35 protein-coding genes, 1 tRNA gene and 1 pseudogene are annotated in these 48,247 nt (G+C 74.6%); 13 read left to right on the top strand and 24 right to left on the bottom strand.

Annotation, left to right across the window (positions count from 1 at the left end; translation table 11 throughout):
• Window positions 1–265: 265 nt before the first annotated feature.
• The 4 genes from PKA89_RS16030 to PKA89_RS16015 all read right to left on the bottom strand — a co-directional run bounded on the left by PKA89_RS16030 (window position 266) and on the right by PKA89_RS16015 (window position 8,785).
• A complete protein-coding gene (locus tag PKA89_RS16030; RefSeq protein WP_324421184.1) occupies window positions 266–5,794 on the bottom strand; it encodes a carboxyl transferase domain-containing protein in 5,529 nt (1,842 codons plus the stop codon).
• A gap of 78 nt (window positions 5,795–5,872) precedes the next feature.
• A complete protein-coding gene (locus PKA89_RS16025) occupies window positions 5,873–7,096 on the bottom strand; it encodes an AI-2E family transporter (RefSeq protein ID WP_324421183.1) in 1,224 nt (407 codons plus the stop codon).
• A gap of 32 nt (window positions 7,097–7,128) precedes the next feature.
• Complete coding sequence (locus PKA89_RS16020) at window positions 7,129–8,562, bottom strand: amino acid permease (RefSeq protein ID WP_324421182.1); 1,434 nt, start codon at window positions 8,560–8,562, stop codon at window positions 7,129–7,131.
• 142 nt (window positions 8,563–8,704) lie between these two features.
• A tRNA-Tyr gene (locus PKA89_RS16015) sits at window positions 8,705–8,785 on the bottom strand.
• Window positions 8,786–8,847: 62 nt separating this feature from the next.
• Here PKA89_RS16015 and PKA89_RS16010 point away from each other — a divergent pair.
• The 3 genes from PKA89_RS16010 (at window position 8,848) to PKA89_RS16000 (ending at window position 12,814) form a co-directional block, all read left to right on the top strand.
• Entirely contained in the window at window positions 8,848–9,342 is a 495-nt protein-coding gene (locus tag PKA89_RS16010) for a YajQ family cyclic di-GMP-binding protein (protein WP_324421181.1), read from the top strand.
• Window positions 9,343–9,408: 66 nt separating this feature from the next.
• A complete protein-coding gene (locus PKA89_RS16005) occupies window positions 9,409–10,797 on the top strand; it encodes a magnesium chelatase (RefSeq protein WP_324421180.1) in 1,389 nt (462 codons plus the stop codon).
• Window positions 10,790–12,814 carry a VWA domain-containing protein gene (locus PKA89_RS16000; RefSeq protein ID WP_324421179.1) on the top strand — a complete coding sequence of 675 codons (2,025 nt, stop codon included), beginning with the start codon at window positions 10,790–10,792 and terminating at the stop codon, window positions 12,812–12,814. Before PKA89_RS16005 ends, PKA89_RS16000 begins: the two co-directional genes overlap by 8 nt.
• Here the strand turns inward: PKA89_RS16000 and PKA89_RS15995 are convergent.
• Entirely contained in the window at window positions 12,772–13,092 is a 321-nt protein-coding gene (locus PKA89_RS15995; RefSeq protein ID WP_324421178.1) for a DapH/DapD/GlmU-related protein, read from the bottom strand. The genes PKA89_RS16000 and PKA89_RS15995 overlap by 43 nt on opposite strands.
• Window positions 13,093–13,297: 205 nt before the next feature.
• Here PKA89_RS15995 and PKA89_RS15990 point away from each other — a divergent pair.
• Window positions 13,298–13,396 (top strand): annotated as a pseudogene (locus PKA89_RS15990) (DUF6855 family protein); the annotation flags it as partial.
• Between the two features lie 108 nt (window positions 13,397–13,504).
• Here the strand turns inward: PKA89_RS15990 and pepN are convergent.
• The gene (pepN, locus tag PKA89_RS15985; protein ID WP_324421177.1) at window positions 13,505–15,988 is read right to left on the bottom strand and encodes an aminopeptidase N; all 2,484 of its coding nucleotides are present in this window, start codon (window positions 15,986–15,988) and stop codon (window positions 13,505–13,507) included.
• A 150-nt stretch (window positions 15,989–16,138) separates the two neighbouring features.
• On the opposite strand from pepN, the gene PKA89_RS15980 reads away from it, so the two are divergent.
• The 7 genes from PKA89_RS15980 to PKA89_RS15950 all read left to right on the top strand — a co-directional run bounded on the left by PKA89_RS15980 (window position 16,139) and on the right by PKA89_RS15950 (window position 23,642).
• On the top strand, window positions 16,139–17,242 hold the full coding sequence (locus tag PKA89_RS15980; RefSeq protein ID WP_324421176.1) for an ROK family protein: 1,104 nt from the start codon (window positions 16,139–16,141) through the stop codon (window positions 17,240–17,242).
• Between the two features lie 29 nt (window positions 17,243–17,271).
• Complete coding sequence (locus PKA89_RS15975) at window positions 17,272–18,624, top strand: extracellular solute-binding protein (RefSeq protein ID WP_324421175.1); 1,353 nt, start codon at window positions 17,272–17,274, stop codon at window positions 18,622–18,624.
• Window positions 18,625–18,721: 97 nt separating this feature from the next.
• The gene (locus PKA89_RS15970) at window positions 18,722–19,696 is read left to right on the top strand and encodes a sugar ABC transporter permease (protein ID WP_324421174.1); all 975 of its coding nucleotides are present in this window, start codon (window positions 18,722–18,724) and stop codon (window positions 19,694–19,696) included.
• Complete coding sequence (locus PKA89_RS15965) at window positions 19,696–20,535, top strand: carbohydrate ABC transporter permease (RefSeq protein ID WP_324421173.1); 840 nt, start codon at window positions 19,696–19,698, stop codon at window positions 20,533–20,535. Before PKA89_RS15970 ends, PKA89_RS15965 begins: the two co-directional genes overlap by 1 nt.
• Window positions 20,532–21,923 carry a glycoside hydrolase family 3 N-terminal domain-containing protein gene (locus PKA89_RS15960; RefSeq protein ID WP_324421172.1) on the top strand — a complete coding sequence of 464 codons (1,392 nt, stop codon included), beginning with the start codon at window positions 20,532–20,534 and terminating at the stop codon, window positions 21,921–21,923. Before PKA89_RS15965 ends, PKA89_RS15960 begins: the two co-directional genes overlap by 4 nt.
• On the top strand, window positions 21,920–22,843 hold the full coding sequence (locus tag PKA89_RS15955) for an ROK family protein (protein WP_324421171.1): 924 nt from the start codon (window positions 21,920–21,922) through the stop codon (window positions 22,841–22,843). Before PKA89_RS15960 ends, PKA89_RS15955 begins: the two co-directional genes overlap by 4 nt.
• Before the next feature lie 10 nt (window positions 22,844–22,853).
• Window positions 22,854–23,642, top strand: coding sequence for a glucosamine-6-phosphate deaminase (locus PKA89_RS15950; RefSeq protein WP_324421170.1), 789 nt, complete (start codon window positions 22,854–22,856; stop codon window positions 23,640–23,642).
• A 1-nt stretch (window position 23,643) separates the two neighbouring features.
• On the opposite strand, the gene PKA89_RS15945 is transcribed toward PKA89_RS15950, so the two are convergent.
• Window positions 23,644–24,597: an NAD(P)-dependent alcohol dehydrogenase gene (locus PKA89_RS15945; RefSeq protein WP_324421169.1), complete on the bottom strand. Its 954-nt coding sequence runs from the start codon at window positions 24,595–24,597 to the stop codon at window positions 23,644–23,646.
• Window positions 24,598–24,664: 67 nt separating this feature from the next.
• Between PKA89_RS15945 and PKA89_RS15940 the strand changes: the two genes are divergently transcribed.
• Window positions 24,665–25,261, top strand: coding sequence for a GNAT family N-acetyltransferase (locus PKA89_RS15940; RefSeq protein WP_324421168.1), 597 nt, complete (start codon window positions 24,665–24,667; stop codon window positions 25,259–25,261).
• Window positions 25,262–25,267: 6 nt separating this feature from the next.
• Here the strand turns inward: PKA89_RS15940 and htpX are convergent, their stop codons facing one another.
• The 9 genes from htpX to PKA89_RS15895 are packed head-to-tail and all read right to left on the bottom strand — an operon-like array spanning window position 25,268 to window position 33,925.
• Complete coding sequence (gene htpX, locus PKA89_RS15935) at window positions 25,268–26,158, bottom strand: zinc metalloprotease HtpX (RefSeq protein ID WP_324421167.1); 891 nt, start codon at window positions 26,156–26,158, stop codon at window positions 25,268–25,270.
• Between the two features lie 46 nt (window positions 26,159–26,204).
• On the bottom strand, window positions 26,205–27,662 hold the full coding sequence (locus PKA89_RS15930; RefSeq protein ID WP_324421166.1) for a proton-conducting transporter membrane subunit: 1,458 nt from the start codon (window positions 27,660–27,662) through the stop codon (window positions 26,205–26,207).
• A complete protein-coding gene (locus PKA89_RS15925) occupies window positions 27,659–29,134 on the bottom strand; it encodes an NADH-quinone oxidoreductase subunit M (protein ID WP_324421165.1) in 1,476 nt (491 codons plus the stop codon). Before PKA89_RS15925 ends, PKA89_RS15930 begins: the two co-directional genes overlap by 4 nt.
• Window positions 29,131–31,008, bottom strand: coding sequence for a proton-conducting transporter membrane subunit (locus PKA89_RS15920; protein ID WP_324421164.1), 1,878 nt, complete (start codon window positions 31,006–31,008; stop codon window positions 29,131–29,133). The genes PKA89_RS15925 and PKA89_RS15920 overlap by 4 nt, the downstream gene beginning before the upstream one ends.
• A complete protein-coding gene (nuoK, locus tag PKA89_RS15915) occupies window positions 31,005–31,331 on the bottom strand; it encodes an NADH-quinone oxidoreductase subunit NuoK (protein WP_324421163.1) in 327 nt (108 codons plus the stop codon). The genes PKA89_RS15920 and nuoK overlap by 4 nt, the downstream gene beginning before the upstream one ends.
• The gene (locus PKA89_RS15910; RefSeq protein ID WP_324421162.1) at window positions 31,328–31,849 is read right to left on the bottom strand and encodes an NADH-quinone oxidoreductase subunit J; all 522 of its coding nucleotides are present in this window, start codon (window positions 31,847–31,849) and stop codon (window positions 31,328–31,330) included. Before PKA89_RS15910 ends, nuoK begins: the two co-directional genes overlap by 4 nt.
• On the bottom strand, window positions 31,846–32,457 hold the full coding sequence (locus PKA89_RS15905; RefSeq protein ID WP_324421161.1) for an NADH-quinone oxidoreductase subunit I: 612 nt from the start codon (window positions 32,455–32,457) through the stop codon (window positions 31,846–31,848). Before PKA89_RS15905 ends, PKA89_RS15910 begins: the two co-directional genes overlap by 4 nt.
• Window positions 32,451–33,407, bottom strand: coding sequence for a complex I subunit 1 family protein (locus PKA89_RS15900; RefSeq protein ID WP_324421160.1), 957 nt, complete (start codon window positions 33,405–33,407; stop codon window positions 32,451–32,453). Before PKA89_RS15900 ends, PKA89_RS15905 begins: the two co-directional genes overlap by 7 nt.
• The gene (locus PKA89_RS15895; RefSeq protein WP_324421159.1) at window positions 33,404–33,925 is read right to left on the bottom strand and encodes an NADH-quinone oxidoreductase subunit C; all 522 of its coding nucleotides are present in this window, start codon (window positions 33,923–33,925) and stop codon (window positions 33,404–33,406) included. The genes PKA89_RS15900 and PKA89_RS15895 overlap by 4 nt, the downstream gene beginning before the upstream one ends.
• Window positions 33,926–34,040: 115 nt before the next feature.
• On the opposite strand from PKA89_RS15895, the gene PKA89_RS15890 reads away from it, so the two are divergent.
• Window positions 34,041–34,484: a hypothetical protein gene (locus PKA89_RS15890; RefSeq protein ID WP_324421158.1), complete on the top strand. Its 444-nt coding sequence runs from the start codon at window positions 34,041–34,043 to the stop codon at window positions 34,482–34,484.
• Here the strand turns inward: PKA89_RS15890 and PKA89_RS15885 are convergent, their stop codons facing one another.
• The 8 genes from PKA89_RS15885 to ndhC all read right to left on the bottom strand — a co-directional run bounded on the left by PKA89_RS15885 (window position 34,485) and on the right by ndhC (window position 47,769).
• Complete coding sequence (locus PKA89_RS15885; RefSeq protein WP_324421157.1) at window positions 34,485–35,402, bottom strand: hypothetical protein; 918 nt, start codon at window positions 35,400–35,402, stop codon at window positions 34,485–34,487.
• Between the two features lie 46 nt (window positions 35,403–35,448).
• Complete coding sequence (locus PKA89_RS15880) at window positions 35,449–37,842, bottom strand: transglutaminase-like domain-containing protein (protein WP_324421156.1); 2,394 nt, start codon at window positions 37,840–37,842, stop codon at window positions 35,449–35,451.
• Window positions 37,839–39,038 (bottom strand): DUF58 domain-containing protein, encoded by a 1,200-nt coding sequence (locus PKA89_RS15875; protein ID WP_324421155.1) that lies wholly within the window; start codon window positions 39,036–39,038, stop codon window positions 37,839–37,841. Before PKA89_RS15875 ends, PKA89_RS15880 begins: the two co-directional genes overlap by 4 nt.
• A 7-nt stretch (window positions 39,039–39,045) precedes the next feature.
• Window positions 39,046–40,026, bottom strand: coding sequence for a MoxR family ATPase (locus PKA89_RS15870; protein ID WP_324421154.1), 981 nt, complete (start codon window positions 40,024–40,026; stop codon window positions 39,046–39,048).
• Between the two features lie 46 nt (window positions 40,027–40,072).
• Complete coding sequence (locus PKA89_RS15865; RefSeq protein WP_324421153.1) at window positions 40,073–46,201, bottom strand: Ig-like domain-containing protein; 6,129 nt, start codon at window positions 46,199–46,201, stop codon at window positions 40,073–40,075.
• Between the two features lie 214 nt (window positions 46,202–46,415).
• Window positions 46,416–46,829: a DUF2568 domain-containing protein gene (locus PKA89_RS15860; RefSeq protein WP_324421152.1), complete on the bottom strand. Its 414-nt coding sequence runs from the start codon at window positions 46,827–46,829 to the stop codon at window positions 46,416–46,418.
• Complete coding sequence (locus tag PKA89_RS15855; protein ID WP_324421151.1) at window positions 46,826–47,407, bottom strand: NADH-quinone oxidoreductase subunit B family protein; 582 nt, start codon at window positions 47,405–47,407, stop codon at window positions 46,826–46,828. Before PKA89_RS15855 ends, PKA89_RS15860 begins: the two co-directional genes overlap by 4 nt.
• A complete protein-coding gene (gene ndhC, locus PKA89_RS15850) occupies window positions 47,404–47,769 on the bottom strand; it encodes an NADH-quinone oxidoreductase subunit A (protein WP_324421150.1) in 366 nt (121 codons plus the stop codon). Before ndhC ends, PKA89_RS15855 begins: the two co-directional genes overlap by 4 nt.
• Window positions 47,770–48,247: the final 478 nt, after the last annotated feature.

Raw genomic sequence — 48,247 nt, 5'->3', positions numbered from 1 at the left:
ACCAGCCCGTCAGCGGAGTTGGCCAGGTGCTGAGCCTCCCCGGCGAGCGCGAACGAGTCCTCCGGCGACAGCCCCGACCCGCCCTCGGCCAGCTCACGACCCAGCGCCGAGACCTCCGCACGAAGGCCCGCGATGCGGCTCGAGACGCTCCCCCTGTCCATGCCTCATCGTACCGAACTCACGTTCGAACCACAAGACCCCTGGGCGACAGTTCGCCCTCAGCAGAACCTGATTCGTGTCGAACGCCGGACCGAGCGAAGGGCAGTCAGACCGCCGGGACCTCCCCCGGCGCCAGCTCCGCCTCGAGCGCCGCGACGATCCGGGGACGCAGCTCCTGCGGCGCGATGACCGCGTCGACCGACCCGACCTCGACGGCCCGGTGGATGTCGTGGACGCGGTCGAACTCCGAGGCGACCTGCCCGAGCATCTCCGAACGCACCGCCTGCCGTACCGACGCCAGCTCGGTGGCCAGCAGCGGCCGGTCGGCCGCGGATGCCTCGCGCACCCGGGCCTCGAGGTCGGCCACCCGCGGGTCGGCGGCGGTCCGGGCGTCGACGTCGCGGGCGAACACGACGGCCGCCGCCGGCGCACCACCGATGACCGAGGCGTACGACCCCTCCACCGCGAGAACGGTCATCCGAGGGTTGAGCGCCTTGGAGAACACGACGAACGCGCCTCCGTGGTAACGGGACACGACGACGAAGACGATCGGGCCCTCGAAGTTGACGATGGCCCGGCCGATCTCGGCTCCGTACTCGAGCTGCAGCCCACGCATCGACTCGGGCGACCCGTCGAATCCCGAGAGGTTGGCCAGGACTACGAGCGGACGGTTCCCCGATGCGGCGTTGATGGCCCTTGCCGCCTTCTTCGACGACCGCGGGAAGAGCGTGCCCGCGGTGTAGGTGTCGGGACCGTCGGTGGGCGGGAAGCCGCGACGCGGAACGGACCGCGACTCGATGCCCAACAACGCCACCGGGATACCGCCGATGCGCGCGTCGAACACGACCGCCGTCTCGGCGTCCGCCATCCCGGCCCAGCGCTCGAGCGTGTCGTGGTCCTGGTCGGCGACGGCCCGCATGAGGGTGCGGATGTCGAAGGCCTTCTTGCGGTCCGGGTTCGTCGCCGACGAGAAGATGTCGCCCACCGCGGTGAAGTCGCTGCCCTCCATCACGTGCGGGAAGACCGTGACGTCGCGGTCGACGGGATCTCCGGTCGGCGCTCGCCGCGGACCCGCCTCACCGGGGGCGACCCACGTCGAGTCGTAGTGCGCGAGAAGGATGCCGTACGCGTCGGCGAGGTCCTTCGCCCAGTACTGCGCCTGACCGTTCGGGCCCATCACCCGGTCGTACCCGCCGATGCCGAAGTTGTCCTCGGCCGAGACGCCGCCGGAGAAGTCGAGCGACTGCTTGCCCGTGAGGACCATCGCCGAGTCCGGCGTCATCACGAGGATGCCCTTGGTGTGCATGAGCATCGTCGCCTCGGCGTTCCAGTACGGCTGCGCCCCGACGTTGATGCCGGCGACGACGACGTTGACCTCGCCGCCGCCCTGGGTGAACTCGACGATCCGCTTGAGCGCCTTGGCCACCCAGTCCATGTTCTCGGTACCGGAGTCCATCGAGATGCGGGCACCGGCGGAGAGGGCGAACCACTCGACCGGCAGCCCGCGCTCCTCGGCGAGGTCGAGGGCCGCGATGACCCGTCGGCACTCCGGCTCGGCGACCGCACCGAGGGCCCGGAGCGGGTCGCCGCAGAGCAGGACCCGGGTGACCCCCTCGGGGTGCAGCGGGGTCGGCGTCGTGACCACGCCGCAGATCATCCCCGCGGTGTTCTGCCCGTACGGACGGTCGACCGGCACGAGCGAGCCGGACTCGTCGAGGTCGTACTCGACCGCCTCGCCACCGCCCGCCGCCACCATCGACACGAGTTCGTACGGGTACACGAGCCCACGCCGTCGGGCACGGACCACCTTCTCCGCGTAGGAGTCCAGCGGACGCAACCGCTCGGTGGGCGGCTGCTCGACGGTGAAGGTCACCCCGGACCCCGGCTGGTAGCTGAACCTCGCGCAGATCGGCACGGCGTGCCCGTGGTCGGTGGCGATCGAGCCCTCGACCCGGACCTCCTCGATGCCCGCGCCGGCGGTCATCGGCGCGACCTTGCCCTGGAGGGCGGTCAGCTGGTCGAGGTCGGCCTCGACCGGCGGCCAGATGTGCAGCCACACGTGGTTCATGTCGAGCCGTGCGCCGCCGCCGAGGGTCGTGCGCGCGCGGCGAACCGCCTCGAGGCAGTTCGCGAGCGCTCGCTCGACGTGCGGCAGCGCGGTGACCCGGCCGTCCTCGTCACGCACGACGACGAGCTGGCGCACCTGGGCCAGCGCGACGAGCCGCTGGTCCTGAGGGTTCTCGCGCGCGACGGCATGGATGAGGAGGACGTCCTCCGGCGCCTCGAGCCGGGTGAGGTCGAAGTCGCGCAGCCGCCAGAGGTTGAGCCGGCGACCGACCATCGGGTGCACGCCGCGCACCGGACGGTCCTCCTCCACCGACCCGTCCGGCTGCGCACGGTAGGTGAAGTAGCCGACCTCGCGGGAGTCGTCCGGCACGACGCCGACGGCCACGCGCCGACAGGCGTGCGAGAACGGCAAAGCCGCAACGCGTTCGGCGAGCGCGGCGGCGGCCTCGTCGGCATCGGCCGGGAGGTCGGCCCAGTGGACGTAGAGGTCGACGACCGCCTCCTGGTCGGGCGCGCGGTCCGCGACGAGCCGCTCGAGGAGCGTCGCCAGCCCCGAGCCGGGAGCGAGCTCGGCGACCTCGCCCACGGTGCTCACGAGGTGGCTGTGCCGCCCGTCGAGGACGTAGTCGGCCACGGCGACGGCCCGGCCCTCCTCCTCGCGCTCCTGGAGCCCGGTCAGCTCGTACTCCCGGTAGTGCCGTTTGACGAGGACCTCGAGCATCGGCTCCCGCGACGGGACGCCGCTGCGCAGCCGCTCGCCGAGGAAGCGCACGATGCGCTCGGGGATGTCGGCCAGGGCGTCGATGCGGGCGGTGCGCTCCGCCCCCGGGGGCATGGCGTCGATCTGCTCGAGCTCGGTGCCGACCGAGCCGAGCACCGCACGACGGTCCTCGTCGACGAGCGGCTGGTCGAACCAGCGGAAGCGCACGCTGCGGGCGAGGTCGCCGACGATCGGGAACCGGAGCTGCGTGGCCGTGACGAGGCGGTCGAGCAGGTCGCGGGCGGCCGCGGCGGCGTCGCCCTCCGGTGCCGGCTCGCCGAGCCACCGCTGGAGGATGGAGGTCGCCATCGCCACCTCGGGGGCGGACCGCTGCTGCGAGAGGAAGATCCGGAACACCGCGCCCTCGAGCTCGGGAGTGCGCTCGACGCCCTCGACGTCGTAGTGGTGCAGGACGCGCTCGAGCCGGGTGACGAAGTCGGCCGGCAGGCCTCCGCGCTCGGGGTCGAGGGTCTGGAGGAAGGTGCGGAAGTGCTCGCGGGGGCTGTGCACCCGGTTCTCGACGTGCGCCTCCTGACCGACCGGCCGGTTGCGCGCCAGCTCGGCGAGGTCGGCGAAGACGGTGAGCAGGTCGATCTCGTCGCGGACCACACCGGCGCCGGCGGCGGCCAACGTGTCGCGGGCGGTGAGGTAGCCCTCGAGCGCCCGGCCCTCGTGGGCGGGGTCGAGGTCGTAGCCGAGGAGCATCGCCGACAGGTCGGCGCGGCCGCGGGCGGCCCGCCGGGCGGCGTCGCCGTCGGTGCCCATCTCCGGCAGGTCGAGGTCGGCGGCCGCGGCGGCCTCCGTCGCGACCTCGCCGGCCTCGCCGGTCGGCTCGAGGCGGACGAGCGGTGCGCCGGTCTCGACCTGGCTGCCGGTGGCGACGAGCAGCTCCTTGACCCGGGCCGGGAACGGCGCGGGCAGGACCGTCTCCATCTTCATCGACTCGAGGACGAGGACGGGGGCCCCGGCGGCCACCTCGCCGCCGACCGCCACAGGGGTGGCGACGACGAGCGCCGGTGCCGGAGAACGCAGCACGCCACCCTCGTCACGGCTCACCCGGTGCGTGACGCCGTCGACCTCGACGAGCTGCACCGGCCCGTGCGCCGCCGTGACGAGCCGGTGCACGAGGTCACCCACCCGCAGCCGGCTGGCGTGCTGGCCGACGCGCTCGAGGTCGGCCTCGACGGTGTGGACCGTCCCGGACGGTTCGGCCACCGTCACCCGGAACCGGGAGGGCCCGGTGCGCAGCACGGTGACCTTGTACGCGGTGCCGCGCAGCTTCAGGTCGACCGCCCGGCCGACGTCGTGCTGCACCTGCGGCCGACCACCACGCGCGGTCTCCAGCAACCGGGCCCGCTCGATGGCCTCGGCGTCGAGGTAGGCCTCGATGCCGGCCGCGACGAGCGCGACGCCGGAGTGCTCGCTGGACACGAGCCGGCCCTCGCCCCGCACCCGGTCGATCCACCCGGTGTCCGCGCTGCCGTCGATGACCTCCGGCTGGGCCAGGAGGTCGAGGATGAACGACTTGTTCGTCGCCCCGCCCTCGATGACGACGACGGTCTCGCGCATCGCCCGCCGCAGCCGGGCCAGGGCCTGCTCGCGGTCCTGGCCGTAGGCGATGATCTTGGCGATCATCGAGTCGAAGTCCGCGGGGATCGAGTCACCTTCGGCCACACCGGTGTCGACCCGGATACCGGGGCCGGCGGGCAGCTCGAGGTGGACGATGCGCCCGGGCGCCGGGGCGAAGTCGCGGTCGGGGTCCTCGGCGTTGAGGCGGGCCTCGACGGCGTGCCCGAGCTCCGACGGCCGCTCCCCCTCGAGCCGGCCGCCTCCCGCGACGTGGATCTGGAGCCGCACGAGGTCGGTGCGGGTCACCACCTCGGTGATCGGGTGCTCCACCTGGAGCCGGGTGTTGACCTCGAGGAAGGCGAAGAACCGCTCACCCGGGTGGTAGAGGAACTCGACGGTGCCGGCCCCCGCGTAGTTCACGGCCACGGCCAGCCGCTCGGCCGACGCCTTGAGCTCGGCGACCTGCTCGGCGTCGAGCAGCGGTGACGCGGACTCCTCGATGACCTTCTGGTTGCGGCGCTGCACCGAGCAGTCGCGCACCCCGATGGCCCAGGCCGTGCCCTGCCCGTCGGCGATGACCTGCACCTCGACGTGCCGGGCCCCGGTGACGAGCTTCTCGAGGAACACGACGCCGGAGCCGAAGGCACGCTCGGCCTCGTCCCGCGTGCGCTGGTAGGCGTCCTCGAGCTCGGCGTCGGAGGCCACCTTGCGGATACCGCGGCCACCGCCGCCCGCCGTCGCCTTGAGCATCAGCGGGTAGCCGATGCCGGCCGCCGCGACCTTGGCCTCCTCGAGGGTGTCGACGCCCCCGCGGCTCCACGGCGCGACCGGGACCCCGACCTCCTCGGCGATGAGCTTGCTGCCGATCTTGTCGCCGAGGCGACGCATCGCCTCCGGGCTCGGCCCGATGAACGTGACCCCGAGCTCGCGGCACAGCTCGGCGAACGCAGGGTCCTCGGCGACGAAGCCCCAGCCGACCCACACCGCGTCGGCCCCGGTCTCGCGCAGTGCTGTCGCCAGCTTCGCGTGGTCGAGGTAGGGGCGCGCCGACGCGGGCCCGAGGTCGTGGGCGAGGTCGGCCTCGCGGACGAACATCGCGGTGCGCTCGGCCTCGGTGTGCAGCGCGACGACCTCGGTGCGCGGCTCCCCCGGCCCGCGCTCGGCGTTGAGGTCGCGCACGGCGTGCACGAGCCGCATCGCGGCCTCTCCCCGGTTGACGACGGCGATCCGCGAGAACATGCGCCCGAGCCTGCCATCACCCCGCGGTGACTCGCGAGTAATGGACACGGCCGGTCGGTCGCGCCGCAACCCCCCGCGTCAGGCGTCGCGGGCGGGCACCTCGTCGGCGCCGTCGCGCGCCTCGACGTGCGCCGGCACCTCGGGGCCCTCGGCCCCGGGCTCGACCCGCGGAGCGACGAGCGCGGCCACCCGGGCCTCGGTGTCGTCGGTGATCTCGTAGCGGCGCTGGTAGATCTCGAGCATCGCCATGACGGTGGCGGCGAGCGGAACCCCCATCAGCGCGCCGGACAGCCCGAAGAGCTGGGCCCCGAGCAACGCCGAGCCGAAGGACACCGCCGGGTGCACGTCGACCGCCCGGGCCGAGATGCGCGGCTCGATGGTCAGGTTCTCCACCTGCTGGTACGCGATGCCCCAGACGAGAACCCACAGCCCGAGCCACGGGTCCCCGGAGGTGAGGCCGACGACGACCGGCAGGGCGATCGAGACGTAGGTGCCGATGTTCGGGATGAACTGCGCGACGAGGCCCGTCCACAGCGCGAGGGGCAGCCAGTACGGGAGGTCGAGGAGGAAGAACGCGACGCTGCTCGCCAGCGCGTTGAGCGTCGCGAGGACGACGCGGGCGGCGATGTAGTTGCCGACCTTGATCTTCGCGAGGTCCCAGGCGGTGAGGAACGGCACCTGCACGCGCGGCGGCATCCGGCGGGCGAGCCAGGTGCGCAGCCGCGGCATCCCGGCGGAGACGTAGAAGACGAGGAAGGCGACGACGAAGATGCCGAAGAACGCGCCGAGGACCGCGGAGAGGAAGCCGAGCACCCCGAAGGCGACGTTCTGCGCGTACCCGCTGAGGTCGGACGGCGAGATCCCGGCCTGCTCGAGCAGGTCGTCATAGGTGTACGAGGAGCCGGTGGTCCGGTTGACCTGGGCCAGCACGTCGCTCGCCATCTGCGGCACCGCGGAGACGAGGGCCGTCAGCTGGTCGACGAGGAGGCTGCCGAAGGCCCAGAGGAAGGCGGTCAGGGCGAGCAGGAGCGAGACCATCACGGTGCCCGTCGCGGCGGCCCGCGGCATCCAGCGGGTGAGCCGGGAGACGGCCGGCTCCATCGCCAGCGCGACGAACCAGCTCATGACGACGTAGAAGACGAGGCCGCTGCCCCTCCACAGGACGAAGCCGAGGAAGGCGACGCCGAGCAGCACCCCGACGACGGCCAGGGCGCGCCGGCGGTCGTGCCGGCTCTCCGGGTCGAGGAGGTCGCTGGGCGGGGTGCTCGCGGGGCGTCCCGCCTCCGGCGTCGTCGCGCTCATGGGCCCCGATGCTAGGGGCAGGCGGCGGCGCCCTACCGGAGGTCGGCCTCGGGGTCGCCCTCGATCGCCTCACCGCGGCCCAGCCGGCTGTTGCGGTACCCGTAGAACGCGTAGACGAGGGCTCCCACGACGAACCAGGCGAGGAAGCGCACCCAGGTCTCCCACGAGAGCTTGCTGACCAGCCACAGCGAGAACGCGATGCCGAGCAGCGGGGTGAGCGGCATGAACGGGACGCGGAAGGTGCGTTCGATGTCGGGTGAGCGGCGGCGCAGCACGATGACCGCGGCGGACACGACGACGAAGGCGAGGAGGATGCCGATGTTCGTCAGCTCGGCGGCCAGGTCGATCGGCAGGAACCCGGCGAAGACGGCCGCGATGAGGCCGACCACCCACACCGGCCGGTGCGGCGACCGGTACTCGTTGGTCCGCGCGAACCATCCCGGGAGCAGCCCGTCGCGCGAGATGGCGTACCAGACCCGCGAGGCGCCGAGCATGAAGGAGAACAGCACCGTGACGATGCCGACGATGGCGCCGACCGCCACCACGTCGGCGAAGCCGGAGAGCCCGACGGTCTTGAACGCCTCGCTGTAGGCGGCCGACGGGTCGATGTCCGTGTACTTGATCATCCCGGTGAGGACGGTGACGGCCAGCAGGTACAGGACCATGGCGATGGCCAGCGACAGGACGATCGCCTTGGGCAGGTTGCGCTCGGCCTCCTTGGACTCCTCGGCCGCGGTGCTCATGGCGTCGTAGCCGAAGACGGCGAAGAAGACCGTCGCGGCACCGGTCGCGGCGCCCCCGAAGCCGAACGGGAAGTACGGCGTGAGGTTCGAGGGCTTCAGGTAGAACGCGCCGACGACGATGACGGCGAGGACGATCGCGATCTTGACGAACACGAGCCACGTCTCGACCTTGGCGCTGGTGCGCATCCCCCGGTTGAGCAGCCACGCGACCCCGAGGCACAGCACGACGGCGAAGAGGTTGACCACGTGGCCCTCGCCGTCGGGCGCGCCGAGCATCCACGTCGGGAGGTCGAGGCCGGCGGCCTGGACGAGGAAGAGCACGTACTGGGAGATGCCGATGGCCCCCACCCCGACGATGGCCGTGTACCCGAGCAGCGGGTCCCGGCCGATGAACCAGCCGACGCCCTCCCCGAGCACCGCGTACCCGTAGGTGTAGGCGGAGCCGGCCTGCGGGATCATCCCGCCGAACTCCGCGTAGGAGAGGGCGGCACAGGCACTGGCCACGCCGGCGATGAGGAACGAGACCGAGACGGCCGGCCCGGCGGTGTCGTGGGCGACCGTGCCGGTCAGGGCGAAGATGCCCGCCCCGATGATGGCGCCGAGGCCGATGGCGGTCAGCTGCCAGAGCCCGATGCTGCGCTCGAGCGGTCCGTCCTCGCCCCCCGAGGCGATCGGCTTCTTGCGGAAGATCCCCTTCGGTCCCGCGGCCCTCGTGGTGGTCATCGCGTCCTCCTCGCACTCGCCGTCCGGCGGGCGGGCCCCACCGGCCCCCACCCTCCGCCCGGTCCGGACCCGGTGCAACCGCTGGCGCGGACGAGCGAGGGCCCGGACGGCTCTCGCCGGGTCCGGGCCCTCGACACACGGGTGGCAGGTGAAGGATTCGAACCTTCGTAGCTTTCGCGACGGATTTACAGTCCGCTCCCATTGGCCGCTCGGGCAACCTGCCTGGTGCGCATGGAAGGATAGCAAGCCGCATCCGAGCCACCGAATCGACGTCTGGAGGGACCGATGGCCGACAGCAGCTTCGACATCGTCAGCAAGTTCGACAAGCAGGAAGTGGCCAACGCGGTGAACACCGCGGCCAAGGAGATCGCCAACCGCTACGACTTCAAGGGCGTCGGCGCCCGGGTCGAGCTGGCCGGCGAGGTGATCCGCATGGAGGCCAACACCGAGGAGCGCTGCAAGGCCGTCCTCGACGTCGTCGAGACCTGGCTGGTCAAGCGCGGCGTCTCGCTCAAGCACCTCGACGTGCCCGAGGCCGGGCCGCGCGTCTCCGGCAAGGAGTACAAGCTCGACGTGCCGCTCAAGGAGGGCATCTCGAGCGAGAACGCCAAGAAGATCACCAAGCTCATCCGCGACGAGGGCCCGAAGAACGTCAAGACCCAGATCCAGGGCGACGAGGTCCGCGTCACGAGCAAGTCGCGCGACGACCTCCAGGCCGTCCAGCGGATGCTCAAGGACGCCGACCTCGACGTCGCGCTCAGCTACACGAACTACCGCTGAGCCGTCCGGGCACCCGGTGACGCACCGGGGCTCCCGTCACGCCCGATGCTGACGTAGCGTGAGGCGATGAGCGCCCCACCGGCCATCAGCACCGTCGGCGAGCTGCGCGCCTCCGGCCACGAGGCCCGCAGCGTCCACGTCGAGATCCGCGAGAACCTGCTCGCCGCCCTGCGTGAGGGCCGCGACCCGTGGCCCGGCATGCACGGGTTCGGGCAGACCGTCGTCCCCCAGCTCGAGCGGGCCCTGCTCGCCGGTCACGACGTCGTCCTCCTCGGCGAGCGCGGGCAGGGCAAGACCCGTCTGCTGCGCAGCCTCGTCGGGCTGCTCGACGAGTGGACCCCGGTCATCGAGGGCTCGGAGCTCGGCGAGCACCCGTACGAGCCGATCACCGTCGAGTCCCGGCGCCGCGCGACGGAGCTCGGCGACGCCCTGCCGGTCGCGTGGCGGCACCGGGAGGAGCGGTACGCCGAGAAGCTCGCCACCCCGGACACCAGCGTCGCCGACCTCATCGGCGACGTCGACCCGATGCGCGTGGCCGAGGGCCGGCGGCTCGGCGACCCCGAGACCATCCACTTCGGGCTCATCCCGCGCAGCCACCGCGGCATCGTCGCCGTCAACGAGCTGCCGGACCTCGCCGAGCGCATCCAGGTCGCGATGCTCAACGTCATGGAGGAGCGTGACATCCAGATCCGCGGGTACGTCCTGCGGCTGCCCCTCGACGTCCTCGTCGTGGCCTCGGCCAACCCCGAGGACTACACGAACCGCGGCCGCATCATCACGCCGCTCAAGGACCGCTTCGGCGCCGAGATCCGCACCCACTACCCGCGCGAGGTCGACGACGAGGTGGCGGTCATCCGGCAGGAGTCGCGGCTCGTCGCCACCGTGCCCGACTTCGTCGTCGAGATCATCGCCCGCTTCACCCGCGGTCTGCGGGAGTCGAGCTCGGTCGACCAGCGCTCCGGCGTCTCGGCCCGGTTCGCCATCGCGGCAGCCGAGACGGTCGCTGCCGCGGCCCTGCACCGCGCGACGACGCAGGGCGAGCCCGAGGCGGTCGCCCGGGTCGTCGACCTCGAGGCTGCCCTCGAGGTGCTCCGGGGGAAGGTCGAGCTCGAGACCGGCGAGGAGGGCCGCGAGCGCGAGATCCTCGGGCACCTGCTGCGCACGGCCACCGCCGAGACCGCCCGGCGCCGGCTCGGTGGCATCGACATGGCGCTGCTCGTCGAGGCGATCGAGGACGGGGCGATGGTGACGACCGGCGACCAGGTCAGCGCGCGGGCCTTCCTCGACGCGCTGCCGGTGCTCGGCGAGTCCGACCTCTACGACGAGGTCGCGCGGCGGCTCGGGGCGGCGTCCGACGGCGAGCGGGCCAGCGCGGTCGAGCTCGCCCTCGAGGGCCTCTACCTGGCGCGGCGGATCGGCAAGGACAGCGACGGCTCGGAGACCGTCTATGGCTGAACGGCGTTCCCGGCGTTCGCGGTTCACCCGGTACGCGGGCGGTGACCCGCTCGCGCCGCCGGTCGACCTGCGGGAGGCGCTCGACGCCATCGGCGAGGACGTCATGGCCGGCTACTCCCCCGAGCGGGCGATGCGCGAGCTGCTGCGCCAGGGCACCCGCGACCACACCGGGCTCGACGAGCTGGCCCGACGGGTCGCCGAGAAGCGCCGCGAGATGCTGCGCCGGCACAACCTCGACGGCACGCTCGAGGAGGTGCGCCGGCTGCTCGACGAGGCGGTGCTCGCCGAGCGCAAGCAGCTGGCCCGCGACCTCGACGACGACGCCCGGTTCGCCGAGCTGCGGATGGAGAACCTGCCGCCGACGCCCGCGGCGGCGGTCACCGAGCTGTCCGACTACCCCTGGCGCTCCACGGAGGGCCGCGAGAAGTACGAGCAGATCAAGGACCTCCTCGGCCGCGAGCTGCTCGACCAGAGGTTCGCCGGGATGAAGCAGGCCCTCGAGAACGCGACCGACGAGGACCGCGCCGCCGTCGAGGAGATGCTCCGCGACCTCGGCGACCTCCTCGAGGCGCACGCGCGCGGCGACGACACGTCGCAGCAGTTCGAGGACTTCATGGAGAAGCACGGCGACTTCTTCCCGGAGCAGCCGCAGTCGGTCGAGGAGCTCGTCGACGCGCTGGCCGCCCGGGCCGCAGCCGCCCAGCGGATGATGGCGTCGATGAGCCCGGAGCAGCGCGCGGAGCTCATGCAGTTGTCCCAACAGGCCTTCGGCTCACCGGCGCTCATGGACCAGCTCTCGCGCATCGACGGTCTCCTCCAGGGCCTGCGCCCCAGCGAGGACTGGGGCGGCTCGGAACGGTTCGAGGGCGAGCAGGGCCTCGGGCTGGGCGACGGCACCGGGGTCCTCCAGGACCTCGCGCAGCTCGACGCGCTCGCCGAGCAGCTGTCGCAGTCGCACCCCGGGGCCCGGATGGACGACGTCGACCTCGACGCCCTCGACCGCCTCCTCGGGCCGGACGCCGCCGTCGACGCGCGCGCGCTGGCCGACCTCGAGAAGGCGTTGCGCGACACCGGGATGCTCACGCGCTCCGCGGACGGCTCGCTCCGCCTCTCCCCCAAGGCGATGCGCGAGCTCGGCAAGTCGCTGTTGCGCGACGTCGCCGGCCGGCTGTCCAACCGCGGCGGCCAGCGCGACACCCGGCAGGCCGGTGCCGCGGGCGAGCAGAGCGGCGCGACCCGGCAGTGGGAGTTCGGCGACACCGAGCCGTGGGACACGACGCGCACGATGACCAATGCGATCACCCGCGTGGTCGGTGAGGGCGGTGACCCGAGCAGCGGCCTGCGGCTCGACATCCGTGACGTCGAGGTCACCGAGACCGAGGCGCGGACCCAGGCGGCCGTCGCGCTCCTCGTCGACACCTCGTTCTCGATGGCGATGGACGGCCGCTGGGTGCCGATGAAGCGCACCGCGCTGGCCCTGCACCAGCTGGTCTCGACCCGGTTCCGGGGCGACCAGCTGCAGCTGATCTCGTTCGCCCGGTACGCGCAGACGATGGACATCGAGACCCTCACCGCCCTGGACGCCGAGTGGGACAAGGGCACGAACCTGCACCACGCCCTGCTCCTCGCGAACCGGCACTTCCGGCGATACCCCAACGCCCAGCCGGTGCTGCTCGTCGTCACCGACGGTGAGCCCACCTCGCACCTCGAGCCCGGCGGTGGCGTGTTCTTCGACTACCCGCCGCACCCGCGCACGCTCGCGCTCGCCGTCCGCGAGCTCGACGCCTCGGCCCGGCTCGGGGCGCAGGTCACCTTCTTCCGGCTGGGCGACGACCCCGGGCTGGCCCGGTTCGTCGACTCGATGGCGCGCCGGGCCGACGGGCGGGTCGTGGCGCCCGAGCTGGGCGACCTCGGCGCGGCCGTCGTCGGCTCCTACCTCGACGGTCGCACGCCGGGGCAGGCGGCGTTCGGCTCCTACCGCGACCTCTTCGGCGGCCGCGGGTTCTGGGCCGGCTGAGCGCCCGGCCCGGGGACGCCCGGCTCGCGCAGCCGGCGGCGTTCCACCGCACTCGTCGCGGTGACAACGCTCAGCGGCGGCACGTCCTTCGCGACGACCGCTCCCGCCCCGACGACCGACCCGCGGCCGACCGTCACCCCCGGGCAGATCGTCGCCGCCGCACCGACCCAGACGTCGTCCTCGAGGACGATCGGGGCGTGGGTGAGGGCCTCGAACCGCTCGTCGACCTCGACGGGGTGCCCGGCGGTGGTCAGCGTGACGTTCGGCCCGACGAGCACCCGGTCGCCGAGGGTGATGCCGCCGAGGTCGGAGAAGTGGCAGCCTTGGTTGACGAAGACCTGCCGGCCGAAGGTCGTCGCCAGCCCGTGGTCGCAGTGGAACGGGGGCAGGACGGTGAGGTCGTCGGGCAGCGGACCGGCGAAGACCTCCTCGAGCAGGGCCCGGCGGCCGGCGAGGTCGTCGAAGGGCTAGCGCAAGGGATACCGCGGGCGCTTCGGGATGTACCTGCCGCCGCTGCTCGAGGCGCTCGGGCTCGTCGAGCTCGAGCACAACGCGCGCAACAACCGCGTCCGCGCCCGCTGACCACCCCCGACCGACCCGACTTCTTGCGGATAACCCACCTCGACAGGGCCTTTTCGGGCCGGTCGAGGTGGGTCATCCGCAAGAAGTGGGATGAGACCCGGGGGGGGGTCAGCCGAAGCGGCGATGGCTGGCCAGCGCCTCGCGCAGGACGTGGTCCTCGTCGAGCAGCGCACGGTGCACCCCGGGTGAGAGGTCGCGCCGCTGGAGCAGCACCGTCGACGCCTCGAGCGTGTCCGGCTCGACGACCCACTTCGGGTGCAGCGCCGTGGCGACCCGGGAGAGGGCGTCCTCGCCCATCCGCTCGCCCATGTGGGCGAGGAGGTCGCCGACCCGCGTGACCCACGGCCGCACGAGGTCGGGCGCGGCGCCGACCCAGAACCCGCGGGCGAGCTCGAGGGCTGCGTAGTTCGAGAGGTCGGGGTCGTCGGCGAGCCGTCCCCAGGCCCACTCCTTGGCCTCGGCGGTGGGGCGCGAGGCGCGCACGCCGAGGGAGGCGAGCCGTCCGGCGAGCGAGCGGTCGGCGTCCTCGGCGGCAGCGAGCTCGGCGTCCTCGAGGGCGTCGAGCGCGGCGAGCCTGCGCAGGACCAGCCAGCGGAAGTCGTCGTCGCCGGCCAGGGCGGCGGGGAGACCGTCGCCGGCGGCCCACCGGTGGAGCCGGGCGGTGTCGCTGCCGCTGCGGGCCCACACGCGGGCGGCGACGAGGGCGAGCGCGTCGCCCGCGGCGTCCCCGGCCTCCTCGGCCCGCTCGGCGAGGGAGTCGGCCGCGGCGGCGACACGCTCGAGGGCCTCCTCGCGCTCCTCCGGTCGGACGAAGAGGGGGATGACCGTGCTCGTCGTGACGAGGGAGACCCGCGACAGCACCGACGCGTCGTCCTCGCGCGGCCACGCCGCCTCGACGACGTCGACGACGAGGGCGGGGTCGACCGTGGCGCGGTGCATCCCGCCGAGCAACGAGGTCCAGGCCACCGCGCGGGCGAGCGGGTCGGGGACGTCGGCGAGGCCGGGGACGAGCTCGGCGAGGGTCCGGTCGTCGAGGGTCACCTCGGCCCACGTGAGGTCGCGGGCGTTGGGGACGACGAGGGCGTCGCCGGGCAGGTCGGCGACGCCGGGCACCTCGACCCGGTCGCCGTCCAGGACCACCGTCTCGCGGAGCACCTCGCGGTCGCCGTCGAACGCGGCGACGTCGAGCGTGTGCGGCCGGTCGGCGGGGTGCGCCCGCGGGGTGGTGCGGGTGAGCCACCCGTCGCGGTCGACGGCGAGCCGGTCCGCGCCGGCGGTCCGGAGCCAGGCCTGCGCCCAGCCGTCGAGGTCGCGGCCGGCCGCCTCGGCCATCGCGGCGAGGAACTCGGCGAGCTCGCCGTTGCCGAAGGCGTGCTCGCGCAGGTAGGCCCCGACGCCGGCGACGAAGGCCTCGTCGCCGATGTGCGCGATGAGCTGGCGCAGGACCGAGGCCCCCTTCGCGTACGAGATGCCGTCGAAGTTCTGCAGGGCCGAGAGCGCGTCCGGGGCCGGCGACCCCGCGACGGGGTGCGTGCTCGGCGAGCGCTCGGCGGCGTACCCCCACAGCTTGCGGACGATGCCGAACTCGACCCACGCCTCGTCGGCGCCGAGTGCCTCGGTGGAGGCCCGGTAGGCCATGTACTCCGCGAAGGACTCGTTGAGCCACAGGTCGTCCCACCAGCGCATCGTCACGAGGTCGCCGAACCACATGTGGGCCATCTCGTGGGCGATCGTGTTGTCGCGCTCGAGGACCTGGTCGGGGGTGGCGGCGCCGCGGAAGACGTAGGTGTCGCGGAAGGTGACGCAGCCGGGGTTCTCCATCGCGCCGGCGTTGAACTCCGGGACGAACACCTGGTGGTACTCGCCGAACGGGTACCGGATGCCGAAGAGCCGGTGGTAGTGGTCGAGGCAGGCGCGGGTGGTCGCGAGCATCTGCCCGGCCTGCTCGCGCAGCGGCTCGGCGAGCGAGCGCCGGGCGTGGACCCCGAGCGGGACGCCGTCGTGCTCGTCGGTGACCGAGACCCACGGTCCGGCGCAGACGGTGACGAAGTACGTGGCGAGGGGCTGCGTGGTCGCCAGCTCCCACTCTCCCGGCGAGACCTGCTGTGCCGCACCGTTGCCCACGACGCTCCAGTGCTGCGGGGTGCGCACCCGGATGGTGTACGGCGCCTTGAGGTCGGGCTGGTCGACACAGGCGAAGACGCGCGGCGCGGCGTCGAGGAAGAGGTGCCCGTAGACGTAGTCCTCGTCGTCGGCGGGGTCGGTGGACCGGTGCAGTCCCTGGCCGTCGTGCCCGTAGGCCATCGTCGCCTCGACCTCGAGGACGTTCTCGGCGGCGAGGTCGGCGAGCGGCAGGCGGCCGTCGACGAGGGACCCCGGGTCGAGCGGCGTGCCGTTGAGCGTCGCCGAGTGCAGCTCGACCGGGCGGACGTCGACGAAGGTCGAGGCGCCGGGCTCGACGCAGCGCAGCCGCAGGACGGTCCGCGAGCCGAAGGTCTCGGCCCCCCGGTCGAGGTCGAGGTCGACCTCCACGGCGTCGACGGTGAGCAGGGCGGCGCGGGCGACGGCCTCGTCGCGGGTCAGGGACGGCATGGGCCCACCCAACCAGAGTCGGCGGCCCGGCGCGGAGCCCACCTCCGCGCCGCCCGAAAGGTCACGATCCGGTCACGGCTCTTGCCGCTGGTTAGTTAGTACACTTTACTAACCGCTGTGAGCCCCCGACCCCGCCGCACCGGTACGAGCGTGGCAGTCCTCCCCGCGGACGGCCGCCGGCAGAACCTGTCGCTCGTGCTGCAGACGTTGCGCCGGCTCGGGCCGACCTCCCGGGCCCAGCTGGCGCGCGAGGTCGGCGTGACCAAGGTGACGATGTCCGACCTCGTCGCCGAGCTCATCGCCGAGGGCCGGGTCCGGGACGCCGGCACCGCCGAGCAGGCCGGCCCGGGCAAGCCCGCGACCCTCGTCGACCTCGACCGCGCGGGCCTGCTCACCGTCGCTGTCGACCTCTCCGTCCCGGCTCGGCTGCAGGCGGCCGTCGTCGACGTCACCGGCGAGGTGCTGCACCGCGTCGAACGAGCCGGCGCGGCCGACGTCGGGTCCGGACGCGGCCTCGACCCCGCCGTCGTCCTCGACCTGGTCCGTGAGGTCCTCGCCGCCGCTCCCCATCCCGTCCTCGGGATCGGCATCGGCACACCGGGACTCGTCGACCCCGAGGGCACCGTGCGCACCGCCCCCAACCTCGGCTGGACCGACGTCGCGCTGCGCGACCTCGTCGCCCGGGCCACGGGCACGCCGGTCGTCGTCCTCAACGACTCCGACGCCGCCACCCAGGCCGAGCTGAGCGCCTCCCCCGACAGCCACGACCTCGTCCTCGTCCAGGTCGGGCGGGGCGTCGGCTGCGGCGTGGTCAGCGACGGGCGGCTGGTCCGGGGCGCCCACCACGCCGCCGGCGAGATCGGGCACGTCACCGTCGGCACCGACGGCGGCGAGACGTGCTCGTGCGGCCGGGTCGGCTGCCTCGAGACCTGGCTGTCCGTGCCGCGGCTGCGCGCCGCCTACGACGCCGGCGAGGACCCCGCCTCCCCCGAGGGTGCCGTCGTCGTCGGCGGGCACCGCCTCGCCGTCGCCCTCGCCCCCCTCGTCGCCGCGCTCGACCTCTCCGAGGTCGTCCTCGCCGGCCCGGCCGAGCTCCTCGAGCCGGTCGTCCCCGTCGTCGCTCGCAGCCTCGCCGACCGGCTGCTGCCGAGCCTCGACACCCCCCTCACCGTCCGCCTCGCCACGTCCCCGGAGGACATCGTCCTGCGCGGCGCGGCGGCCTCGGTCCTCTGGGACCGCCTCGGGGTCGTCTGACCCCACCACACCCACGAAAGGAACCCGAGATGAATCGGCGCCTTCCCCTCGTCGTCCTGACGAGCGCGGCTCTCGCCCTGTCGGCCTGCTCGAGCGGGGGGTCCTCCGACGAGCCGGCCGCCACGAGCACCGCGGACAACGCCGGCAAGACGGTCACGCTGTGGCTCGCCGGCAGCGACACCCCCGACGAGCTGCGGACCTACCTCACGGACACCTTCAAGGCCAAGACCGGTGCGACGCTCAAGATCGAGGAGCAGTCCTGGGGCGACCTCGTCACCAAGCTGACCACCGCGCTCCCGGACGCCGCGAACACCCCGGACGTCGTCGAGCTCGGCAACACCCAGAGCCCGACCTTCACCAACGTCGGCGCCTTCCTCGACATCTCGGACATGTACGACGAGCTCGGGGGCTCCAAGCTGCTCCAGAGCTTCGTCGACGCCGGCTCCGTGGACGGCAAGAAGTACGCCCTCCCCTACTACTTCGGCTCGCGCTACATGTTCTACCGCAAGGACGTCTGGCAGAAGGCCGGTGTCGAGGTGCCCAAGACCCTCGACGAGTTCAACACCGACGTGCAGACCATCGCGGCGAAGAACCCGGACCAGATCAAGAACTTCTCGGGCTTCTTCATCGGGGGTCAGGACTGGCGCAACGGCATCTCGTGGATCTTCGCCAACGGCGGCGACCTCGCGAAGAAGCAGGACGGGAAGTGGGTCTCGACCCTCTCCGACCCGGCCAGCCTCAAGGGCCTCGAGCAGCTGCAGCAGATCCAGAAGGCCGCGAGCAAGGCGCCGGCCGACGCGAAGGACCAGTCGCCCTGGCTCTACATCAACGACAGCGACACCATCCTCGACGACGCCGGCAAGGCCTCGGGCAAGACCTCGCTCGCGGCGGCGACGATCATGGCCCCCGGGTGGGCGCACTGGTCGATCGGTGACCTCACGAAGAAGGACGGCAAGGACGTCCGCACCTGGAACGACAAGACCTTCGGCGTCTTCGCGCTGCCGGGCAACGACGGCAAGCCGGCCCCGGTCTTCGCCGGCGGGTCGAACATCGCCATCTCGGCCAAGAGCAAGAACCCCGCCCTGGCCAAGGAGCTGATGAAGATCATCTTCGCGCCGGAGTACCAGCAGATGCTCGGCAAGGCCGGCCTCGGCCCGGCCAACTCCGACTACGTCTCCTCCCTCGGTGACGACGAGTTCGCCAAAGCGCTCGTCGACTCCGCGTCGAACTCGAAGCTCACGCCGGCCGCGCCGGGCTGGGCCGCGGTCGAGTCGGCCCAGGTGCTCGAGGAGTTCTTCGGCAAGATCCGCGACGCCTCGGACCTCGCCGGCCTCGCGAAGCAGTACGACGACAAGATCACGCCGATGCTCAACGGCGCCTGAGTCGCACCCGCCCCACCCCTCCCCGGTGCCGGACCGCCTCCGTCCGGCACCGGGGACCCCGGGCCCGACCGCCCTCCCCGACCCAGGAAGTGCCCCCATGCCCTCGCGGACCCTCGACCCGGAGCCGACCGCCACCGCGGCGGCGGCCCCCCGCCCGGCCCGCCCCGGCCGGTCCGGCCGGGGCGGCCGGGCCGGCCGTCGCCTCCCGTACCTGCTGATCCTCCCCACCCTCCTCCTCCTGCTCGGCGCCCTCGGCTACCCCATCGGCTGGCAGCTCGTGACGAGCCTGCGCAAGTTCGGCCTCGCACAGCAGTTCGGGCAGCCGCCCGAGTGGGTGGGTCTCGACAACTACGCCCGCCTCGTCACGGACCCGACGCTGTGGGCCGTCGTCCTGCGCTCGGTCGTCTTCTGCCTCGTCACGGCCCTGGTCACCGTCGTCGTCGGCGCCGCCGTGGCGGTCCTCATGAACTCGCTCGACCGCTGGCCCCGCCTCGTCCTGCAGGTCTCGATGCTCCTCGCGTGGGCGATGCCCGTCGTCGCCGCGATGACCGTGTGGATCTGGATCGTCGACTGGCGCCGCGGCCTGCTCAACTGGCTCCTCGTGCACGTCGGGGTCGACGGCGCCGCGGGACACAACTGGCTCGCCCAGCCCCTCTCCTTCTTCGTCGTCGCATCGGCCGTCGTCGTGTGGATGAGCGTGCCGTTCGTCGCACTGAGCATCTACGCCGGGCTGACCCAGGTCGGCACCGAGGTCGTCGAGGCCGCGATGCTCGACGGGGCCGGCGGCTGGCAGCGGCTGCGCCACATCCACGCCCCGCTCATCGCCCCCGTGCTCTCGATCGTCATGCTGCTGCAGATCATCTGGGACCTGCGGGTGTTCACCCAGGTTCGCCTGCTCCAGGACGCGGGCTCGGTCGCCAACGAGACCAACCTGCTCGGCACGTACGTCTACCAGCTGGGCACCGGCAAGGGCGACTTCGGCACGGCGAGCGCGGTGAGCGTGCTCATGCTGCTGCTCACCGTCGCCCTCAGCTGGTACTACGTCCGCTCGCTCATGACCGAGGAGTCCTGATGCGCCGCTCCCGCACCTCCCGCGTGCTGCTCACCGTCCTCGCCCTCGCGGTCTCGGCGGTCTGGGCCTTCCCGGTCTACTGGATGCTCAACTCGGCCTTCCTGCCGAACGTCGTGCTCCAGTCCACGACACCGACCTTCCTGCCGCTCGGGGGCTCGCTCGACAACTTCGGTGCGGTCGTCGGGGACCCCGCGTTCGTCCGCGCACTGTCCGTCTCGTTCGTCGTGACCCTGACCACCGTGTTCGCCGCCCTCGCCGTGGCCTTCCTCGGGGCGCTCGCGGTGAGCCGCTTCCGGTTCCGCGGACGGGCCTCCTTCGTGCTCGCCCTGCTCCTCATCCAGATGCTGCCCGCCGAGGGCCTGTTCATCGCGCAGTACAAGATGATGAGCTCGCTCGGGCTGCTCAACCGCTCGCTCGCCCTGGCCGTCCTCTACACGGCCGCGGTCGTGCCCTTCACGATCTGGATGCTGCGCGGCTTCGTCGCCGGCGTGCCGGCCGACCTCGAGGAGGCGGCGATGGTCGACGGCCTCTCGCGCACCCAGGCCTTCCTGCGGATCACCTTCCCGCTGTTGGCTCCCGGGCTCGTGGCCTCCGGCGTGTACGCGTTCCTCCAGGCATGGAACGAGTTCACCGTCGCCCTCGTCGTCATGACCGAGCAGCAGTCGCGCACCCTGCCGCTCTGGCTGCGCGGGTTCGTCCAGGCGAGCGCCAGCCGGGAGACCGACTGGGGCCAGGTGATGGCCGCCTCCACCCTCGTCGCCGTGCCGGTCATCGTCTTCTTCCTCGTCGTGCAGGGCCGGATGAGCAGCGGGCTCGTGGGCGGGGCGGTCAAGGGATGACGCTCGCGCAGGACGTCACCGCCGTCCTCCAGCCCGGCTTCGTCGGGACCGCGGCGCCGGCGTGGCTGCGCGCCGCGCGGTCCGACGGCCTCGTCTCGGTGTGCCTCTACGGCGACAACGTCGGCCCCGGCGGCGGTGTGGCCGAGGTCTGTTCGGCCCTCCGTTCCGAGCTGCCCGGACTCCTCGTCGCCGCCGACGAGGAGGGCGGCGACGTCACGCGGCTGCACTACCCGGGTGGGTCCACGGCCGTGGGCAACGCCGTGCTCGGCCGGCTCGACGACGAGGCCGCGACCCGCCGCTCGGCGGCCGGTATCGGCGGCGAGCTGGCCGCGCTCGGCATCGGGCTCGACCTCGCGCCGGTCGTCGACGTCAACTCCGCCGCGGAGAACCCCGTCATCGGGGTCCGGTCCTTCGGAGCCGACCCGGACGCCGTCGCCCGGCACACCGCGGCCTGGGTCGAGGGCCTGCAGTCGACCGGGGTCGCGGCCTGCGCCAAGCACTTCCCGGGGCACGGCGACACGGTCGCCGACTCGCACCACGACCTGCCGCGGGTGGAAGCACCCGTCGCCGTGCTGCGGGCCCGCGAGCTGGTGCCGTTCGCCGCCGCGGTCCGGGCCGGGGTCGAGTGCGTCATGACCTCGCACATCGTCGTCACCGCGCTCGACCCCGGCCGGCCGGCGACGTTCTCCCCTCTCGTCCTGCGGGTGCTCCGGGAGGACCTCGGCTTCGAGGGTGTCCTCGTCAGCGACGCCCTCGACATGGCGGGCGCGAGTGCGGAGACCGGCATCCCCGAGGCGGCGGTCCGGGCCCTCGCCGCCGGGGTCGACCTGCTGTGCCTCGGCTCCGCCACGGGTGGCGAGCAGCTCGACGCCGTGCGCGCGCACGTCCTCGGGGCGGTGGCCACCGGGCGGCTCGAGGCGTTCCGGGTCTCCGAGGCGGCGGCTCGGGTTCGCCGCCTGGCCGACCGGCGGCTCGATGCCGGTGCCCCGGCGACCGCGACCGTGCCGGACGCCGGCACCGCCCGGGCCTTCACCCTCACCGACCACGCTCGTCGCTTCGCCGCCGGGACGGCCCCTCTCGCGGTCGTCCAGGTCGCGAGCGGCAGCAACCTCGCCGTCGGCGCGGTCGCGTGGGGTCCGGCGGCGCTCGACGCCACGGTCCGCGAGGACGAGGTGCGCCCGGGCGACCGGGTCGCCGTCGTCGGCCGCGGCGTCGGCCCGGACCATCCGGCCCGCGCGGTCGTCGCCCGGCTGCGCGCAGCCGGGCACGAGGTGGTCCTCGTGGACTGCGGCTGGCCGCGCGGCGGCGCCGACGTCGAGACCTGGGGGTCCTCCCCGGCCGTCGCCCGCGCGCTGCTCGGCGTGCTCCGGGGCGAGATCCGGCCGTGAGGCTCGGCATCGACGTCGGCGGGACGAAGACCGCCGCGGTCGTCCTCGACGCCGACGGCGGGGTGGTCTCGCACGTCGCCGCGCCCTCCGGCCACGGTCCCGACGGGACCCTCGCGGTCGCCCTCGACGTCGCGGGACGGGCGGCCTCGGTCGTCGGCGGCTGGGCGGGCGTCGACCGCGTCGGGGTGTGCATGCCCGGCCTCGTCGACCCGGTCTCCGGCTGGGCCCGGCACGCGGTCAACCTGGGCGTCGAGGCCCTCGACCTCGCCGGCGGTGTCGAGGCCGCGTGCGGACTGCGGCCCGGCGTCGACAACGACGTCAAGGCGGCCGCCCTCGGGGCCCTCCACTGGTCCCCGCCCGGCTCACCCGTGGCCCGGGCGGCCTACCTCAACGCCGGTACCGGGCTCGCCGCCGCCCTCGTCGACGGCGACACGGTGCTGCGGGGCGTCGACGGCGTGGCCGGAGAGCTCGGCCACCTGCCGGTGGGCACCGGCGTGCCGTGCTCGTGCGGGCAGACCGGCTGCCTCGAGACGGTCGCCTCGGGCTCGGCCCTCCACCGGTTGTGGCCCGGCGAACCGGCGGACCTCTTCCCCGCCGCCGCCTCCGGTGAGGCCGCGGCCCTCGAGGTCGTCGCCACCCTCGCCGGCGGACTGGGGCTGGCCGTGCAGGTCCTCGTCCTCGCCGGCGCCGAGCTCGTCCTCGTCGGGGGTGGGCTCGCGCGCGACCGGGAGGCGCTGGAGCGGGCGGTCCGGGCGGACCTGCGCGACCGCAGCGCCGCCTCGCCGTTCCTCGCCCGGCTCGACCTCGCCGACCGGGTGACGGTTCTCGACGGCACGGCCCCGCTCGCGGCCGTCGGCGCCGCGCTGCTGCCGGTCCCCGCCGCCGGGCCCCGGCCGCTCGCCACCCCGGCGAGCGCCTAGGCTGACCGGGATGGAGATCCTCGTCAGCCCCGGTCCCGACGAGACCGCGGCCCGTGCCGCCGACGCCGTCCTGCGCGGGCTGGCCCGGGCCGTCGACCGGCCCCCGGTCCTCGGGCTCGCCACCGGCTCCTCGCCGCTCGGCCTCTACCGACAGCTCGGCCGCGCCGTCGCCGACGGCCGTGCGGACTTCTCCGACGCGTACGGCGTCGCGCTCGACGAGTACGTGGGGCTCCCGCCGGGGCACCCCGAGGGCTACCGGCAGGTGCTGCTGCGCGAGGTGTGCGGCGTCATCGGGCTGGCCCCGGAGCACCTCGAGGTGCCCGACGGCTCGTCCGCGCGGGCCGCCGACCTCGAGCGCGCCGCCGTCGCGTACGAGGAGCGCATCGCCTCCCTCGGCGGCGTCGACGTGCAGGTCCTCGGGATCGGCGCCAACGGCCACCTCGGCTTCAACGAGCCGGGGTCCGCCCTCGCCTCGCGCACCCGGGTCAAGCGGCTCTCGGCCCGCACCCGGCGCGACAACGCCCGCTTCTTCACCGGCCTCGACGACGTCCCGACGCACTGCCTCACCCAGGGGCTCGGCACCATCCTCGACGCGCGCCGGCTGGTCCTCGTCGCGACCGGCGACGCCAAGGCCGACGCGGTGGCCGCCGCCCTCGAGGGCCCCCTCACCGCCTCGGTGCCCGCCTCGGTCCTCCAGTGGCACCCCGACACCGTCGTGTGCCTCGACGAGGCCGCGGCCGCGGGCCTGCGCAACCGCCAGTACTACGACGACTCCGCGGCCGGCCTCCCGACCGCCTGACTCACCCGACCTCGACCACGACCTTGCCGAGCGACCGGCCCGAGCCGACCCGCTCGAGCGCGGCGGGGACCTCGTCGAGGGAGTAGGTGCGGTCGACCCGGACCTCGACCGCACCCTCGGCGCACCTGCGCAGCAGCGGTCCGAAGTGCTCCGGTCCCTCCCGGACCGCGAGGACCCCGAGGGACCGCCCGCCGGCCACGCCGAGCAGGCTGCCGACCGTGAGCACCCGCAGCAGCGCGCGGGTGCTCCCGCCGACGCACCGGTAGCGACCGTCCGGAGCCAGCGCCCGCCGGTAGGCGAACACCGATCGCCGGGCGACGAGGTCGAGGACGAGGTCGAAGGGGCCGTGCCGGGTGAAGTCGTCGCGGGTGTGGTCGAGCACCTCGTGGGCGCCGAGGGAGCGCATGTGGTCGAGCTTCGCGCCGGTGTCGACGGCGGTGACGTGGGCGCCGGCGGCGACGGCGAGCTGGATGCAGAACACACCCGACCCTCCACCGGCCCCGTTGACGCACACCCGGACCCCGGGCCCGGCCCACCGGGTCCCCTGGAGCGCGATCGCGGCCGACTGCGGGACGGCCGCGGCCTGCACGAACGACAGCTCGGGCGGCTTGGCGGCGAGCGCGGAGGCCGGGGCGAGGCAGTACTCGGCGAACCCGCCCTTGGACGCCAGCAGGTCGCCGACCACCTCGTCGCCGACCTCGAGCCCGGTGACGTCCGGGCCGAGCGCCTCGACGACCCCCGCGACGTCCGACCCGAGCACCGGCCGGGCCGGGCGCCGGAGGCCACCGAGCCGCGCGTACGCCGGGCGGCCGCGCAGCGTCTCCCAGTCCGAGAGGTTGACCGAGGTGGCGCGCACCCGCAGCAGGACCTCGCCGCCTCCCGGCACCGGCACCGGGTGCTCCTCGAGCCGCAGCACCTGCGGGGGTCCGTACCGGTCCTGGACGACGGCCTTCACGGGCCCAGCGTAGGAGGAGCGGGCATCCGGACGCGTTCCGTCCGGTGGCGGGGCTAGCGTGCCGCCCATGGTCGACGTCGACACCGCCCGCCTCACCGTCCGCCCCCTCGGTCCCGACACGTGGGCGGCGTGGGAGGACCTCGCCGCTCGGCACAACGGCGTCTTCGGTGGCTGCTGGTGCACGTGGTTCCACACGATGCCGTCCGAGAAGCCCCGGGACGCCGACGCCAACCACGCTCTCAAGGAGCAGTGGGTGCGCGATGACCGCTCGCACGCCGCGGTCGTGTTCGACGGCGAGGAGGCGGTCGGGTGGGCGCAGTACGGACCGCCCGCCGAGCTGCCCAACATCCACCACCGCAGGGAGTACGACGCCGGCCTCGTCAGCCCGCCCGACTACCGGGTCACCTGCTTCTTCGTCGACCGGCGCTACCGACGCCACGGGGTGGCCGAGGTCGCCCTGCGCGGTGTCGTCGATCTCGTCGCGCAGGCCGGCGGCGGTGTGCTCGAAGGCTACCCGCACGACCTCGCGGGCACGACGAAGAAGATCTCCTCGTCCTTCCTCTACGCGACCACCCGGACGATGTTCGAGCGGGTCGGGTTCGAGCTCGAGCGGACCAAGGGCCAGCGGAACACCGTGATGCGGCTCGTCGTCCCGCCCGCCTGACCCGCGTCAGCTCGGGTTGATGCGGTGCCCGTAGGCCATCTGCTCGAGGCGGGCGATGCGCTCGGCCATCGGCGGGTGGGTCGACATCAGCCGCGAGACGTCCTGGGCCCGGAACGGGTTGGCGATCATCATGTGGCTCGCGTTGACCAGCTGCTGGGTCGGGGCCAGCGGCGCCCGGGCCACCCCGAGCTCGAGCTTCCTCAGCGCGCTCGCGAGGGCCAGCGGGTCGCCGGTCAGCGTCGCGCCGTCCTCGTCGGCGTCGTACTCGCGGGTGCGCGAGATGGCCATCTGGACGACCACGGCGGCGATGGGCGCGAGCAGGGCCAGCGCCAGGCCGGCGATCGGGTTGCGGTCCTCGTCGCTGCTGCCGCCGCCGAAGAGGGCACCGAAAGCGAGGAACTGGCCGATCGAGGAGATGACGCCGGCGATCGCGGCGGCGACCGAGCCGGTGAGGATATCGCGGTTGTAGACGTGCATCAGCTCGTGGCCGAGCACCCCGCGCAGCTCGCGCTCGTCGAGCAGGCCGAGGATGCCCTCGGTGCAGCAGACGGCGGCGTTCTCGGGGTTGCGCCCGGTGGCGAACGCGTTCGGCGCCTGGGTCGGTGAGACGTACAGGCGCGGCATCGGCTTGCCGGCCCGGGTCGAGAGCTCACTGACGATGCGGTACATCGCCGGTGCCTGCGCCTCGGTGACCGGGTAGGCGCGCATCGCCTTGATGGCCAGCTTGTCGGAGTTCCAGTACCCGTAGGCCGTCGTCGCGAGACCGATGAGGGCGAACACGAGGATGAAGACGCTGCTGCCGGTCCCCTGCGCGATGAACCAGCCGACGAGGAGCAGGAGAGCCCAGAGCCCGCCGAGGAGCCCGGCGGTCTTCAGGCCGTTGAAGTGGTTGTGCATGTCCGGTGAACGCTCCTGGTGGTCGGTTCGGTTCCGGGTCGGCGGCTCAGCCGAGGCCGCCGAGCAGCCCGTGCGGAAGGGCGCTGACGACGGCGAGGACCGCCGTGCCGAGCACGAGGACCGCCACGGTCGAGCGGCCGGTCACGAGGGCGGGGGGTGCGAGCCCGGGCGCGGCGTCCTCGGGGCGGGCGAGGAGGACCGCGAACCACCGGAGGTAGACCGCGAGCCCGACGACGACGGCGAGCACGGCGGCCGCCGCGACCGGCCACACCCCGGCGGCGACCGGGGCGGCGACGGCGAGCACCTTGACGACGAGGCCGACGACCCCGGGCGGGAGGCCGGCCAGGACGAGGAGGGCGAGGGCGAGCGGCCCGCCGGAGAGCGGGTCGCGCCGGAGCAGCCCGCGCATCTGCCCGAGGCTGCGGGCCCCGGTCCGGGACACCGCGGCGAAGGCCACCGACGTCGCAGCGGCGTAGACGAGCACGTAGGCAGCGGCGGCCCGCACCCCCGCGCCGCTGAGCGCCGTCAGCGGCACGACGACCCATCCGGCCTGCGCGATGGCCGACCACGCGAGGAGGCGGACCGGGTCGTCCTGGCGCAGCGCGACGACCGTGCCGAGCAGGAGGGATGCGGCCGCCGGCACCCCGAGCACGACGACGACGGCCGGCTTATCAATGCCGGTGAGCGCCGAGACGACGACGAGCAGGGCCGCCGCGGCCGAGGTCTTCGACGCGGCGGCGAGGAAGAGCGAGGTGCCGAGGTCGGCTCCCGCGTAGGCCTGCGGGGTCCACGCGTGGAACGGCACGAGCGACAGCTTGAACCCGAGCCCGGCGACGAGCAGCACGACGGCGAGGACGAGGACGTCGTGGCGGTGCGGGTCGGCCCACGCGAGGGCCGCCGACCGCGTCGAGAAGGTGGCATCACCGGTCGCGGTGAGCCACAGGGCGGCCCCGAGGACGAGGAGCGCGAAGGACACGAGCGAGGTGACGAGGAGGCTGAGGGCGCCGTGGGCGGCCGACCGGCTGCCGCGGAGGGCGACGAGCGCGACCGCCGGGACCGTGGCGAGCTCGAGGGCGACCAGCCACGAGCCGAGGTCGCGGGCCGCGGCGACGGACACTCCCCCGGTCGTCGCGGCGAGCAGCAGGACCGCGGTGACCGACGCGTCGCGCACCCCCGGCCGCCCGTCGTGGAGCAGCGCGAGCGCCGCCGCCGCCGCGAGGAGGACGCCGGCCTGGAGGGTCGAGGTGCGGGGCTCGGCGGTCCACAGGCAGGCGCCCTGCGGGCCGGGCAGGCAGAGCGTGCGCAACGGCTCGCCCGAGCCGGCGAACGTGCCGCGCAGCGCCAGACCCGCGCCTGCGACGAGCACGGCGCCGGCGAGCGGCAGCGCCCAGCGGCTGCGGCCGGCCGGCCGGAGGGCGTCGCCGACGAGGACGAGCACCACGCCGAGGACCGGGGCGAGGGCCGGCGCGAGGACGAGCCAGTCGAGCGTGACGAGGGAGGTCATCGGGTGCCCACCAGGGCGAGGGCGGCGTCGGAGGTCACCGACAGCAGGAGCATCGGGGCGACGCCGAGGACGACGACGAGTGCCGCCAGCCCACCGAGGACCCAGCGCTCGACGCCGACGGCGTCCGGGGTGCGGGCGGCCTCGGGGTCGGGCCGGTCGCCGACCCAGACCAGCCCGGCGACCCGCAGCGCGTAGGCCGCCGCGAGCGCCGCCCCCACCGCGGCGAGGACGGCGCAGGTGACGAAGACCGGGCCGGGCCGGCCGGCCGCCGGGGCCCACGCCGAGTACACCGCGAGCAGCTCGCCCCAGAAGCCCGCGAGGCCGGGCAGGCCGAGGCTCGCGGCCAGGCCGAGGACGAGGACGAACCCGAGCCGCGGCGAGGTCTCGCGCAGCGCCGGGCGCCGGACCGCGAGGTCGACGTCGCCCCACCGCTGCTTGAGCCCGCCGACGAGGACGAAGAGGAGGGCCGAGACCACGCCGTGGGCGATGTTGGCGTAGAGGGCCGCCTGGAGGCCGGTGTGCGACCCGCTCGCGAGGGCGAGGACGACGAACCCCATGTGCGCGACCGACGAGTACGCGACGAGCCGCTTGAGGTCGCGCTCGACGAGGCAGACGAGCCCACCCCAGAGGATGCCGACGACCCCGGCCACGGCGAGGACCGGTGCGAGCCGGCTGAACCCCCCGGGCACCGTGGCGACCGGCAGCCGCACGAGGCCGTAGGTCCCCATCTTGAGCAGCACCGCCGCGAGCAGCACCGACCCGGCGGTCGGAGCGGTCGTGTGGGCCGGCGGCAGCCAGGTGTGCAGCGGGAAGACCGGGACCTTGACGGCGAGGCCGACGACGAGGAGCAGCGCCACCGCCAGCTGGGTGCCGGGACCGAGCGCAGCCCCGGCACCGCCCGCGAGCGCCCGCAGGTCGGCGGTGCCGGCCGAGGCGACGAGCAGGAGGATGCCGACGAGCATCGTCGTCGACCCGACCGCCGTGTAGAGGATGAACCGCTGGGCCGCGTCGGTGCGGCCGCGGGGGTCGTGCGGGTCGCCGTAGCGGCCGACGAGCACCCACATCGGCACGAGGACGACCTCGAACGCGACGAAGAAGAGGACGGCGTCGCGGGCCGAGAAGGTGGCGAGCGCGCCGGCCTCGACGAGGAGCAGGCAGCCGAGGAAGGTGGCGGGGGTGCCACCCGACGGCACCTCGACCCAGGCGTGCGCCGCGACGACGACCCCCATCACCGCGGTGAGGAGCAGCAGCGGCGTCGAGACGCCGTCGACGCCGAACGACCAGCGCACGCCGAGCTCGGGCAGCCACGGGCGGTCGACCGCGGCGCCCGTGACGACGACGGCGACCGCGAGCCCGAGGGTCGCGACCGCCGTCCCGGCGGCGAGGACGCGGGCGGGGCGCACCGGGAGGGCCCGGCCACCGCTGACCAGCCAGAGGCCGACGGCGGCGGGGAGCGCGAGGAGCAGGCTCACGACCACGCGAGCACCCCCGCGATGCCGAGGACGAGCACTCCGGCGAGGACGAGCCCGACACCGGCGGACGGCCGCTCGCGGCGGTGGAGGCGCACCCCGGTCCATCCGGCCGCGCGGGTGGCGACGGCGGCGCCGCGGACGTAGGCGTCGACGACCTCGGTGTCGAGGAAGGCGACGAGCCGGGCCAGCCGCAGCACCGGGCGGGCGACGACGCGGCGGTAGAGCGCGTCGACGCCGAGCCCGCGGTCCGCGTGCGGGACGAACCGGCGGGCGAGCACCTCGGCGGGGTCGCGGTCGAAGCCGCCGCGGAGCGCGACGGCCACCCCGACCCCGACGACGAGGACGGTGAGCACGAGCCAGAGCAGTGACACCTCGTGCACGCCGAAGGACCCGGTGAGGACGACGAGGCCCCCGAAGACCGTGAGGACGGTGAGCACCCAGAGCACGGTCGGGGCCGCCGGCGTCACGGCACCGGCGGACGGCCGCTGGCGCAGGTGCGCGGTGAGGACGAGGTAGCCGCGGGTCGCGTACGCGGCGGTGACGGCCGAGGTGAGGACGAGGGCGACGAGGACGAGGACGCCCGGCCCGTCGGCGCCGACCGCACCGTCCCACGCGGCGGCGAGGACGTGCTCCTTCGAGACGCCGCCCACGACGAGCGGCACCCCGGCCAGCGAGAGGAACCCGACGAGGAACGCGACCCGCAGGACCGGTGCGGCGGTGGCGCTGCCGCGCAGGGGGGTGGCCGCGGTCCCCCCGGCGGCGACGGCGGCCCAGCCGATGGCGAGGAAGAGCAGCGACTTGAAGAGCGCGTGCGACCACAGGTGGAGCAGCCCGGCGCCGGGGCCCGCGTCGCCCGGCGCCGCGGCGACCGCGGAGAGCATCACGGCCACCTGGCTGACGGTCGACCACGCGAGCATCCGCTTGAGGTCGCTCTGGGCGAAGGCGAGGACCGCGGCGAGCAGCATCGTCACGGAGACCGCCACCCCGAGGAACCACCGCGCCGACGGGCTGTCGGCGAGCAGCGGGAAGAGGCCGGAGAGCACGACGGTGCCGGCGGCCACCATCGTCGCGGCGTGGATGAGCGCGCTCGCCGGCGTCGGGCCCTCCATGGCGTCGGCCAGCCAGTCCTGGAACGGGACCTGCGCCGACTTGCCGAGCACCCCGACGACGACGAGGACGAGGAGGATGGCGCGCAGCCGGGCGTCCGGTGCCGCGCAGGCCGTGAGCCCCTCCCCGACCGTCAGCCCGGTCTGCACGGCCGTGTCGACGCACTCCGTCGGGCGGGCCCAGGCCTGCACCACGCCGCCGAGCGCGGTCGTGCCCGCACCGGCGGCGAGCCCGACGATGCCGAGGACGAACCCGATGTCGGCCACCCGGGTCACGAGGAACGCCTTGAGCGCCGCCCGCCGGGCCGCCGGTCGGCGCGACCAGTGCCCGATGAGCAGGTAGGAGCACCAGCCCATCACCTCCCAGCCGACGACGGTGAGGACGAGGTCGGCGGAGACGACGACGAGGAGCATCGCGGCGGTGAACAGCGACACGGTGGCCGCGAACTGGCCGTAGCGGTCGTCGGTGCCGAGGTACCACGTGGAGTAGACCTGCACGGCGGTCGCGACGAGGGCGACGACGGTCGCCAGGGCGAGCCGGGTTGGGTCGGTGACGGTACCGAGCGGGACGTGCAGCTCGCCCACCGGCAAGGGGAAGGTGTGGCCGGTCACGGTGCCGCGCTGGGCGATCCACCCGACGACGGCGAGCAGGAGGGTTGCGCCCGAGGTGATCGTGGCGACCCCGGCGACGAGCCGGTCGTCGCGCCGGACCGCGACCCCGAGGGCGGCCGCGGCCGCCGGGACGAGGACGAGCAGCCACGGGCTCACGGCGCGACCTCCGCCGTGGTCTCCGCCGGGCTCGGCTCGTCGAGGTCGATGGAGCCACGCCGCCGGAACACGGCGAGGACGACGGCCAGCGCGACGACCACCTCGGCCGCCGCGATGGTGATGGTGAACAGCGGGAGGACGCTGCCGGCCGCCCACCGGTCCGCCCCCGCGGCCTGGGTCGTCACGAGGAGCACGAGGCCGCCGGAGAGCATCAGCTCGACCCCGACGAGGACGAGGACGGCGTTGCGGCGCACCGCGACCCCTGCGACACCGAGCCCGACGAGGGCCGAGGCCAGGAGGTACGGACCGACGAGGTGGATCACGACGCGGCCTCCGGGCCCGCGGCGTCGCGGGAGCCACGAGCCACGGCGAGGGCGCCGACGAGGGCCGCGAGCAGCAGCAGCGACAGGAGCTCGAACGGCCACACCCAGGTGCCGAAGAGCTGCCCGGCGACCTGGGTCGTCGTCACGTCGGAGCGCCGGACGGTGCCGTCGGCGAGCGGGACGAGGACGCTGGCCAGCAGCCCGGCGGTCGCGAGGCCGAGCAGCGCCGCCCCGACCGCCCGCCACGGACCGACCGCGTGGGCGCGGTCGGGACCGATCGGCGCGCGGGTGAGCATCAGCGCGAAGAGGACGAGGACGACGACGGCCCCGACGTAGACGAGGACGAGGACGAGCGCGACGAGCTCGGCACCGAGGACGAGCAGCGAGCCGGCGACCCCGAGCAGCGCGACGACGAGCCACAGGGCCGCGTGGACGACGTGCCGCGTCGTCACCGCGAACAGGCCCCCGAGGACGGCGAGCACGGCGCTCGCCGCGAAGGCGGTGTCGAGGGCGGTCACTCGAGCTCCTCGCGGACGACCCTGGGCCGCACGGTCCGCGGCGGGCGGGCGGCGCCACCCCCGGCGACGAGGCCGGTCCCACGGGCCGGGCGGTTGGCGGCGGCGACCTCGGCCGGCTCGGCGGCCTTCTCGTCGAGCGCCGGCGGCGGCGGCACGGTGCGCATCCACTCCCCGAGCCGGTCCTTCTCGTGGAGGAGGTCACGGATGTCGACCTCCGCGTACTCGAACTGCGGGCTCCAGAAGAGCGCGTCGAACGGGCACACCTCGATGCAGATGCCGCAGTACATGCACAGCGAGAAGTCGATGGCGAAGCGGTCGAGGACGTTGCGCTGCCGCTCGCGGCCGCCCGGCGTGGAGGCGGGGATCGTCTCCTTGTGCGAGTCGATGTAGATGCACCAGTCGGGGCACTCGCGCGCACAGAGCATGCACGAGGTGCAGTTCTCCTCGAGCAGCGCGATGACGCCGCGGCTGCGCGGCGGCAGCTCGGGCGCCACGTCCGGGTACTCCGCGGTGTGCGTTGGGCGCAGCGCGGTGCGGGCCGTCGTCGCGAGGCCCTTGAGCACGCCGGGCAGGCTGCCGCGGCCCCGGGTGTCCTTCTCGCTCACCATCCGAGCACCACCCCGGCCCCCGTGAGGAGCAGCTGGAGGAGGGCCAGCGGCACGAGCCCCAGCCAGGCGAGTCGCTGCAGCTGGTCCTCGCGCAGCCGGGGCCAGGCCACCCGCACCCAGATGACGACGAGCGCGACGGCGAACCCCTTGAGCAGGGTCCACAGCCAGCCGAGCGCGTCGGGCAACGGCCCGTGCCATCCGCCGAGCCACAGCACGGCGAAGAGCAGCGACATCACGACGATGCCGGCGTACTCGGACAGGAGGAAGAAGGCGAAGCGCAGGCCCGTGTACTCGGTCCACGCGCCCATGACGAGCTCGGCGTCGGCGACGGGCATGTCGAACGGGGGTCGCTGCAGCTCGGCGACCGCGGCGACGAGGAAGACCACCGCGCCCGGCAGCTGCCAGAGCAGCCACAGCGGGGTCCAGCGGTCGGCGAGGACGACGAGCGAGAGCGACCCACCGGCCAGGGCGACCGATGCCAGGGCGAGGACGATCGGCAGCTCGTACGACACGAGCTGGGCGGCCGCGCGCAGGCCGCCGATCAGCGAGTACTTGTTGGCGCTCGACCAGCCGGCCATCAGGGTGCCGAGCGCGCCGACCGAGGTGGCGGCGAGGACGAGGACGAGGGACCCGGGCACGTCGACGGCGGCGACGCCGGGGTGCACCGGCACGGTCGCGAGGGCGACGAGGTACGGCACGAGGGCGACGGCGGGCGCGAGCCGGAAGACCCACCGGTCGGCGGCGCGCGGCGTGATGTCCTCCTTCTGGAGGAACTTCACGCCGTCGGCGACGAGTTGCGCCCAGCCGTGGAAACCGCCCGCGTACATCGGACCGAGCCGGCCCTGCATGTGCGCCATCACCTTGTGCTCGGCCTGGCCGACGAGCAGCGGCAGGACGAGGAACGCGGCGAGGGCGGCGACCGCGCGGAGGACGGCCTCGAGCAGGGTCATCGCGGCCCCCACTCCGGCGGCGGGACCCCGGGCGCCTGGACGCGGCGGCGGCTGGGCGAGCGCGACGACTCGTGGCCCTCGCCCGGCTCCTTGCCGCCCGGCCACGGCTTGCTCGCCCGGGCCGCGAGCTGGAACGACTTGCGCAGCGGCGTGCCCTCGAACCCGTCGGGGAGCAGGAGGGGGCGCAGACCGAGGCCGGTGCCGTCGTCGAACCCGGCGAAGTCGATGCCGAACATCTCGTGCGTCTCGCGCTCGTGCCAGGCGGCGCCGGGCGCGACGCCGGTCACCGAGTCGAGGGCCTCACCGTCGGCGACGCGGGTGGTCAGGAGCAGACCGTGCAACGCCCCGGGCGTGCGGACGTCGAGGAGGTGGCAGACGACGTCGAAGCCCGGTGCGGCCTCGTCGTGCAGGCGGTCGACGGCGCTCAGCCAGTCGACGAAGGCGAAGCCCTCGGAGCGGGCGGCGGCGACGGCGTCACGCCACCCACCGGGCTCGACCACGCGCGTCTCGTCCGCCACGTCCGGCAGCCTAGCGAGACACCGCGCCCGGAGGCCCCGCCACTCCGCCCGGGTGGGGCGCCGGGCTGCTCCGAACCCCGGCGCCGCGGGGGTCCACCTCCCTACGATGGATGCCGTGACCGGGGAGCACGACGTCGACGAGACCACGGTGCCCCGGTCCCGGCTGCGCGCGGCCTGGGACGCGCCCGCCGTCACGGCTCCGGCGGTCCCGAAGGTCACGGCGGCCCCGGCGGCCCCGGCGGTCCACCGGGTGGTCCGCGACACGCCGGAGCCGGCGCGCCCGGCCCTGCGCCGCACCGCACCGACCCTCGAGGGCCGGATCGCGCCGTGGGCCGTCCCGCCCGCCGACGCCCCGCCGCCGTCACGGCCCGCCGCCGGAACGGCCCGCGGATGGGGCCGCGACCCGGAGCCGGCCACCCCCGTCGCGCCGCGCCACCGCCAGCGGGCGCACGCCGCCTACGCGCCGACCGAGGGCGCCGTCGACCTCAACCCGGAGCAGCCGACGCCCCTGACCGACCCGCCGCGCAGGTCGGTCTGGCGCAAGCTCGCCGGCCGCTGATCAGCCGCTCGGTGCGGCCGGAGCCGGCCGCAGCGGCTGGCCGCTCACCGCGTCGATGACCGGGCGCGTCCCCACCGGTCGCTGCAGGTGGACCTCGACGCGCTGGACCACGAGCATCGAGTCGCAGGCCGTTCCGGGAGGCGGCGTGGTGACCGCGCCACCGACGACGACGAGGTCCGGGTACTCGGCCACGAGGCCGCGGGGGCCGGTGTCGCACGACCCGGTGCCCACGTCGACGGCGAGGGTGGTGCCGTCCACCGGCCCGAGGTACATCGCGGACACGATCCCCGCCTCGCGACCCGCTCCCGGGGCGGGGAGCTCCGGGAGCGACGTGACCGCCGAGGGCGCGACGGCGACCCGGACCAGCGGCTGTGACAGCCCCTCGACGGTGAACAGCCAGGCCGGCACGCTCGCCTCTCCGCGGGAGGTGCCGAGGGTCGTCGTGCCGAGGCGAGCCGCGGTGAGCGTGACCCAGCGGCACTCCGACGACCCGGAGTCGGTCGGGCAGGCACCGGAGCGGGCGGGGAGCTGCCCGACGGCCGTCCGCGCACCGACGAGCGGGACCTCCAGCGTGGAGCCGTCCGCGAAGCGCACCACGCCCGAGCCCGCGTCGTCGGGGAAGGTGGCCGCGCGGATCCAGCCGCCGTAGAAGGACGCCTTGAGGGTGCCGTCCTCGATCCACGGCGGCTCGACGCTCAGCGGTTCGAGGGGCACGAACCCGTCGCTCCACCGCGCCCCGAGCCCCGCGTCGCGCCACGCCTTCGCCGCGGCCGCGGCCTGCCGGCCGAACGGGGTCCCGTCGTCGACGACACCCCCACCGGCCGGCCCGGACCTCCCGCAGGCGCCGAGCACCCCGAGCGCGACGAGGGCGGCGAGTGCGGCGAGCAGGACGGAGACGTGCGGGCGTGAGCGGCTCACAGACCTTCGACGCACTCGGCGCTGCACGGTTCCCGGGCCGCCCGGCTCAGCCCGCCGGGGCGGGTTCGGGCGCGGGCACCACGGGCGGGGCGACGCGTGCGGCGTGGATGCCGGACGGCGTGCGGACCCGGCCGCGCCCGCGCTCCGGGAGGAACGAGGCGAGGCTCACCGCGCGCCGCCAGCGTTCGCGCCACGAGCGGCCCTCGGCGAGCTCGTGCCGGCTGCGGGCCGCGAGCGCCCACGCCCGGGACGCCGCGGCGTCGTCGGCGCCGGCCGGCCCGAAGGTCGCGACGTCGACGGCGCGGGCGGTGTCCATCAGGGCGGCGCCACCGACCGATCGGGCGACCTCGCGGCGGGTGTCTCTCCCGGAGACCTCGTACCCGGCGTCGCGCAGGGTGTCGACGACGTCGCCCCACGCCGCGGCGGTGCGCACGGCGGCGGGGCCGCGGCGGGAGCGGACGAGGCGACGCGTCCCCTTGAGCAGGAGCAGCAGCCCGGTCCACAGCGGGATGCCGAGGACCGGGACGGCGGCCACGCCGATCGCGACGGTCGCCCACAGCGGCAGGTCGAACCCGACGTCGGGCGCGGTGGTCCGGCTCCGGCCGGTCGCGCCCTCGTCGAGGCTGAAGCCGTCCTCGCTGCTCGGCGGGCGCTGCGCGGTGGGCGGCGGGACGGTGGCGGCGCGGTTGCGCTCCTCGTCGAGCACCTGGCGCGGGTCCGGGGCGCGGTCGCGCGGCGGGACGAAGTCGTCGGGCGGGATGAGGACCCACGAGGTGCCGTCGTGCACCTCGACCCACGCCCGCACGTCCGACCCGTGGACGACGCCGTCGGCCCCCGGCACGGCGCCGAGGACAATACGGGCGGGCATCCCGAGGTAGGCCGCCGACAACGCGAGCGTCGCCGCGTACTGCTCGTCGTTGCCGGCGGGCTGCGCGTCGGCGAGGAACTGGGTGAGCCGGCCGATCGAGTGCCCGGGGAGGATCGTCCCCTGCCCCGTGCCGCCGTCGCTGTAGGCGCCGATGGTGCGCAGCCGGGCGGCGACGGCCCGGACCCGGTCGATGGGCTGGCCGCCTCCACCGACGCTGGCGGCGACGAGCCGTGCGACCGGCTGGAGCAGCGTCGGGTCGACCGGCGGGGTCGCCGGCACCGAGCGGTCCGGTGCTCCGATCCGCTCGTCGAGGACGTAGGTCTCACCGGCGGTGAGGCCCTCCGGCAGGACGGCCGCGCCGGTGTCGAGGTTGTAGCGCAGTGCGTCGTCGAGATCCTGGGCCCGGCTGCCGGAGAACGCGAGCCGCGTCTCGCTGCCGACGGTGGGGACCCAGATCCGCAGGTCGCGGCGGCCCGCCCAGCCGTCGCCGATGGTGACCGTCGCGGTCGCCGGGGTGCCGCCCTCTGGCCGGGGGATGCGGGCCCCGACCCGGAGGAACGAGCCCGACCCGACGGCCGCGGTCTCGGTGGCGTTGCCCGCGGCCCACACCGTGCCGGAGTAGGAGTCGACCGTCGCGAGGCGGAGCAGCGTGCCGCTCGGCAGCCCGCGGACCGTGAGCAGCGTCTTGTCCGCGAGGTCCTCGCCGGCCGGCCGGAAGGCGCGGAAGGCGGCGAGCGGGCTGGGCCGGTCGGTGGCCGAGAAGGGAGCCGCGACGTGCTCGCGCAGCACCTGGCGCTGGCTCGAGCCGACCCACGGGATGGCACCCAGGACGACGACACCCACGACGCCGAGGAGCAGCGCGGCGGTCGCGACCCGCTCGAGCGAGTGGGCGCTGTGCACGACGACGGTGCGCCGGGCCCGCTGCGCGCCCCAGACGACACCGCCGGTGAACAGCACGGCACCACGCGCGACGACTCCGGCCGGGGCGGCGACGCCGAGGGCCGCGACGACGACACCGAGGATCGCCGGGACGACCGCGGGCAGGTGCGGGGCCGGCGTGCGCCGGGCGACGAGCATCCCCGCGCAGCCGGCGGCCAGGGCGAGGAGGAAGGGCAGCAGCGAGAGCGGCCCGGCGCCGTCGATCGGCGGCAGGGTCGTGAGCAGGCGCCGCCATCCGCCGGTGGCGGTGTCGGCCATCGCCGCCCAGGACGACGGCGAGGGCACGGCACCGGCCTCGGTGCCCCGGAGGGTGAGCGGCGGTGCGAGGAGCAGCGCGACGACCGCGAGGGCCGGGACCGAGGTCCACCACGGCGCGCGCAGCCGGTCCATCCCCAAGGCCACGAGCACGCCGACGACGAGGCCGACGCCGGCGGTGAGCGCCCAGGCCCAGCCGAGGAAGGTGCCGACGAAGCCGCTCAGCGCGGTGGCCGAGAGAAGGAGGACGAGGCCGGCGTCGAGGGCGATGTCGAGCGGGCGCGGCTGCCGGCGCCGCGAGCGGCGGGTCCCGAAGGCGTCGGGGTCGGGGGTGACGACGGCGGTCGGCGGCGGGGCGATGGTCGGCGCGGCGGTCATCGTCCACCCACCACCCGGACGAGGCGGGAGAGGTCGCTCAGGGCCCCCATCGTGAGGAACGTCAGCCCGGCGACCGACGAGGTCGTGCTGCGCTCCCCCGGGGCGACCCGGACGACGAGCACGCGCACGTGCGGTCCCAGGTGGTTCGAGGCGCGCTGCACCTCCGGCACGCTCGTGTCCGGACCGGTGACGACGACCGCGATGCTCGTGCCCGGTGCGAGCCCGGTGAGCCGGGCGGCGAGCGCCGGCAGGTCGGTGTCGTCGGGCTCGACCCGGGCGAAGCCGTCGAGGGTGCGGGCCACCCCGACCCGGTCGACGGCGTGCGCGCCGGCGACGACGGTGACGTCCATGTCGTCGCGCAGCGCCCGCACGGCGACCGATGCGGCCGCGGTGACGGCGGTCTCGAACGCGTCGTCGTCGGCGTACTCGTCCGGCCGGGCGTCGAGGAGCACGCCGAGGTGCGAACGGCGGGTGTCGGTGTAGCCCTTCATCATGAGCATCGTCGAGCCGGCCGCCGCCGAGACCCGGGCCGAGGACTGCCAGTGGATGTGTCGCCGGTCGTCGCCGGGCACGTACTGGCGCAGGGTGTGGAAGTCGAGGTCCGACACCGACGGGTCGGCGGTGGGCCGCCCCTCGAGGTCGCGCACGAGGCCGGCGTCCAGCGAGGGCAGCGCGACGGTCTCGGGGTGGACGAAGAGCTCGACGGTCCGCGAGGCGTTGAGGGCCCGGCGGGCGAGCCCGAACGGGTCGCCGATGACCGTGGTCACGGGTCCGACGACCACCACCCCCCGGCGCGTCGTGTGGATCGGGAAGGGGTAGTCGACCCGCACGCCCGGGCCGAGCGACGACATCCGGAAGGCCTCGACGTGCTCGCCGACGGGCACCTCGAGGTCGGCCGGGGCCACCCGGCGGCTGCGGCCGTTGGTCACGAGCAGGGAGCCGTCGGCGACCCCACCGGGGCGCACCCGCACGGGGTGCACGCTGAGGTCGAGGTCGACCCGCGAGCCGCCGAGCGCCATGAGCACCGACAGCAGGAGGAGGACGAGCAGTCCGAGTCCGATGATCCGGGCCTCCTCCCAGGCCAGCGCCCAGCCCAGCCCCGTCGCGAGCACGCCGACGACGGCGGCACCCCACCCGGTGCGGGTCACGACGGACCGCTCCCGGAGGAGGTCGAGGAGCTGGCGGGCGGAGCTCACGGCGAGGTCAGTGCCCGGCGCTCGTCGGGAGGGGGACGACGTCGAAGAGCTGGTCGATGACGTCGGGGACGGTGACGCCGTCGAACTGGGCGTCGGCGTCGAGGAGCATCCGGTGCTGCATGACCGGGACGGCGAGCTCCTTGAGGTCGTCGGGCACGACGTAGTTGCGGCCCTGCCCGGCCGCCCACGCCTTCGCCGCGTGGACGAAGCCGAGCAGCCCGCGCACCGACAGCCCGAGCCGCAGGTGGCGGTGGTCGCGCGAGCGCTCGGCGACGGCCTGGGCGAACTCGAGCAGGGGACGGGAGACGTGCACCGAGCGGGCGACCTCACGCATCCGCAGCACCTGGTCCCCGCTGATGACCGGGGCCACCGCGGCCGCGCGGTCGCGGACGGCCAGCCCGGAGAGGACGCCGATGGTCGCCTCGGCGTCGGGGTAGCCGATGGCCGTCTTCATGAGGAAGCGGTCGAGCTGCGCCTCGGGCAGCGGGTAGGTGCCGGCCTGCTCGATGGGGTTCTGGGTGGCGATGACCATGAACGGGGTCGGCACGGGGTGGGTCACGCCGTCGACGGTGACGCGGCCCTCCTCCATCACCTCGAGGAGCGCGGACTGGGTCTTCGGCGAAGCCCGGTTGATCTCGTCGGCGAGGACGATGTTCGCGAACACCGGCCCGGCCCGGAACTCGAAGTGCTGCTGGCGCGGGTCGTAGATCGAGGCGCCGGTGACGTCGCTCGGCAGCAGGTCGGGGGTGAACTGGATGCGCTGGTGGCTGCCGTGCACGGCGCCCGCGAGCGAGCGCGCGAGGCTCGTCTTGCCGGTGCCGGGCACGTCCTCGACGAGGAGGTGCCCGCCGGCGGCGAGGCAGGTGACGGCGAGCTGGACGACGCGCTCCTTGCCGACGAGTGCGGCACCGATGGCGTCGACGATCGTCGTGAAGGTCTCGCCGAACCAGGCGATCTCGTCGGCGTGGGCCGGGGCTTCGGTGCTCATCGGGTCCTCGTCGGTCGTCGGGGTGGGGTCGGGTGCTGACGGTGGGTCACGGTGCGGTCCATCCGCGGGAGGATCTCGGGGTGGCCGGCGCGACGGTGTCGTCGCACACGGCGACGTAGCGCGTCCCGGAGGCGCCGGTGAACTCGGAGGCCGGCACGTCACGGGAGCCGTCGCCGGAGGCGTCGGTCGGGAAGCTCGTCGTCGCGACCACGGTGCCGCTCGGGCCGCCCTGGTGGATCGTGCACTGCATCGTCGTGCTCGGCGAGACGTTCCGGCCGGTGATCGTGACCGTCGAGTCACCGCTCGGGAGCGTCTGCCAGGTGGCGAGGCGGATGGTCCCGTTGCCGGTGGTCGCCGTCGTCGAACTGCTCGCGGCGTCGGCACCTCGGGTCACGCTGACCGCGATGGCCAGCGCGTTCGTGTAGCCGACCTTGCGGGTCCAGGTCTGGGTCCAGGGGTCGTTGCCGGTGGTGTCGTCGATGGTGATGGTCCCCGCGTCACCGCCGGTCACGGTCACGGCGACGTCGGCGGGCCGGCCGTTCGGGTCGGCGGTGACGGTGAAGGTGACGTAGGGACCGACCGTCGCGTCGACACGCACCGAGACCGCGCCGAGCGGGCCGTAGACGACGTCCGAGTCCACGCGCGTCGAGGACGAGAGCCCGCCGGTGTTCGTCGCGGTGAGGGTGAAGGTGTACGCGCTGCCGTTGGCCGGCACCGTGACGAGCTTGTCGAAGCTGGTCGGGCTGCTCCCGGCGGTCCACTGGCCGCAGGTCGTGCCCGAGACCCGGCAGGTGATCGTCTCGGAGTCGTCGCGGGCCGGCGGCGTCGTGAACCGGAGTCGCACCTGCCGGTCGACGCCGGTGGCCACCGCGGACACCGACGAGAAGTCGCCCGGGGTGCCGACGGCTCGCTGCGAGGTCGGGGGGCTGAACTCCGAGGTGTTGACGTCGTTCGCGGCGGCGACGCGGTACTCGTACGTCGAGCCGTCGTTGGCCACGGCGTCCGCCTCGCAGCGGGTGGTCGTCGTCGTGCAGAGGGTGACGGTGCCGCCCGGCCCGGTCCGGGTCACGATGTACTTGGTGTCCCCGGGCCCGTTGGGTGCCACCGCGTTCCACGTGGCGACGACGACCTGGCTGGCACCGCCGCCGATCTCGGTCGCGTCGAGCGTCGGCGCGTTCGGGATGGCCGGCGTGCCGGCCGACTGTCCCTCGACGGTGACCGGCGGACCGAACCCGGCCTTGTTGCGGGCCCGGATCGTGAACGGTGTGCGCACCGAGTTGTCGAGCCCGCCGGCGGTGACCTGCGTCGAGGTCGTCTCGGCCCGGCCGCCCGGCCAGGTCACGAGGTAGAGGTCGACGGCCGAGCCGGTCGTGGGCGCCGCGCCCCACTGGACGGTGACGCCGTGGTCGACCGGGTCGACGACCCGCGGGTCGACCGGCGCGCCGGGCACCTCGTCCGGGGTGATCGGGGCCGACGGTGCCGACGGCGGCCCGAAACCGACGGCGTTGCGCGCGCGCACCGTGAACCGGTGCGGGACGGCGTTCTCCACGCCGGTGACGAGGCACGGGGACGCCGGGCAGAGCTGGGTCTTGCCCTCCCAGGCGACCTCGTAGACCTCGATGGGCAGGCCGTTGTCCCGCGCGGGGGTCCACGCGAGGCGGGCCGACTCGCTGAGGGTCGGACCGACCTGGGTCGGGGCGCCGGGCGCGTCCGGCGCGCCGAGGACGTCGACGGTGAGGATGCCGGTCGTCTGCCGGTCGGTGCGGGTCCGGGAGTCGACGTCGGTGACCAGCACCCGGAAGGTGATGCGTCCCTTGGCCGTCCGGTCCGGCGTCACCGAGAGGGTGGTCGGGCCCTCCCGGCGGGTCGTGGCCGGCGAGCCGGAGACCGGCGTGACGTCGAGGATGGAGTAGTCGGGGTTGGCGAGGTCGGAGGAGAGGTAGCCGTCCAGGTTCACCGTCTCGGTCGTGCCGGCCCGCACCCCGGCGACGGAGACGGGCGCCATGCTCGGTGGCCGGGCGGCGGCGACCCGCACGGTGAGGACGGCCGGCACCGCCTCGGTGCCGTCGGCGGTGACGACCAGGCGCGCCGTCGTCCCCGGGACGGCGGCGGAGGAGGCCGCGACGACGAGGGTCCGGTCGTCGCGGGCCACCACCGACAGGCCCGGCACCTGCGTCTCGAGCCGCCCGCTGAACCTCAGCGTGTCGAGGGTCTCCGGCCGGGCGGTCCACACGTGGCACAGCTGCGGGACGAGCAGCGGGCGGGAGGAGCCGCCCACGACGACGTCGACCGCGGTCGGCGGGCAGCGCAGCACCGGCGTCTCCGGCCCGACCTGCACCGGCACGGTGACGAAGGCCCGGGTCCCGGTCCCGCCCGGCGCCGCGGCGGTCGTCACCTCGAAGGCGATGGCGGCGGGTCCGACGTAGTTCGCGAGCCCGGTGACGGTGAGCCGCGTCGGCCCGTCGGCCTCCACCCGCAGCTTGCCGGCCGGGGATGCGGCGAGACGGTCCTCGGTGGTCAGGGACAGCGAGCGGCCGGCGGGGTCGACGACCACCTGCGCGAGGTCGACGGTCGTCGAGCCGCCGCGGTCGACGCGCACGAGGGCATCGGGGCGCACGCTCGGCGCCCCGGAGCCACCGGCCGGGACGTGGACGAGCCCGAGGGCGGCCGCCCCGCCGGAGTCGACGACCTCGAAGGAGAGGACCTGCGGGACCCGCCTGACCGGCAGCGTGACGGTCCCGCCGCTGATCGTGGCCCCGGGCGCGTTGAACACCCGGGTCACCCGCAGCGGGCCGCCCGGGTCGTCGGGGTCGACGGCGCCGGCGAGCAGGTCGACGTCGACGGACGTCGCGCCCGGCGTGGGCTGGGCGAGGGCGTTGCGCGGCACCGGCGGTAGGTTGACGCCCTCGCGCCCGCGCACGGTGAGGGTGGCGGTGGAGGGCTCGCCGCTCGCGCCGACGATCGAGTAGCGCAGCTGGAGCGGGTCGTCGGGGGCCGGGGCGGTGACCGTGATCCGGCCGGTCGTGGAGTCGAGCGCCACCGTGCCCGCGAGGGCGGCCGGCACACCCGCGAGCGGCTGGACCGTGGCCCGCTCGCCGATCGGCTGGATGTCGTTGGCGAGCACGTCGACCGAGACGGTGGCGCCCGGAGAGACGGTGACCTCGTCGTCGACGGCGACGACCGGCTGCGGGTCGCCGGGCGGCGCGACGGCGATCCGGATCGTGCCCGTGCCGACCTTCTCGTAGCGGTCGCCGAGGAGGTAGGTGAAGTCGTCGGTGCCGCCGCTCGTCGGGTACGCCTGGTAGGTGATCGACGACGGCGTGACGGCGAGGACCCGGCCGAGCCGCGGTGCCGATGCGAGACCGACGAGGGTCGTCGAGTCGCCGTCGGGGTCCGCGCCCGAGCCGGCGATGGTCACGGTGATGGTGTCGCCGGCCACGACCCGGCCCTCGAGGGTCGAGGGGGTCGGGGCACGGTCCGGGCGCTGCTCGCTCGGCGGCGGGTTGACGGTGACCCGGGCGACCCCGGATGCCCTTGCCCCGGAGGCGTTCTCGACGACGTAGGTGATGGTGACGGTGCGCTGCTCGGTGACCTCGGGAGCCTGGTAGCGCACGACGGACCCGGCGACGTAGGCGGCACCGGTGGGATCGGTCGTCGGGCCGCCGTCGGCGCCACCGACCGGCAGCATCCCGCTGCGCTCGGCGCCCTCGACCTTGGGGGTGAGCCGGAGGGTCGTGCCGCCGGGGTCGAGGTCGTTGTCGAGCACCGGGATGGCCACCTGGTCACCGGACCGCACGGTGGCGGTGTCGTCGACGGCGACCGGGGTGTCGTCGACCGGCGCCGGCAGCTGGAGCACCGAGACGTTGCCGACCGCCGTCTTGCCGGCGCCGTTGGTCACGGTGTAGCGGACGAGCACGGGGTTGGGCCGCAGCTCCGGGCGGGTGGCCCTGACCCGCAGCCACCGGCCGCGCAGCACCGCGACGTCGACGGCGTCGGAGGACTCGGTCTCGGCGCCCTGGACGACGAGCAGGCCACCGGAGGGGTCGACGTCGTTGGCGAGGACGTCGACGATCGTCGCGGTCTGCCCGTGGACGACGGCCTGGTCGAGCATCGCGACGATGTCGCCGGTCCGCTCGGTGGCGGCGCGCACGTCGACCCGCATCGCACCACGAGCGAAGCTCGCCGAGCCGTACCTCACGGTGTAGGCGAGCAGGTAGGTGCCCGGCGCCCCGGCGGTGACGGTGACCGTCCCCGCCTCGATGCTCGTCTCGACGGTCGTGTTGTCCGGGGCCGTGACGTCGCCGGCCAGCTGGAGGCGGGCGTCCGGCGTCGTCGGGTCGGTGCCGGGCACGTCGTTCTCGAGCGGGCGCAGGACGATCGGCTTGCCCACCTCGCCGCGGCCGACGTCCGGGAGCGGTGTCGCGGGGGTGGTGTTGAGGGAGTCGGCCGCGAGGACGTCGATGCTCGCCTGTCCCGTGGTCTCGGCCGTGCCGTCCGAGACGGTGTACGCGATGGTGCGGGGGCCGGCGGTTCCGGCCGCGGTGTAGCGCAGCCGGCCGTCGGGCGTGACGTTGACCGGGGTGTCGCCGTCCTTCGCCGACGTCACCGCGACCGGGTCGGAGTCGGGGTCGCGCCAGTCGCCGACGACCGGCAGGCTGACCGACCCGCGGTTGGTCACCGTCGTGACCGTCGGGGTGTAGTTGGGCCGCAGGACCGGCGCACCGTTCTCGGTCGGCCCGCGGACCGTCACCGTGACGTGGGCCGACGAGCTGTTGCCGCGGCCGTCGTCGATGACGTAGTCGAAGCCCGCCGACGACGCGGTGGGGGTGAGGGAGAGCTGGACGGTCTGGCCGTCCGGCGAGATCTCGACCGTGCCGCTGGCCGGCGCGAGATTGCTGACCCGGGTGATCGACAGGACGCTGCCGGCCGGGTTCGCGTCGTTGTCGAGGACGTGGAGGATGCTCGTCCGTCCCGGTCGGGCACCGACGGCGTCGTCCCGGGCCTGCGGCGGCTTCGCGCTGCGGCTGACGGTCGTGGACGGGTCGGTCTCGTCCGGTGGCGTCTGCGACGAGGGTGGGGCGACGGTCGCCCAGTCGTCGAGCCGCCGGCCCGTGTCGAGGTCCCAGACGCCACCGCTCACCGAGTCGTTGAGGGCGACCGAGCGGTGGTTGAGCCGCAGGTGCGGGGCGAGGAGGCTCGTCGGGTCGGTCAGCCTGACCGTCTGCGGCTCGCCGTCCCCGCAGGCCCGCACGACCCGGCCGGGGCTCCCGGACCAGACCGCGTAGGTGCACCCGTCGAGGACGACCGGCGCGGCGGGCGGGCCGGTGCCCCCGGTGGTGACCACGCTCGTGCTGCCCCGCGCCAGGTCGACGGCAACGAGGGCGCGCGGGGTCGCGACGAGGACCCGACCGTCGGTGGTCGACGCCTGCGGCACGCCGTCGGCCAGCGACTCGCCGCTGACGACGACCCGGGAGCCTCCCGGGCGGGCGATGACGCCCGCGACGGTGTCGAGGACCACGGGTCCGTCCGGGGTGAGCACGACGTGGACGTCCTGGAGCGCGCCGCCGAGGGTCGCGGTCTCGGTGGTGAAGCGGCCGTCACCGGTCGGGGTGAGGGTCGCGAGCCGGCCGCCCGATCCCGCGGCGTACACGACCCCGTCGGGGTCGACGGCGACGTCGGCGGCCTGGGCGGTGACGTCCGGGGAGATGGGCACGGTGGTGACCGGCGCCTGGCCGGAGAGGCCGTCGACGGCGGCGACGGTGGGCGTCTGGGTGGTGGCGGCGTGCACCTGGCCGGTCTCGGGGTCGACGACCGCGGAGGTCGTGCCGCCGACGGCGAGCGGTGCGGTGACCGGGACGGTCACGGCGCGGTCGGTGACGAGCGAGCCGGCCCGGACGTCGACCGGTGCCACGCGTCCGGTGACCCGGTCACGGGTGAGGACGGCCGAGCCGGACTGGACGACGTCGAGCTGGTAGGTCTGGCTCGGTTCCTCGCCGGGCGGAAACGCGGCGTCGAGGTGGGCGGCCGGGGCGTTGAGCCGCCCGAACAGGCCGAGCCGCTCGTTGGTGACCCAGAGGGTGCCGTCGTTGGCCTCGAGGTGGTCGGCGGTGTAGCCGGGGCTGTGCGTCGCGGCCCAGCCGTAGCCGCCGAGCGCGACGGCCAGGACCGTCGCCACGACCGTGCCCGTGCGGGGTCGCCGGAGACCGCGACGGGACCGGTGCCCGCGCCGCGGCGTACCTCGCTCCTCGCTCATGAGCCCTCGGTCCTGGCGCTCCGGGCGCGGACCGACCTCCGCACCCGCAGTCATTGTGAGCCATCCGCGTGTGTCAGGTGTGCCGGTTGGGACAAGCGGCGGGTCGTGTTGGGTCGGTCGTCCCCCACCGACGGCCTCACCCGGCCGGTGGGGTGGGCGCCGCCTCGTGGAGGACGGTCTGGGCCGCGACGACCGCAAGCCCCGCGACCCCGACGAACCACGCCCAGCCGGTGTGCCCGCCCGCGAGGAGCCCGAGGGCGACCGCGTACACGAGGACCACGGCCCAGGCGGTACGCGGCCCGGGACGCAGCCGCCGCCGCCCCTTCGGGGCCATGAACAGTCCCCAGAGGACGAGGACGACGACCGTCGCGAGCACACCGAGGGCCCAGCCGCTCGCACCGCCGCCGACGAGGTCGTGGGTGACGACGGCGACGCCGCCGAACAGCGCGAGCTCGACGACGAACGCGACGGCGGCGAGCGCGACCAGTCCGGGGGTCGAGAGCCGGTGGCCGCCCGGCACGAGGCTGCGGTCGTCGTCCGGTCGGGTCACGGGGCGGCCACGAGGTCGCGGGTGACGTCGGCCGCGGTGGCGGTGCGGTGGCCCGCGAAGCGCCCGGCCCGGCGACCGGCGATGGCGGCGCCGCTGACGCGCTCGTCGGCGATCTTCTCCTGGAGCCGGATGATCCCCTGGAGCAGGGCCTCCGGGCGCGGCGGGCAGCCGGGCACGTAGACGTCGACGGGGATGACCTGGTCGACGCCCTTGGTCACGGAGTAGCTGTCCCAGTACGGGCCGCCGGAGTTGCTGCACGCGCCGAACGAGATGACGTACTTCGGCTCCGGCATCTGGTCGTAGAGGCGGCGGATGGCGGGCGCCATCTTGTCGGTGACGGTGCCGGACACGACCATGAGGTCGGCCTGGCGCGGGCCGGGAGCGAAGGGGATGACGCCGAGCCGGATGAAGTCGTGGCGGCCCATCGAGGTGGCGATGAACTCGATGGCGCAGCAGGCGAGGCCGAAGTTGAAGACCCACAGGCTGTAGCGGCGGCCCCAGTTGAGGACGACGCGCACCGGCTTGGGGGCGTGCTCCGCGAGCGGGCCGACGCGGGGCATCGGGAGGTCGGTGGTCATCGCGGCTCCCAGCGCAGCAGTCCCCGGCGGCCGGCGTGGACCAGCCCGAGGAGGAGGACGCCGACGAAGACGACGACCTCGACGAGCGAGGCGACCCCGAGGCGGTTGTCGCGCAGGACGAGCGCCCACGGGAAGAGGTAGACGGCGTCGACGGCGAAGACGACGTAGAGGAAGGCGAAGGACAGGTAGCGGACCTGGCTCTGCGCCCAGCCGCTGCCGACCGGGTCGACGCCGGACTCGTAGGTCGTGCGGCCGGCGGCGTCCGCGGCCCGTGGCGCGACGAGACGCCGGGCGACCATCGCGGCGGTCACGAGGAGCACGCCCGCGAGGACGACCGCCCCGGCGGCGAGGTAGCCCTCCATGGTCGGTCAGCCTAGCCCGGGCACGCGACGGGAGCCCGCGCCCACCGCGCGGTCCACGTGCCCACCCACACGACGCATCCCCAACCAGCGGCACGCTGCCTCCCCACGCGGCGCAACCCCAACGAGCGGCGCGCTGCCTCCCCACGCGACGCAACCCCAACCAGCGGCACGCTGCCTCCCCACGCGACGCAACCCCAACCAGCGGCGCGCTGCCTCCTCACGCGACGCAACCCCAACCAGCGGCGCGCGGCCGTCCTCCCCGTCGTGAAGCCACCTCGGCCCGGACCCACCGACAGCTGCCTCTCCCACCGCTATCGGATGCCCAGCCACATGACGCAACCCCGACGAGCGGCAGATCCGGCCGCTCACCGTGGCTGCTTCTCATCCGGGTGCACGTGCCGCTCGTTGCGGTTGCGCCCCCACGGCGGGCATCCGATAGTCACCGACCACCCCTCCTCAGGACGCCGCCGGGCGCGGA

Source organism: Phycicoccus sp. (assembly GCF_035325325.1).
GTDB lineage: Bacteria > Actinomycetota > Actinomycetes > Actinomycetales > Dermatophilaceae > Phycicoccus.
This window is presented reverse-complemented; position numbering and strand designations above follow the sequence as displayed.

Excerpts from the sequence above, each read along its gene's own strand:
- PKA89_RS16030 (WP_324421184.1), bottom strand. The coding sequence starts at position 5,794 with ATGTTCTCGCGGATCGCCGTCGTCAACCGGGGAGAGGCCGCGATGCGG.
- PKA89_RS16025 (WP_324421183.1), bottom strand. The coding sequence starts at position 7,096 with ATGAGCGCGACGACGCCGGAGGCGGGACGCCCCGCGAGCACCCCGCCC.
- PKA89_RS16020 (WP_324421182.1), bottom strand. The coding sequence starts at position 8,562 with ATGACCACCACGAGGGCCGCGGGACCGAAGGGGATCTTCCGCAAGAAG.
- PKA89_RS16010 (WP_324421181.1), top strand. The coding sequence starts at position 8,848 with ATGGCCGACAGCAGCTTCGACATCGTCAGCAAGTTCGACAAGCAGGAA.
- PKA89_RS16005 (WP_324421180.1), top strand. The coding sequence starts at position 9,409 with ATGAGCGCCCCACCGGCCATCAGCACCGTCGGCGAGCTGCGCGCCTCC.
- PKA89_RS16000 (WP_324421179.1), top strand. The coding sequence starts at position 10,790 with ATGGCTGAACGGCGTTCCCGGCGTTCGCGGTTCACCCGGTACGCGGGC.
- pepN (WP_324421177.1), bottom strand. The coding sequence starts at position 15,988 with ATGCCGTCCCTGACCCGCGACGAGGCCGTCGCCCGCGCCGCCCTGCTC.
- PKA89_RS15975 (WP_324421175.1), top strand. The coding sequence starts at position 17,272 with ATGAATCGGCGCCTTCCCCTCGTCGTCCTGACGAGCGCGGCTCTCGCC.
- PKA89_RS15970 (WP_324421174.1), top strand. The coding sequence starts at position 18,722 with ATGCCCTCGCGGACCCTCGACCCGGAGCCGACCGCCACCGCGGCGGCG.
- PKA89_RS15965 (WP_324421173.1), top strand. The coding sequence starts at position 19,696 with ATGCGCCGCTCCCGCACCTCCCGCGTGCTGCTCACCGTCCTCGCCCTC.
- PKA89_RS15960 (WP_324421172.1), top strand. The coding sequence starts at position 20,532 with ATGACGCTCGCGCAGGACGTCACCGCCGTCCTCCAGCCCGGCTTCGTC.
- PKA89_RS15950 (WP_324421170.1), top strand. The coding sequence starts at position 22,854 with ATGGAGATCCTCGTCAGCCCCGGTCCCGACGAGACCGCGGCCCGTGCC.
- PKA89_RS15940 (WP_324421168.1), top strand. The coding sequence starts at position 24,665 with ATGGTCGACGTCGACACCGCCCGCCTCACCGTCCGCCCCCTCGGTCCC.
- htpX (WP_324421167.1), bottom strand. The coding sequence starts at position 26,158 with ATGCACAACCACTTCAACGGCCTGAAGACCGCCGGGCTCCTCGGCGGG.
- PKA89_RS15930 (WP_324421166.1), bottom strand. The coding sequence starts at position 27,662 with ATGACCTCCCTCGTCACGCTCGACTGGCTCGTCCTCGCGCCGGCCCTC.
- PKA89_RS15905 (WP_324421161.1), bottom strand. The coding sequence starts at position 32,457 with ATGGTGAGCGAGAAGGACACCCGGGGCCGCGGCAGCCTGCCCGGCGTG.
- PKA89_RS15900 (WP_324421160.1), bottom strand. The coding sequence starts at position 33,407 with ATGACCCTGCTCGAGGCCGTCCTCCGCGCGGTCGCCGCCCTCGCCGCG.
- PKA89_RS15880 (WP_324421156.1), bottom strand. The coding sequence starts at position 37,842 with ATGACCGCCGCGCCGACCATCGCCCCGCCGCCGACCGCCGTCGTCACC.
- PKA89_RS15870 (WP_324421154.1), bottom strand. The coding sequence starts at position 40,026 with ATGAGCACCGAAGCCCCGGCCCACGCCGACGAGATCGCCTGGTTCGGC.
- PKA89_RS15855 (WP_324421151.1), bottom strand. The coding sequence starts at position 47,407 with ATGACCACCGACCTCCCGATGCCCCGCGTCGGCCCGCTCGCGGAGCAC.
- ndhC (WP_324421150.1), bottom strand. The coding sequence starts at position 47,769 with ATGGAGGGCTACCTCGCCGCCGGGGCGGTCGTCCTCGCGGGCGTGCTC.